The following is a 53,693-nucleotide window of genomic DNA, read 5'->3' as shown; positions in this document are numbered from 1 at the left end:
CCGACCGCAGGCGGGATTGACGGTCTCACGGGCCGGATGCATCCCCAGCTTGGTCATGATCCGTTCTGAGGCGTCGTTGCCCACTTGAGCGATGCTGACGATCCGCTCCAGCCCTCGCTCTTCGAAGCCGAAGCGCACAGCGGCCGTAGCGGCCTCGGTGGCCAGGCCCCGACCCCAGTGGGAACGCCCCAGCCGCCAGCCGACCTCGACCGCCGGCAGTACCTCCGGCAGGAAGTCGGGCACCGAAAGGCCGGTGAACCCGGCCAGCTCGCCAGTGGACCGGATCTCCACGGCGAACAGGCCGAAGCCCTTCGACTCCCACTCGCTCTCCCACGCCCGGACCCCGTCACGAGTATGCCGTTCGTCACGGACGCTGCCGTCCCGGATCCACCGCATGACCTCGGGATCGGCATGGATGGCGGCCATGGGCGCAACGTCGTCCTCGCGCCAGCGACGCAGGATCAAACGGGGAGTCTCGAGCGTGACCATCCAGTCATTCTGGATCACCGATGGACTCTCCACCATCCTCACCAGGCACTTTCGACATGACGCCCCGGAAGTCGACTTCCGTCGCGGCGGCCGGCCGAAGGTCGCCCAAGGCGCAGCCGTGGACCTGGCGGGCCGTCCGATCACCGCGCAGCGACCGGTGGCGGACGGAGCTGCTCACCCTGCCAGCAAGGCCATCACTCCGATTGACCTTCGATTGGAAGGCATGGGAAAGCTGTTGCCAACTAAATGGCGACCATCATGCTCGTATGGGTGTAGAATCTGAGATGCGAGGGCGGCCTCACAGGACCGGCGTCACGGTGATGCCCACAGCCGCCCACCAAGGGGGAGACCACCATGGGCTACCAGCTCGATGCGGCACGCGCGACGATGAACGAGCGGCTTCGCCAGGCCGAGCAGCACCGGCTCGCCCGCGCGGCCCAGCGCAAGAACCGCACCGCCACCCCGGCCGAGGCCCGCAAGGCCTGACCACCCCGACACCCCGTCCCCCGACGGCAGGTGTTCCCGAGTCGGCTCGGGAGTGAATGACGAGGTCCCGCCCGGTCCAGACGGCCGGACGGGGCCTCTGTGTTCTCACCTCGTCCCTCACCCGCGCGGACGACCACCTCGGCCGGTGCCACAGTTGACGGTGGCCCCCTTCCGACCAGGCGTCAGGTACGCCCCACGGCACCCGCCTGCGCCGCGCGCCCGTGGTACTCGGCCGCGTCGGCGGTGAATCCGTCCTGTTCGGCGAGCAGGGCCGCACGGGTGAAGTGCTCGACGGCCTCGCCGTGCCGGTTCAGTGTCAGCAGGGCCTGTCCGCAGAGGTCGGTGAGCATGGCACGGCGGGCGGACACCTGGCCCGCGGGGGCGAGTCCCAGGCCGTCCCGGGCGAGTGCGAGTGCCCGGGCGGGGCGGCCGCTGTCCAGGTGGTGGCGGGCCAGGTGGTAGGTGGTGAGCATCTGTGTCTGCGGGCTGCCGGCGTCGCGTGCGAGCAGGTGCGCCCGCTCGTAGCCGTGGCCGGCGCTCGCGGGGCGGCCGAGCCGGTCGTGGAGCTGGGCCAGGTTGGCGGTGGCGATGGCCTCGCCCTCGATGTCGCCGGCCCGCCGGGCGAGGTCGGGCGCGGACTCGAGGTGGCGGGCCGCCTCCTCGTGCCGGCCCTGCTGCGTCAGGACCCAGCCGAGGAGCGTCCGCACCCGTGACTCCGCGTCGGCGTCCGCGAGTTCGGCCGCGGAGGCGAGCGCGCGCCCCAGCGGACCGTCCCACTGCGCCTCCGGCTGCTGCACCACCAGCGGCCACAGCAGTGCGGCAAGGCGCCAGGCCCGGTCGTGGTGGCCCGCGTCGGCCGCCGCGGCCACGGCGGCGACCAGCGTGCCCCGCTCCCCCGCGTACCAGGCCATCGCCCCGGCGCGGTCCGTGAACTCCGCCGCCACCGCCGGCGGTCGGACGTCCGCGGGGAGCGCGCAGCAGGGCTGGCTGCCCGGGACGGCCGCCGCGGTGGCGGCCAGGGCGGCGCACAGGTAGTGGTCCAGCAGCGGCAGGATCCGCTCGGGGCCCGGCGCCGGGCGCAGTGTGCGGGCGTACAGCCGGACCAGGTCGTGCAGGGCGTACCGGCCGTGCGCCCGTTCCTCGATCAGGTTGGCGGTGACCAGCCGCTCCAGCACCGCCCGTGTTTCCGTCGGCGGGGCAGCCGCCAGTGCCGCCGCCGCGCCGACGTCGATGTCGGGGCCGATGTGGTGCGCCAGCAGTCCGAGGACTTCGGCCGCGGCGGGCGGCAGGTGCGCGACGCTCGACCGCAGGACCGAGGCGAGGTCGATGTCGCCGGCGGTGAGGAGGGCGAGCCGCTGCTGCTCGTCGTGGAGTTCGTCGGCCGCCTCGCGCAGCGGGCGCTGCGGCCGCACGGCGAGCCTGGCTCCGGTCAGTCGCAGTGCGAGCGGCAGGCCGTCGCAGAGCCGGACGAGGTGTGCCACGGCCTCCCGCTCGGCCGCCACCCGGTCCGCGCCGAGCACGCCGGCGAGCAGTTCGGCGCCCTCCCGTGGCCCCAGACGGTCGATCAGCAGCGGTCGGGCGCAGTCGCCGGCGACCAGGCTCTCCAGCCGGTTGCGGCTGGTGACCACGGTGGCGCAGCCGGCGGCGTCCGGCAGCAGCGGGCGTACCTGGTCGTAGCTCAGGGCGTCGTCGAGGATGACCAGCGTGCGGCGGTGGCGGAGCAGCGTGCGGTAGAGGCTCTCCGCGGCGACGGCGTTCTGCGGGAGGTCGTCGGGCCGGGCGCCGAGGGCGACGAGGAAGTCCCGGAGGACGAAGGCGGGGTCGGCGGCGGGCACGGTGCCGGCGAAGCCGTCGAGCCGGGCGTAGAGGACGCCGTCGGGGAAGGCCGGGGCGGCGCGCTGCGCCCAGTGGGCGACGAGGGCGCTCTTGCCGACGCCGGCCGGCCCGGTGACCAGGCAGACCGGGGCGTCGCTGCCCGCCGCCAAGGCCTCGTCCAGGGCGGCGAGTTCGCGTTCCCGGCCGGTGAACCCGGCCGGCCCGCGGGGCAGCAGGAGTGGCGGCGCAGCCTCGGCGTCGGCGCCTGCGTCGACGGATGGGGTTGCGGATGCGGGGGGCGCTGCGGGGCCGGAGCGGGCCGCGGAGTCGGGTGCGGCGAGGATGCGGGCGTAGGCGCGGGTCATCGCGGGGCCGGGATCGACGCCCAGCTCCTCGGCCAGCAGCCGGGCCGTTCCGTGGTAGAGCTCGATGGCGGCGGCCTGGCGGTCGGTGGCGAGCAGGGCGTCGAGCAGGGGTGCGACCAGTGACTCACGCAGCGGGTGCCGACGCGCGGGGCCGCGCAGCAGTCCGACAGCCTCCTCGGCGCGGTGCGCGGCGGTCAGGGCCTGGCCGAGTTCCTCTACGGCGGCCAGCCGGGCGTCCTCCAGTTCGGCGGCCAGTGAGGCGATCAGCGGGGTGGGGCCGAGGCCGGCGAGGGCGGGGCCGCGCCAGAGCCGTAGCGCGCTGCGCAGCGCGGGTACGGCTGAGGCGGGTGCACTCCGGTGGCCGCGCCTGGCCTCCAGGACGCCGGCGTGGAACCGGCGGACGTCGACCCGGTCGGCGGGGGTGCGGAGCAGGTAGCCGTCGCCGGCCGTCACGATCGTCGCGCGGCCGGTCGGGTGGAGCAGGCGGCGCAGCTGCGAGATGTGTCCCTGGACGGCGGTCCTGGCATGGGTGGGCGGCCGCTCGTGCCAGAGCGCTTCGCCCAGCCGGTCGGTGGTGACCAGGGCGCCGTCGGCGAGCAGCAGCACGGCCAGGACGGTCCGGCGTTTCGGCGGCCCGAGGTCGACGCCCGTCCCGTCGCAGTGCGCCTCCACCGGGCCGAGCAGGCAGAAGTCGAGCAACACGGTCTCCCCACGGTTCGTCCGCTGAACAGTGGGGAGCTACCCTGGCTTGACCGTGTCCATTCACGTGCCCCCGGTCACACGGAGCGATCGGGGGCACGTGAGCGGCGGCGTTGCTACATGTGGGCGTTGACGACGTACCAGAAGTAGGCCGTCGTCGCCATGACGGCGACGTTCGCCGCGTTCAGCGCGAGGTAGCGGCCGGTGACCTGGTTCCGCAGCGCAACGGTGCCACCCGGGCCCGCGACCGCGGTCCAGTCCCAGGTGCCGCCCTGCCCCCAGTTCGCCTCGACGGCCCCGTTGTCGTCCTGGAGGCTGCCGCCGAAGTCGACGTTCTGGAGCTCGACCGCACCGGCGCCGTTGACCCGGGCGGTCCACAGCGCGTGGTGGTACTGGTTGCCGTACCAGAGCCTGCTGGCCCTGGCGACGATGTTGTTCCAGCCCACCTCGCCCAGCCACTGGTCGGGCGCGTGCTGCGGCGCGAGGACGTAGTGCTGGCCGTCGTTGATCACCGAAACGGCGGCCACGGACGGAGCAGGGGCGGGTGCGGCGGCCGCCTCGGCGGTGCCCGCCGGGAGGAGCGTCACGGCGGCGAGCGCGGCCGCGGCCAGGGCCCGGGCACCGGGGAGGGTTCGCAGGAGGCGCGTCATCGGATCAGCCCTTCCGCACGGTGAAGGCGACGTACGCGTTGTCCCCGCCACCGCCGTCACGGCTGCAGGTGTAGCCCTGGGGCGCGTCGCAGCCGTACTTGTTGCTGCCGGAGTACGGGTTGTCCCACCAGATCGAGACGTTCCCGACGCCGTACATGTTGTAGACGGCCCGCCCCTCCGTCCCGGTCATGAAGCCGTTCGACTCCGACTGCCAGGCACCGTTGGACATCGGGTACACCGCGTCCGGCGGCAGCATGTTCTCGGTCCAGGTGCCGTGCTGCAGGGAGGAGGACGTGCGCTCCAGCACGGACGTCGTGCGGTTCTGCAGAGCCACGTGGGTACTCCTCGCCGCTGCCTGCACGGCCGGGGCCTGCGGCTCGACGGCACCCGCGGTGAGGGCCGGACTGCCGCCGAGGGTGAACGCCACCGAGGCGTTGTTGCCGCCGCCACCGCTCCAGGAGCAGGTGTAGCCGCGTGGGACGGAGCAGCTGTACGAGTTGCCGCCGGCGTACGGGTTGTTCCAGTGGATCACCACCTCGCCCTTCGCGAGCTGGTAGCGCGCCTCGCCCTCGGTGCCCGTCATGAAGCCGGAGGAGTGCGAGCCCCAGTACGCCGTCGCCGCGTTCCCGATCGACTCCGGCGGGGTGGAGTCGTCCCAGACGCCGTGCGACAGCCCGCTGTAGTTCCGGTAGATCACGTCCGCGGTGCCGTTGTACAGCGACACGCTCGTGCTGCGCGCCGACCGCACCGCGGCCGGCCCCTCGGCCGTGCCCCGGCCGCCCGCGGCGACCGCCGCCGGCGCCGCCGCCAGCACGACCGCACTCATCGCCGCCACGGCGGCTGCTCCCCCGACCCCACGCATCGCCCCTGCACCGAACCTGCCGGCACCCCTCGTGCGGAACATCACGCCTCCTTGTCGCCCGCCGCTCCGTACGGCGTGCTCCCAAGGTCGGCGGCAGCACTAACGCTTCACTACCGGACGGCTGTCGAACCGCAGCCCGGACTCCGCGCCGAAGCGCCGCAGCGCAGTCGCGGCCGTACGTCGAGCGTCTGCCGGGGCGACGTGCGCGGCGGCGTACGCAGTCCGGGTTGCGGCCGCCACCGCATCGCGTCACCGCGCGGCCCGAGCACGCTCGCCCTCCCACCGGGCGCTGCGTTCGTCCTCGGCACGGTCGACGGCGGCCGAAGACACCGGCATCACCTGACAATTCATCAGCCCGGTCGACGCCGTTCCCGCCGATCCACCGACCGCGGGAACGGGCGGCCGGAACAGGAGGCGGGGCCGGTGCGCGCCCGGCCCCGCGTCACAACAGGAACAATTTGCTGAAGGGTGCGGAGGTCCGTACCCGACGCTCGCCGAAGTCGACGACCACGGCGTCCCCGTCGTTCTCGACCTCGATGACTCTGCCGAGGCCGTACTGGTCGTGCGAGACGCGGTCCCCGACGGTGAACCGTTTCGCCGGCGGCGGCTCCTCGGAGCGGAAGGGGCTGGTGGGCAGATGGCGCCGTGGCGCGGGTGTCTTGGGCATCACTGCCAGTATGCGCCCAATCCGATGCGGCACGGCAGTGCCCGGCGCGAAAAAGTCCGAGGGGCTGGACGTCCCCGTTCCGGCCCGCACCCTGCTACAGTCGAATCAGTTGCAGTTGTGGTTCTCATGTACTTTGTGTGCGCCTGCTGGTTGTGACCGCAGGCGCATTTCTGTTTCCCGGGAACATTTCCGGGCGGGTCATGGTTGCGGCCACGCCGAGCTCGCGAGGTGCGGGCTTCGGACTGCCCATTGAAGGAGATTTTTTCATGGCTCATGGCACTGTGAAGTGGTTCAACGCGGAAAAGGGCTTCGGCTTCATCGAGCAGGAGGGTGGCGGGCCGGACGTGTTCGCCCACTACTCGAACATCAACGCCCAGGGCTTCCGCGAGCTGCTCGAGGGCCAGAAGGTCGAGTTCGACGTCACGCAGGGCCAGAAGGGCCCGCAGGCGGAGAACATTCGCCCGCTCTGACGATCTCGGCCACCCGCCGCTGTCGAGCAGAAGGCCTGTACCGTGCGCGTGCACGGTACAGGCCTTCTGCGTTCCCCCGGCGTGCCGGGCACAGTCGGTCTTTTCAAGGAATCCCGGGACCACGTACTCGGCCTCCGGCTCAGCGGACGACGCACTGAAAGCCGAGGTGGCAGGCGGCGGTGTCCTCGCTCCGGCCCTGGCGGGCCGCCGGCCGGTGGCGGAGGCGGTCCCGGCCCGCTCCTGCGGGGTACCTGGCGTCCGCCGGCCGGCCCCGCGGTGGCCGAACAACCCACAGTACGGCGTCGGGCGGCCCGGTGGTGGCGAGTGTTGACAACTTCCTCGATCTCAACTCCCGGCCGGTAGGTTCGCGTTGGGGGCGGGTACTCATCCCGCGGGAGTGCCGGTCCAGGAGTGCTCGTCCGAGGGGCGGGCGCGGTGGCGCGGCAGAGAGTGGGGGCGGTGCACGCAGGAGCCGAGCCGGACGGGCAGGAGCTGCTTGACCAGCGGCGTTACCCGGAGTTGGAGAGCTGGGCAGCCCGTCGATGCCCTCCCGGCCCCGGGGAGCCGGTCGGGCCGGCGGGCGCCGCGGACGAATCGACCGCCGTCCTGCTGGTGCGCGGCCGGATCGAGCGCGGTGACTTCCGGGCCGCTGCCGAGGCGGCGCGGGCCTGTGCAGCGTCATTCGCCGAGGACGGCCCGGCCGGACTGTGGTGCCGCCTCGCCGTCGTCCTCGACGCCTCCGCCGCGGACCGTCCTGCCGCCCTCGCCGACCTGCGCCACCACTGCCGGCACGTGGCCGCGACCACGGCGCGGCCGGACGTGGTCGGGCTGGCGCAGGACCTCGGCGCGCAGGCCGGGGCCCTGGAGTTCCAGCTCGACGGCGGCCCGCTCGACACCCGGGGCTCGACGGCCGAACTGTGGCAGCAGGCCGCGGCCGCGTACCGGGCCGCGGGACTGGGCCGGGAGGCCGGGCGGGCGGTGCGCCGGGCCGCACGCTTCCTGTCCGAGGGGCCCGCGCCCGAGCATGCCGCGGCCCTGGACATGCTGCGGGCCGAACAGTCGGAGGCCCTCGCGCAGGGCGACGCCCTGCGCGCCGCCGAGGCACGTCTGGCGCTGGCGGAGACGGCGCTGCGGGTCTGGTTCGCCGGCACCGAGGCGGACCGGGCCCGGCAGGCATCGGACGACGACACCTTCGGCGGCCTGGTGCGGGAACTCGACCTGGTCGCTGCCGACCTGGCCGGGGCGGGAGTCGTCGCCGCCTCGGGCCGGGCAGCCGCGGGACTCGCACGCCAACTGCTCGCCCACGGGGCGGCGGAGGGCGTGGAGCTGGCAGAACTCGCGGCCGAGGAGTTCCGCGAGCACGGCGCCGACGGCGAGGAGCTGTCGCTCTGGCAGAGCCTGGCGCTCCACCACGTGCACCGCGGTGATGCGGCCGGCCGCAGCCGGGCGCACGCGCAGGCCGAGGCGGTCTCCGCCCGTCTGGGGAACGGCTTCGCCGAGGACGGGCTGGCGTTGGGAACGGCCGACGCCGCCATGCGCGACGGACTGCTCGGCGAGGCCGAGCAGTTGACGGCTGCCCGGGCAGCGGACAGCCGGTCCGACCCGGTCGGTCTGCGGGTGACCCGCAGCTCGGTGCTGGCCGTCATGGGACTCACCGACGAGGCGATCGCCGTCCTGCGGTCCTGTGCCGAGGAGCTGGAGACCCGGCCGGGGGTCTCCGCGCTCCTGCCGCAGGTCCACCTGTCGCTGGCCAACCTGCTGGCCTCCGACGATCCGGAGGCGGCCGAGCTGAGCCTGCGCCGGGGCGCGGCGGCCGCCGAACGCACGGGCGACCGCCTGGAGCGGGCCCGCTGCCTCGGCCAGCTCGCCTGGACGATCGCCCGCGGTGCCCAGGCAGCGGGCGGACCGGCCCCCACCGACCGCATCGACGAGTCGGAGCGGCTCTTCGACGACGCGATCGCGCTGTTGGAACCCCTCTGGACCATGGAAGCCTCGGGCGTCCTCGCCACCGTCGTCCAGCAACGAGGCCAGTCGGCCCTGTTCCGCGGGGACGTCGGAGCCGCCGGGCACTGGTTCACCGAGGCGGAACGCCTGTGCCGGCGGGCCGGCCTGGGGCTCCACCTCGCCTACACCCTCGGCTACCGGGGCCTGTACCTCATCGGCAGGGCGCGGAGCGAACCGGACCGCTACGCCGCGGCGGAGGCGTGCTTCACCGAGGCCGCGGAGCTGTTCGCGAACGCGGGCATGACGGGTGACCAGTGGCGCTCCCACTTCCACCTGGCCACCTGCGCCCTGGAGGCCGGCGACCGCATCGAGGCCGAGCGGGCGGAGCACTGGGCCCGCGCCGACCTCCTGCTGACCCGGGCCGCCGACGAAGCCGACCGGCTGCGCAGTGCCACCGCGACCACGCAGACGCCACCCCTCCGGGCCCAGGAGGCCGGCATCGCCGCCGCCCACGACAAGGGCGAGGTCTACCGGCTCGCCTTCGAGCTCCACTGGCACCGGCGCCAGGACGCCGCCACGGCCCTGTACTGGCTGGAGCGGGCCAAGAGCCGGGCCCTGCTGGACGGCCTGACGGCACTCGGAGTCGGAGGGTCCGCGGCCGGGCACCTGCCGAGCGACACCGGTCCCAGGTCGGCGTCGGCGTCCGCGTCGGAGCCGGGTTCGCCCTCGGATTCGGGGGCGGGTTCGGATTCGGGGGCGGGTTCGGCGGGTTCGGCTCCGGCGGGCATCCCGTCGGCAGCCCGGCCGGTGACCTGGCCGGCCATGAAGGCCGCACTCACCGCCGAACACGAGCGCACCGGTCGGCGGCTCGTCGTCGCCGAGTTCCGCACCGCCCCCGACGGCATCCTGGTGCTGGGGCTCCGGCACGACTGGGACGCGCCGCGGGTGCACGAGGTCGGCGTCGACCCGGCCAGGCTGCTCCGCTTCGTCGGATCGACCTTCCGACGCTCGGGCGAGGTGCGGACGATGAGCGAGGGGGCGCTGCGCACCTGGAACGGATTCGCGGACCTCGTGCGCCCGCTGTCCTCCTGGGCGGAACCCGACGACGTGGTGGTGCTCGTTCCGCACGGGCTGCTGCACGACCTCCCCCTGCACACCCTGCCCGTCGACGGTGTGCCGCTGCTGCTGCGCAATCCGGTGGTGCAGGTGCCCAGCGCCTCCGTCCTCGCCGAACTCCTGCGCCGGGAGGGGCGCGGACCGGCGGCCCGGGACGGCGGCGCCGCGGTGCTCGCCGATCCTCAGGACAATCTGCCCCATGCGGCCGCGGAGGGTTCAGCCGTGGCCGAGCTGCTCGGTGTGCCGGCCACGGCCGGTGCGAAGGCCACCCGGGAGGTCCTGTTCGACGCCCTGGAGACGGACGGTCTGGTGCACGTCGCGGGCCACGGCCTGACCACCACCGGCAGCGGTTTCGACCGGGGCGTCCATCTCTCCGACGGGCCCGTGCGCGCCGCCGACCTGGTCGGCCGCCGTATCCGGGCGGGCACCGTGGTCCTCAGCGGCTGCGAGACCGGTGTCAACGAGCAGCGGACGGGAGACGAGCCGGTCGGGCTGCCGAGGGCGCTTCTGCTCGCCGGTGCCCGGTCCGTGCTGGTCAGTCAGTGGCGGGTGGCCGACGCCTCCGCGCGGGAGCTGCTCATCGCCTTCCACCGGGCGCTGTCGGCCGGCCGGGCGCCGGCGGAGGCTCTGCGCCAGGCGGCCTCGGAGACGTCCGGCTCCGCCGAGGGGCGTCTGCGCCACCTCTACCACTGGGGCGCGTTCGTCCTGGTGGGCGACTGGCTCTGAGCGGCCCCGACCCACGACCGAGGAACGTCAGGCCGTCCCGCAACCGCCGGTACCGCCCACCACCGGCCGGTACCCCGACCACCACCGCAAGGAGAGCAACCGTGACCGACAACCCCGTGGAGTCCTGGCAGGAGGACATCCCGCTGGAGATCGACACCGAAGCCGTCGAGGAGCGGGCCGAGGCGCTCGGGCTGGAGGACGAGGCCGTGCTCCTCGCCCGTGGCAGCCGGTTGGCGTTCCGGGCCGACCCCGGCGCCTGGGTCCAGTACGACCCTCCGCCGCAGGTCCTGGTCGACCTGGCGCTGCGCTGCGCCGTCCACCGGCACCCGGACGTGGAGCTGAGCTGGGTGCGGCTCACCGTGGACCTGCCGGACGACGGGTTCGTCCTCGACCTCAGCCCGGACGGTGAGATCGCCGACCGCCCGGTGCGGGTCGTCACCCGGTACGGCGGCGGACTCTCCCTGCAGTCGGAGCTGGTGCCGGTCGGTCCCGAGCTGACCGCCGAGCGGGTGCGCGAGGAGGACGTGTTCCTGCCCGGGCTGACGGTGTCCGGCCGTGACTTCTCCTACGCCCAGTGGGACTTCCTGCAGCAGGGCGGGACCCCGCTCCATGTGGACCGGGTCCTGCGCGCCCTGGTCGCGCTGCCGCCCGCAACGGTGGAACTGCCGCTGACGGTGACGCTGCGGGCCCGGGTCAAGGTGAAGGGCCTCATGGGTACCGTCCCGCTGCTCGGCAGCCGCCGGATCACGCGCAAGGCGACCGGTGTCGTCGCCCGTTGACCTCTGAACGGACCGAGGAAGGCAGTCAGGTGGCCCCGCACCCGCACCACCCTCCGTCGAAACGCGGCGGAGCAACACGCCGGCGGGCCCCGGCCGGCAGGAAGAAGCAAGGCGCCAAGGGTGCCGTGAGCGGGCCGACGCAGCGGCGTTCGGCGTACAGCTCGCGGCAGGAGGAGGAGACGGAGTTCCTGGGCGCGCTCATCCGGGCGAGCGCCTGGCCGGAGAAGCAGTACGTGCGGCTGTTCAAGAGGCTGCCGATGCCCGGACGGGTCGTCATGCTCCTCGCGACGGCGGCCGCTCTGTACTGGCTGGTCGAGTCGGGCGCTTGGATCCCGCTGCTCGTCCTGGGCGTCGCCGCTTTCGTCGTGACGGTCATCGTCCACGAGACCGTGATGGAGCGTAAGTACCCGACTCCGCGCAGTCTCCGCACGCGCGGCGACGACCACGGGAAGCCGCGGCGCAAGCCGGAGAAGGACGAATGGTGGGACGAGATGATGGCCCAGCGCCAGCGCGAGGAGGAGCCGAGGGTGTTCTGAACAGCCGACGGAGTGCGGGCGGTCCGCAGACCGGACTGCGGCGGCGGCTCCCCTCCCGCGCGCCGGATCGGGCACCGGTCGGCCTCCAATTCGCATGCCGGCCCGGCAAGTCCGCTGGTAGCGTCCCCGCCATGTCGACTTCGCACACTCCGCTCTACGTGGCGGCCGACGTCCACGGCCATCGCTCCGAGTTCCAAGAGGTGCTCCGCGACGCGGGACTCGTCGACGGCAGGGGGCGGTGGTCCGGTGGCAGTGCCCGACTGTGGCTGCTCGGTGACTACGTCGACCGGGGTCCGGACGGCATCGGCGTCATCGAGGACGTCCGGCGGCTGGCGGCCGAAGCCGCAGTCGTCGGCGGCGAAGTGGCAGCCCTGCTGGGCAACCACGAGGTCCAGTTGCTCGCGGCTCACCGCTTCGGGAACGCATCCGTCCCGGGGTGGGACGAACCCGGCGGTTTCCGGGGCGGCTGGGCCCGCTTCGGCGGCCGCGAGGAGGATCTCCGCCGGCTCGCGCCGGAGCACATCGCCTGGATCACCGGGTTGCCGGCGATCGCGTTGGTCGACGACCACCTGCTCGTCCACTCCGACACTGTTCGGTACCTGGAGTTCGGAGCGACCGTCGCAGACGTCAACGCCGCCGTGTCGGCCACCCTGAACAGCACGGACACCGACGTGTGGCTCGAGTTCTGCGAAAGGATGAGCGATCGGGGGGCGTTCCGCGGCACCGGGTCCGCACGGGCCGACGATCCGGTCTCCGTCATGCTGGGCACGCTCGGTGGCGAGGTACTCGTCCACGGGCACAGCACGCTGACGAAGTACTTCGGCGTGGCACCCGAGGACGTCCGGGACGTCCTGAGGTACGCCGACGACCGGGTCATGGCCATCGACGGCGGCGTGTACGAGGGCGGCCGCATCCTGCTGACCCGCCTCGTCTGAAGCCCCGAACCGCACCGGCGGGCCGCGGCCCACGGTGGCGGCTCCTCGCAACGCGGCCGGTGCGAGGAGCCCGCACTGGCCTTCGCCGGTCCACTGCCACGGCCGGCAGGGCAAAACGACTCCGCACACGGGGCCGACGTCTACTTCAGCCAGCTGTACATCCGCCGCGGCCGGCTCCTGGTCTTCGTCAACTTGACCCGGCCCTAAAGGACCGGGCTTGGAGGTAGCGTCCAACTGGCTGCTGGGTGGGCTCCTCCGTCCAGACACCCCTATGAGGTGGCTGGGACGCGTGACTCACGCCCCGCTGTCTACGCGCTCTCGCCCTTGCGGGCGATGTTGTGGGACGCGTTGTCCTCCGCGTGCATCATGACGCCGCAGGCGCGGCACGCGAACGTGGCTTGTGACCGGCGGTTGCGCCGGTCGATGTGGTGGCACTGGGAGCATTCCCGGCTGGTGTACGCCGGATCGACGGACACCAGCGGCACCCCGGCCCGCTTCGCCTTGTACTCCACGAAACCGGCGAGCTGGCGGAAGCTCCACGAGTGCAGGGGGGGTCCGCTGGTCCTTGCGGAGCCGTACCCGGCTGCGGATGCCCGCGAGGTCTTCCAGGGCGATTCCGGAGCCGGTGCGTTCAGCGGTGGTGACGATGGTCTTGAAGACGATGCGGTTGACGTTGGCGGTGTGCCGGGCTTCCTTGCGTGAGCGCTTCTTCAGGAGGCGTTTCGCGGCCTTGGTGCCCTTGGCCTGGAGCTTCTTGCGGAGGTCGAGCTGCCGCTTGCGGTGCCGGTTCAGGCCGCGCCCGGCGGCCCGGTACCCGGTCGAGGTGGTGGCGATGTTGGCGACACCGAGGTCCACACCGACGAAGCCCGTCGGGGTCTCGTTCAGTGGATTCTCCGGAACGTCGCAGGTGGCGATCAGGTAGAACACACCCTCACGTTCGATCAGCTCGGACTCACCCCTGCCGGTGCTCGCGGAGCATCCGTCTCCGGGGACCGCCGCCTGGTGTATCCGGGTCCGACCACGCGATCATCCGCGAGGACGAACGGCTGCACGCCGCGCTGGCGTCCGTCCTCGACCGGGTCGGCTGAGTCCCGGGTCCTCCGACAGCCGGGGACTGGGCTTGCTCCCGGTCGACAGCGTGCCGCACCGCGCCATACTGATCGGCCGTCACCCCGGCCCGGAGCATCGACATCACCGCAGCCGTGTTCGTCCCTTGTTCCGACGGTGGCGTGCCGGCCGCACCGTGGAAGGGGCCGGCTGGATCCCCCGCCGTGGCTCGGGGGACGGTCAGCGCCAGCGGTACGTCGTGTCCGTCATCGGCGGCAGCAGCACCGGACGCGTCCGCGCGGCCGCGCCGGGGGCCAGGACGCTGCCGACGGCCGGGTAGAGGTGCAGTCCGGCCGCCCGGAGCGGATCGCACCACACCACGGCCGCCCGGTCCGTCGCGTCCAGTTCCACGGTCGCCAGACCCTCCCGCGCGGAGGGCGGCAGGTGGAGCAGGAAGACGAGGTGCCGGCGCCGGAAGACTCCGTCGCGGCCGGGGCGGGTGGTGGCCTGGTCCTGCACCCACCGCAGCGCCGGAGCCTCGGGGGCGGTCGCGGCGTTCAGTCCGAGTTCCTCGCGCAGCTCCCGGTGGAGCGCCGTGAACGCGTCCTCGCCCGCCTCGACCAGGCCGCCGGGCAGCGAGTACTGCACGCCGTCCGGCCGCTCCCGACGGATCAGACACACTCCGCCGTCGGCGGCGAGCAACGCACCCACCCGGACCCGCACCATGGCCTCTGCCCCTCCCCGGTGCATCATCGCCCGTCAGGAGTCCTCGGCGCCGGCGATCGGCGCCACGGGGCGCAGCGGGTGCCGCACCCAGACGTTGGGTTCGACGTAGACCGCCCGGTCCTGGGCGAGGTCGGTGTGCACGGGTACGAGGGCGCCGGGCACCTCGGTGCCGCCGTCGCGGTCGAAGGGCAGGCCGGTCCACTGCCGCCACTGTTCGAGCGAGCCGCTGACGGTCATGGAGGCGGGTGCGACCTTGACGATGCTGCCGCCGGCCTTCACGTGGACGCGCAGCCACGGGTCCTCGGGCAGTCCGTCCGTGCGGGTTCGCGTGAGGTACTCGGCCATGGGCAGCCGGGGCAGGAGGTGCTTGGCCGTCGGGCGGACGGGGGCGAGCAGCGCGGTGTGGCCCTGACGCTCCGCGGCGCTGCGGAGGGCGTTCAGCATGCGGTAGGACAGGCCGCGGCCGAGGTGCCGGGTGTCCACCGTGATCTCCAGGGCGCTGGCCGCGGTCGGTGCGGCGGAGCGGCGCAGGTCGTGGAAGGCCCAGGAGAGCACCTGGTCCCACCCCTGGTCGGGTGTCTCCTCGCGGCCGTCCGCGTGCGCGTCGAAGGGGACGGCCAGGGCCCGGGCGACCACCCGGTCGCCGTCGGTGGCCACGGCGCAGTACTGCGGGAACTCGGCGACGACCCGGTCCAGCAGGGTGCCGGCGACCAGGTCGTGCGGGATGAACGCGGGCCAGGTCTCGTCGATCTCGTAGACCCGCGGGATCAGCTCGGGGCGCTCCGCCGCCGTGGTGATCGTCAGTGTGTCGGTGCCTGCCACAGCCCGACACCCTGTCATGGCCGCACCCATCGCTGCCACTTGTTTCCGCAGGCCGGAGCCGGGGGGTCTGGGTCACCGCTCGCCGGGCGGAGGCTCGCCCGGCGGCGGACGGCCGGTTTCGGGTGCCGTCCCGGCGCGTCTGCTGTGGCGCCGTGATGACTCAGGTGATCGTTCTCAACGGTGGTTCCAGCTCGGGGAAGTCGGGGATCGTGCGGTGCCTGCAGGCCGTCCTGCCGGACCCGTGGCTGGCGTTCGGGACGGACACGCTGGTCGAGGCGATGCCGGCGTCGATGCGGGCGTCGGACGGCGGGATCGAGTTCGCCCCGGACGGAGCGGTCGTCGTCGGCCCGGAGTTCCGCACGCTGGAGGCGGCCTGGATCGCGGGGGTCGCCGTGATGGCCCGCGCGGGTGCCCGGGTCGTCGTCGGCGAGGTGTTCCTCGGCGGGGCGGACTCCCAGCGGCGGTGGCGGTACGCCCTGGACGGCCTGCGGGTGCTGGGGGTCGGCGTCAGGTGCGACGGCGCGGTGGCCGCCGGTCGCGAGGTGGCCCGGGGCGACCGGGTCGTCGGCATGGCCGCGTCCCAGGCGGATGCGGTGCACCGGGGTGTGGTCTACGACCTGGAGGTGGACACCACGCACAGCGAGTCGACGGCGTGCGCACGGGCCATCGCCGCACACATCGGCTGACCGGCGGCCGGGCGCCGGCAGCGAGGCGGCCTCCGTCGCCGGTCGTCGGTCGCCAGGCGCCCGCCGCCACCGCTCGCCGCTCGCCGCCCACCGCTCGCCGCAACAGGTGCGCACCTGCGCAACCGTGGCTGCATCTACGATGTCCGCATGGACACGCGCCCGCCGCTCGCAGATGCACACTACTCGCAGCAGCGCTCCGCCGGCGAGCGCCTCGACGTCGCGGCCTCCGTCCTGGCCCTGCTGGCCGACCGCACCCGGCTCGCGCTGATGGAGCGGCTCGGCCGCGGCGAGGCGGACGTCACCACGCTCGTCGAGGCGACCGGGGCCGCCCGGCCTTCGGTCAGCCAGCACTTGGCGAAGCTCCGCCTCGCAGGGCTGGTCGCGACCCGCAAGGACGGGCGCCGCGTCGTGTACTCGCTGCGCCACGGCCATCTGCGCCGACTGGTCGACGAGGCGCTGAACGTCGCCGACCACCAGATCGGCTCGCTGGCGCCGCACGACTGACCCTGACACGACCCGCCCCACGCCCCACGGCGTCTCGCCCCACGGCAAACATGTGCGCGAGTACGCACATATTGCCTATGATGGCCGGATAGCACCCTGCCGAGCGAGGGACCTGGGCCGATGCTGTCCGTTCTGCGCAACCGCACCTACCGACACCTCTTCACCGCCCAGGTCGTCGCCCTGGTCGGCACGGGGCTGGCGACCGTGGCGCTCGCCCTGCTGGCCTACGACCTCGCCGGGGCCGATGCGGGAGCGGTGCTGGGCACCGCTCTGGCGATCAAGATGGTCGCGTACGTGGCGATCGCACCGCTCGCGGGTGCGCTTGCCGGGCGGGTGCCGCGGCGGGCCCTGATGGTCGCGGCGGACCTGATCCGGGCCGGAACGGCCCTGGCGCTGCCGTTCGTGGACCAGGTGTGGCAGATCTACCTGACGGTGTTCCTGCTGCAGGCGGCCTCGGCGGCGTTCACCCCGACCTTCCAGGCGACGATCCCGCAGGTGCTGCCCGCGGAGCGCGACTACACCAGTGCCCTGTCCATGTCGCGGCTCGCCTACGACCTGGAGTCGCTGTTCAGCCCGGCGCTGGCCGCCCTGCTGCTGACCGCGGTGAGCTACGACTGGCTGTTCGCCGGGACGACCCTCGGCTTCCTCGCCTCCGCCGCCCTGGTCGTCTCCGCCGTCCTGCCGAAGGCTCCCCCGGTCGAACGTGCCGCGGGCGTCCACTCCGCGGGCGTCCGCGCTCCGGTCGAACGAGCCGCCGGCGTCCGCGCGCGGATGGTGTTCGGCTCCCGGCTGTTCCTGGCCACACCCAGGCTCCGCGCCCTGCTCGCCCTCGACCTCGCGGTCGCCGCCGCCGGGGCGATCGTCTTCGTCGACACCGTCGTGGTGGTGCGCGAGCACTTCCACCGCCCCGCCGGGGACGTCTCGCTCGCCCTCGGCGCCTACGGCGCCGGATCGATGGCCGCCGCCCTGCTGCTGCCCCGCGTGCTGGCCCGAGTGGGCGACCGGGCGGTGATGCTGCCGGCCGCCCTCGCCCTGCCCGCCGTCCTCGCCGCGGTCGCCGCGGTCACCGCCGCGCCGCCGAGCGGATGGACGTGGTCCGCGCTGCTGGCGGCGTGGGCACTGGTCGGCGCGGCCGGCGCGGCGGTCCTCACCCCCGGTGGTCGGGTGATCCGCCGTTCGGCGGCCGGGGCCGACCTGCCGGCGGCCTTCGCCGCGCAGTTCTCGCTCTCGCACTCCTGCTGGCTGCTGACCTACCCGCTCGCCGGCTGGCTCGCCGCCGCGGCCGGGCTGCCCGTCACCGCGCTCACCCTCGGGGTCCTCGCCCTCGCCGCGGCCGTGGGCGCCATCGCCCTGTGGCCGCGCCGCGACCCGGACGCGCTCCGGCACGAGCACACCGACCTGCCGCCCGGGCACCCCCACCTCACCGGCGCCCACCCGTCCCGGGCCGGCGCCTGGAGCCACGGCCACCACTACGTCATCGACGAACACCACCACGCCTGGCCCCGGGCCGGACGCACCGGGGCCGCCGCGCGGTGACGCCCGGCGCTCGACGCACTGTGACGCCCGGCCTCGACGCGCAACGGGCGGCAGGACTTGAGTCTCCCCCTACCGCAGACGCCACGATGGGGGCCGTGAACGGCGACACGCTCCACTCCATCGGCGAACTGGCCCGGCGGACCGGCCTCACGGTCAAGACCGTCCGGTTTTGCTCCGACAGCGGGATCGTGACGCCGACGGACCGCACCCCGGCCGGCCACCGCCGCTACACCGTCGACGCCGTCGCCCGCCTCGACCTCGTACGGACCCTGCGGGAGCTGGGGCTCGACCTGCCCACGATCCGCAGGGTCGTGGACCGGGAGCTCTCGCTCCCCGAGGTCGCCGCTGCCCATGCCGAGGCGGTGGCGGCGCAGATGCGCGTCCTGCGTCTGCGGCACGCGGTGCTGACGGCGGCGGCCGAGCGCGGGCTCACCCCGGAGGAGACCGATCTCATGCACCAGCTCGCCCGGCTGTCCGAGGACAAACGCCGATGCCTCGTCGGCGAGTTCCTCGATGCCGTCTTCGGCGGACTCGGCACCGACCCCGCGTTCGCCGGGGTCATGCGCTCGATGACCCCCGAACTGCCCGACGAGCCCGCGGCCGAGCAGACCCGGGCCTGGGTGGAGTGGGCCGAACTGTCCCTGGGCCCGGACTTCCGCGCCGGCGTGCGGCGCGCGGCCGAGGATCTGGCGGCCGAACGCGTTCGGGCCGCCGTCGCGGGCCCGCGCCGCGACCTCGTGGCGGCCGTCCGCGACCGGGTCGCCCCTGCCCTGGCGGCGGGCGTCGACCCCACCGAATCCGCGGCCGATCCGGTGGTCGAGGCGCTCACGGCCGACTACGCCCGCACGTGCGACCGGCCCGACGACGCCGAGCTCCGCCGCCGGCTGCTGTCCGGCCGGAGCGCGTGAACGACCCGCACCGGGACCGGTACCTCCGGCTGCTCGCGGTGATCAACGGCTGGCCCGTGCAGGAGGGCCTGTCACCCGTGCTCACACGGGCGGCCGCGGCTGTGCGCACCCGCGTGCAGCCGTAGCCGCCGGCCGGGCCGGTCGTCGGGACTCGTCCCCGGCGACCGCCGGCCGGCAGCCGACGGGCCGACCGCCCGTCCGGACCGCCGCTCAGGCGTGGGTGTTCACGGCCGGTCGACCCGGAAGTGGTAGCAGCCGTACTCGACGGCCCGCACGTGCACCTGGGCGGTCTCCGGGTCGGCGAAGGCCTCGGCGAGGGCACGGTCGAAGCAGGCGTCGGCGTCCTCGGACAGCTCCACCATGCGGCCGCCCGCGATGTGCCCGCGGTGGTCGTAGCGGCGGAAGGCCCGCAGTGCGCCGGGGCGGGCCCACGGGTAGCCGGCGGCGTCCCCGTCCGGGCCGCCGCAGTCCTCGGCGTGGATGAAGACCGGGCCCTGCTCGTCGTACGCCCCCGGTTCGGCGCCGGTCTCGGCGGCCCAGCGGCGCAGCGGGGCGTAGCAGACCAGGGCGATCCGGTCGCCGACGGGGCTCGGTCGCAGGCAGCAGCGGAGCGGGGCACCGCCCTCCCCGTCCGGGTACGGGTTCATCGGTCGGCCCGCGTCGTCGCGGACGCGGAGCTGCTGCAGGGCGGCGGGGGTGATGGGCTGCGGTCGGTAGGTGCTGGTCATGTCCGTCAGCATCGCGTTCCGGGCCGGCCGGTGCTGGCGGGATTCCGACGGCGGGTTCGGGTCCGGGGCTGGTTCGGGCCCGGGTCGCGATCGGGGCCTGGGTTCGGGTCCGGCAGTGCGTGAGCGCGGGAGCGGCTCGGGACGGGGTGCGGAGACCGGAAATCGGCCTCCGGTGGCGGCGTCGGCGAGGCAGACTGGCAGCAGGTACTGCACCGCTTGCCGCGCACTGCCGCCGATCCGCCGGACGTTGGGCCACCGATGGACACCACACCGCAGGACTTGCTGATCGTCGCCCTGGGGGCGAGCGCCGGGCGCCGTCCCGAGCAGGGCGAGCTGTCGCTGGCGCTCGCCGGGGCCGAGCTGATCGACCTGCTCGACGTCCGGGCTGCCCTGCTGGACGACACCCGGATCGTGCCGCTCGGACCGCCGGCCGTCGCGGACCGGCTGCTGGCCGAGGCCGCGGCGGCGGTCGTCCGCGAGCCGCCGTTCGAATCGGTCGAGGACTGGCTCTGGCGTCGGGGCCGCGGTCTCGCGGCTGCCTACGCGGCCGTGTTCGGGGCCGAGGGCCGGGTCCGCCGCCCTCGGTTCCACCGGACGCACGGGCCGGAGATCGGCGGGCAGGCACCGGCCGAATCCGCCGGACGCCGGGCGGCGCTGGACCGATGGGAGTCGCGGGAGCCCGTGCTCACGGCGCTCACGGTGGCCGTCGGGATCGACGGACCGCCGGCGGACAAGCAGCCGGACATCGTCGACGACGCGGTGGCGGCGGTGCTCGCCGCGGTCAACGACGCGGTGCGGGAGCTGGACGCCGTGCGGCAGCGCCGCGCCGTCGAGGACGCGGCGTTCAACAACATCTGGCGCGGCGCGGTCGGCTGACGGGTGATCGGTGCGGCGGCGCGCCGAACGACGGTGGTCGGGTAGCCGCGGCGGGCGGTCGGCCGGATCAGGGTCTCCGGCGGCAGGACGCCGTCGAGTACTTCCGGCACGTCGGCGGCCGGGTGGCCGAACAGGTCGATGCCGGCGAAGCCCACCGGTGTGGCGCCCGGCCCGCACATGGCCGACGGGCTGCGGCCGAGCGCGACCGACTGCAGCGACAGGTCCTGGGACTTCGGGCGCGCACCAGTCCAACTCGTCCGCGCCGGCGGTCGGTTCGAGATCGCCGCGGCGCACCGTGCGGCACCAGGTCGGTCCAGCAGGGGTACCCGTCGGACATCGCCGATCCCGGCCGGGGCCTCGTCCGCCGCCGCTCGTCCGGGCCGAACGCGAGGGTGCCGGCCTCCTGGGGCAGCACGACCCCGACTCCCGGGAGCCGTTCGAAACATCCGGCGGTCCTCCCCCGCGGTGCGGGCGGGTGCAAACACGGGTACCGGGTACGAGCGGACGGTACGTCAGCGCGGTTGGGCGCGGCGGCGCGCCTGCTGCAGCACGGCGGCGATCGCGCCGAGGCCGACCGGTTGATCTCAACCTCCGCGCCCGGGCGGATCGCCCTGCAGACTGGGGGACATGACCCTCACTCCGCCGGGCGCAGCCCCGGTGCCCGCGACCTGCCCGGAGCCGGCCCGGGCCGATGCCATCCTGGCCCGGCTGCGCCGTGCCGTCGCCGGGTCGGGGATCGACCTGCCGGCGCGCGATCCGGAGCAGTGGGGCCATGCCGCGTTCACTGATGCCGACGGACGCCGGGTGGCCGTGCACCAGCACCGGGACGGGGACTTCCTGGTCCGCTGCCGGAAGCAGGGCGCCTGGCTGGCCGGCGGCAGGACGGCCGACCCGGCGGCAGCGGCGGGGGCCGTGGCAGCCTGGATGGGCGGTGCCGATCTGGCGGAGGCCGGGGCCGCCGCACCGTTCCTCCGCTACGGCGACTGGGCGCTCGCCCATGAACGGGAGCCGCTCGACCCCGTCGAGTTGGCGTGGTGGCACCGGCTCGACAGATACCTGCTCATGCCGCCGGACCACCCCTGCGAGTCGGGCACCCGCGCGCTGCTGGAGGCCGCCCACGCACAACCGCGCCTGCGCCGTCTGACGCCGGTGACCAGCCACTTCATGCTCTGGTTCTCGAGCTGCCACGCGTACCCGTACGAGCGGACGGGGCATGCCGTCGACCCGCAGCGCGACGGGTCCTTCCTGGTCCGTGCCAGGGGCGCCGGGGTGGTCGCGAGCGCGGCAACCGCGGAGGAGGCCGTCGCCCTGGTCGTCGCCGCACTTGCCGAGGGCTGACGGCGGGGGCCGCCCGACGGCGTGCCCGGCTCTCCGTGTGCGGGCGGGAGAACGGGGCAGCCGCCCGGTACCCCTGCTCGTACCAGGAGAGGACGAGGCCATGAGCACACCCGACGACGACCGGGCGCATCCCGACGAGGAGACGCGGGAGCGTTCCGCGGAGGAGCGCAGCATCACGTCCCCCACCCCGGCGGATGTCCGGGCCAAGGCGGAGGACGGCGACGGGGAGGAGCCCGAGCCCCCGGCCGCGGACGCCGTGGCGCCGTGACACCGTGACACCGTGGCGCCGTAGCGCCGTAGCGCCGTAGCGCCGTGACACCGTGGCGCCGTCGCGCCGTAGCGCCCAGGCGGCGGCGCGATCCGCCGGGGGACGGTTGACAGGTCCTGCGGCGGAAACGGTAAGTTCCTTTTCGAAACTCGCCAAGTGCCGAAAGGGAACCTCCGCGTGCCGCAGCCGACCTGGACAGCCGTCGACGACTACTTCAACCACCTGCTCGTCGAGGAGGACGCCGCCCTGCTCGCGGCCGCCGCCACGAGCGAGGCGGCCGGCCTGCCGCCGCACCAGGTCGCGCCGAACCAGGGCAAGCTGCTGCACCTGCTCGCCCTGATGCAGGGCGCCCGCACGATCCTCGAGATCGGCACCCTCGGCGGCTACAGCACCATCTGGCTGGCCCGGGCCCTGCCGGACGGCGGGCGCCTGGTCACGCTGGAGGCCGACCCCCGGTACGCGGCGGTCGCCGCCGGCAACCTCGCGCGCGCCGGTCTGGACGGCCCCGTCGACCTGCGCCTCGGCCGGGCGCTGGACACCCTGCCCCGACTGGCGGAGGAGGGTGCGGGCCCGTTCGACCTGGTCTTCATCGACGCCGACAAGCCCTCCAACCCCGACTATCTGGAGTGGGCACTGCGGCTCACCCGGCCCGGCAGCGTCATCGTCGGCGACAACGTGGTGCGCGACGGCGCGGTCACCGACGCGGCCAGCACCGACCCGCGGGTCCAGGGGGTGCGCCGGTTCACCGAGCTGATCGCCGCCCATCCCCGCCTCACGGCCACCACCCTGCAGACCGTCGGCGCCAAGGGCTACGACGGCTTCACCCTGGCCCTGGTCACCGGGTAGCGGCACCACCGGCGGACACCCCGCAACTGCTGCCGACATCCGGCGCCGCCCCGCCCCCGCCCGCATCACGCCGCGCGTCGGGACCGGGTCCGTCCTCCGCACCGTCGAAGCCAGCGGGCCGTCGGCGGCCCCGGCCCGAGGCTCTGGCATCCGGGGCGGTGTGTCCCACCGCCCAGCCCCCGGCGGCGCGCTTGACTGGACAGGTCCGTCCCACCGACCCGGAGGCTCAGTATGGATGGCCGACAGGGGCCGTACGCGGCGACAGAGCCGGGCAGGACGGCGGTCGTCGGCGCCGACGGCCCGCTCGACATCCTGCAGGCGCGGCAGCTCGGCGCCGCTGCCCGGGATCTCGCGGCCGGCGGCGCCGGGGCACTCGTCCTCGACCTGACCCGCACCCCGTCCGCGGATCCGCTCGGCGTGCTGACACTGGCCGACGAGGTCGCCGCGCTGGCCCGTTCGGGCCTGGCGGTGGCGCTGTGCGGGATGCGGCCCGACCTCGAGCAGCAACTGCACCGCGCGGGCGTCAGCCGGAAGGCCGCCGTGTGCGACACCGTCACCGACGCCTGCCGACTCCTGGCCGTGCCCGCGCCCGCTTCCCCCTCCCCCGGCGCCCCGCCCTCCCGGCCGTGAGCACCCCGTCGACGGCGGGCACGCCGTGCCACCGCCCCCCGCTCGCCCCTGCGGACCCGGGCAGCATGGCGTGTCTCCCCGCCCGCGTGCCGGCCCGGCATCGGTCGACGGCTGTTCCGGGGGTCAGCCGCGCAGGGCGGAGGCGATGACGCCGGAGAGCTTCGCCAGGCCGGGCGCCGCGGTGAAGCGGGTGACACGCTCCACGGTGGTGGCGCGCGGTGCGGTTGGCGACGAAGAACGGAGGGCGGGGCGACGGGGACGGGGAGTCGGGGAACAGGCCGCGCGAGGCGGGGGCGAAGGGCGCGCGCAGGACGGTCTTCTCGGCGTCCTCGAGCATGAAGGCGTTGTGGACGAGCCCCGGGGCGCTCAAGCCCTGCCGGGCCCACCCTCGAAGCCCGCCCGTACCGGCAGGGAGGCGAAGTCCTCGCGGTGCAGGGCGTGGACGGTGCAGGGCCGGCCGAGCACCACGTCCTCGCGCAGCGGTGCGAACCCCAGGCGGGCGGCCACGGCGGTGGAGGCGGCGTTGCCGTGGTGGATCATCGCAGTGATCCGCGTGAGGCCGAGCGCACCGAAGCCCCAGGCCAGGACGGACTGCGCGGCCTCGGTGGCGTAGCCGTTGCCCCAGTGGCTGCGGGCGAAGGTCCAGCCGATCTCGGTCTCGCCGAACCGTTCCCACCAGTTGAGGCCGCAGCGGCCGATGGGCTCGCCGCTCTCCGCGAGTTCGACGGCGCACAGGCCGTGGCCGCGCTCGGCCCACTGCCGCTGGATGTCGTGCAGGCGGGCCGCGGCCTGCGCGTGGGAGTAGGCGCCGACGAACCGGTTCACCTCGTCGTCGGCGTGCAGGCGGACCCACCAGTCGGTGTCGGCCTCGGTGAGGGGGCGCAGGCGCAGGCGTGGCGTGATGAGCACTGTCGTTCAGTCCTTGCTGTGCGTGGTCGAGGGTTCGTCGCCGACGGCCTGCGCGGGCCGGGCGGTGAGGGTCTCGCGCAGCACGTCCGCGACGGTCGTCCGGGCCAGTGCGGAGCGCGCCGCCGTCTCTGCCTCCTCGTAAGCCTGCTGGAGTGCGGGCCGGATGCCCGCGCCGATCGGGCAGGCGGGGTTGGGGGCGGCCCGGTGCAGGCCGAACAGCGGTTCGCCGTCGACCGCCCGGTGGATGTCCAGGAGCGTGATCGTGTCCGGATTGCGGGCCAGCCGCCACCCGGCCCCCGCCCCGTGCCGCACCTCGACCAGTCCGGCCCTGCGCAACCCGCCCAGGCAGCGCCGCAGGACGACCGGGTTGGTGTTGACGCTCTCCGCGGCCTGCTCCGACGTCACCAGGTCCCGGCCGAGCCGACGGACCAGCGCCATCCAGACCAGCACGTGCACGGCGACGGTGAGTCTGCTGTTCGCGGCCATGATCCCTCCCCCTGATGTAACAGTTCCAGTTACATCAAGTGCCTGTCAAGGCCAACAGGCTCCCCGGGCCGCGGTCCTGGCAGGGCATCAGGTACGGGCAACCCACGCCCCGGGCGGGCGACCCCAATCGGCCCGTACGGCGACCGACCTGCCGCCTCCCCGCGGATCGCGCCGGCGGGCCCCCGCCCGGCACCGCTGAACGCGCCCGGGGCGGGCCGCCACCCGGGCGCGGGGCGCGGCACCCCGGCAGGTCCTGCGCCGGGGCGCGCGCCGGGGCCGGGAGCCCGCGTGTTTCGCTCCCGGGGCGACGGACGTACCGTCGAGGGGCGGGACCGATCGCGGGCCGGCCCACTGCACCCGTCGGCCCGGACCGGTCCGGTGCACGGCGGCGGGCCCCGGGGCCGGGCCGCCGGCGCGGATGACCGCCGGCCGAGCGGGTACACGGGACGCCGGAGGGAGAGGGCAGCCGAGACGACCGGGAGGCCGTGATGAGCGACAGCGGCAGGGCGGACGAGGTCTACCAGCCTGCGGACACCGCCGACGAACAGGCCGACGCCTCCGCGCTGGACCTGCAGAACGCCCTCGACGAGCGGACCTACGACGACCTCCTCGACGAGGGGTGGTCACCGCCCGAGCGGCCGCTCGCCGTCCGGCAGCCCGGGACCACGGCCGGTGAGCAGCGCGAGGGCGAGTCGCTCGACCAGCGGCTGGCCCGTGAACTGCCCGATCAGGAAGCCGACCGGGGCGACCTCATCGGCGACCTGCCCGGCGGCGACGGGGAGCCCGTCGACCCCGAGGCGGGGGCCGAGCGGGCCGGCCGCCTGGTCGCGCCCGACGAGGGCGCCCACGCGAGGACCACCGAGCTCTTCGCCGAGGACGTCGGCATCGACGCCGGCGCGGCCTGTGCCGAGGAGGCGGCGGTGCACATCGTCTCCGACAGTGCCCTCGACGGACAGGGCGACCTGGACGAGGACGCGGCCTGGCCGTGACGCTCCGCGTCCGCCCGACCCGGTCCCGTCGCCCGGCCCTGACGACCCGGCCGCCGCGAACGAGGCGCCCCGCCCGGGGCTCCGGAGCGGGCGGGGCGCCGGCTGCAAGGGCTCCGGCGGCGGCCGGGGTACCGGCTGCGGGAGCCGATCACAGGGGGGAGCCGGACGAACACCGGCGTCCCGGCGTCCTCCGCGAGGCAGGCCGCCGCGGTGGGCAGGACGGGGCCGGCTACCCGGGAGCGGGCGGCCCCCGCGATGCCCAGTAAAGGCGGATCTCGTCGAGCCGGTCGAGGAGTTCCTCCTCGCGTTCTTCGAAGGTCGCCTCGTCGATGCGCCCGGAGAGCAGGTCCTGTTCGAGCGCCTTGAGTGCCTCCTCGATCGGGGCGGGGTCGTAGAACTTCTGCTCGGCGGCCTCGGCGACGCGTTCGGCGACCCACACCACGCCGCGGACGGGGGCGAGCGGGAGGGTGAGCAGACCGGTCAGCAGGCCCATGGCGCACCCCTACTGGACGAAGCTGTAGGGCGGGAGCGGCCCGTGCACCCGCAGGGCACGGTCCTCGCCCCAGCGTTCGGCCAACTCCGCGGCCGCCGCCCGGAAGTCGTCCTGCCGGTCCTCCTCGACCAGGAAGGAACCGCTGACGAAGTCGTTCCCGTTGGGCGGATTCTCCCGCACCTCCCGTGCCAACGGGCTGAGCTCGTCGATGAGTTCGGCGGCGGCGGACCGGTTGCGCCGCTGGATCTCACCGGCCACCAGTTCGCCCAGTCTGATCTTCGGCTCGGGGTCGGGGCTCTGCTTCGTCCGTTCGTTGAGGCGCCGGGCCTCGGCGGAGTCCCGGAGGATCTGCCGGAGCAGCGCGTCCTCCTCGGCGGAGGCCTTGACGAGGTGTTCGGCGCATCCGTCGAGGGCGGCCAGCCGTTCCCGGTAGGCGTCGACCTGCTCCCGGAGGACGCCGAGGACCTCCTGGTCGTCCTCGGCGACGGCACCGAAGCGCAGCGGCAGGACGGGGCCTTCGGACATCAGGCTCTCGACCACCTCCTGGTGCGCCACGAGGTCGCGCCGGCGTGCCCGGAGTCCTTCGGGTGCGCGGCTGACCACGGCCCTCAGCCCGGAGCCGGCGAGGGCCCGCAAGGCCTCGGGCGGGGAGCCGACTCCGGTCAGCCGCCCGAGCCCGCCGGGGTGGGTGTCGGCCGTGATCGCGTAGACGTACACGGACATGGCTCACTCCTCCCGTGCCCGCGTGGCCCGCCGGGCGGGGCGTGTCCGCCTCTCCCGCCGTTCGGGTTCGGGCTCCCGGTCCTCGAGCTTCTCGCGGATGCTGTCGGTCACGGCCTCGACCGCGCCGGTGATCGCTCCCTTGCTCTTGCCGCGGGCACCTCCCTCGGTCATCTCGCCGACCAGCTCCGGCAGCTTGGTGGGGGCCTTGCGGCCCGACTCCAGGTCGAGCCGGTTGCAGGCCTCGGCGAAGCGCAGGTAGGTGTCCACACTGGCCACCACCACTCGGGCGTCGATCTTCAGGATCTCGATCCCGACCAGGGAGACCCGGACGAACACGTCGATGACCAGTCCCCGGTCCAGGATCAGTTCGACGACGTCGTACAGCGTGCCGGTGCTTGCGCCCCCGACTGCCACGTTGCCTCCGCCGCTCTGCGGCACCACGGTCACGATGACTCCTCTCATCGGCCGCGTGCCCCACCGCGGCTCCTGCACGGTCCGTCTTCCGTTTGCGGTACTAGCTCGGACGGCGATCGACCTCGGCGCGCGTGTAGCGACGCGTCCGCTCGTAGCCGATGAGCTCTCCGTCGGTGTCCAGCAGCACCCGGTAACTCGCCATCACGCTGCTCGTCTCCGGGATCCGCTCGACCTCCACGACCTCCACCTCGGCCTCCCAGCCCTCCTCGGTGCGCCGGATTCCGGAGACGGACTCCGGCGCCCTCCCCAGGAGCTCGGCCAGCTGCGACGCCGCGGTGCGCATCGCACGGGCCACGGACACCGTGTGACCGCCCGTGCGGGTGGCCCGGACTTCGCCGTCCTCGGCGCCTCGTGCTGAGCGGGCGCTGCGGCCGGTTCGCCGTGGCGCGGGCTCGGCGTCACGGGCTTCGCGGGGCATGATCGCATCCCTCCGTCGGCGTGGGTCAACCCGCGCTTACCCATCTCGACCACTTCAAACGGAACCTCACGTTCCGGTGAGCGTGCCGTCACGGAGCCGGCTCCCGAGCGGGCGACACGGACGATGGCCAGCCGACGTCGATGTCGGGGCTGCGGAGGGCGGCGCAAGGCTGCGAACAGGCGGTCGCAGGTGTGGTTCGCAGGTGTGGTCGAACAGGCGGCCGGAGCCTCCGGGCGGGTCGGCGCGTCCCTCTCCGGCACCGGCCGGATGCCGTAAGTTTGGCCAATGGCAAAGTACTTCGACGTGCACCCGCAGACCCCTCAGGCGCGCACCATCGGCACCGTGGCCGACAGTCTCCGCTCCGGGGCGCTCATCGCCTACCCCACCGACTCCTGTTTCGCGCTCGGCTGCCGGTTGGACAACCACGACGCCCTGGAGCGGATCCGGTCGATCCGGCGGCTGGACGACCGCCACCACTTCACCCTGGTGTGCGAGAACTTCGCGCAGCTGGGCCAGTTCGTCCACATCGACAACGACGTGTTCCGCGCGGTCAAGGCGGCGACGCCGGGCAGCTACACCTTCATCCTGCCCGCCACCAAGGAGGTGCCGCGCCGGCTGCAGCACCCGAAGAAGAAGACGGTGGGCGTCCGGATCCCCGACCACGCCGTGGCCCGGGCCCTGCTCGCCGAGCTCGGCGAGCCGCTGGTCTCCAGCACCCTGCTGCTTCCCGGCGAGGAGGAGCCGATGACGCAGGGCTGGGAGATCAAGGAGCGGCTCGACCACGTGCTGGACGCGGTCGTGGACTCGGGCGACTGCGGCACCGAACCGACCACGGTGGTGGACTTCTCGAGCGGCGAGGCGGAGATCGTCCGCCGCGGCGCCGGCGACCCCTCGCGCTTCGAATGAGCGCTCGGCGGTGGCACGTCCGGCCGGCCGCATCCGCTGCGTCCGGCCACGGCGTCGGACCTCAGCGGTCGGCCACAGGCGCGGCGAGGACCTGCGGCAGCCGGGCCGCGACGCCGTCCGCCAGGTCCTCGAACGCGCCCTTGAGGAACGGCGCGGCGAGCCTCGCCATGCCCTTGAAGCGCAGCTGCGCCCGGTAGTCGACGACCGCGCCGCCCCCGGCGGCGGGCCGGACGGTGATGTCGTCGATGGCGGTGACCGTCCGGTTCTCCCCCACGAACAGCAGGCGCTCCGCGTCCCGGCGGACGAGCCGGTACTCCAGCTGTGTGGTGCGTCCGCGGAAGCGAGAGGTGTTGGTCCAGCGCGACCCCTCCGTCACCGGGCCCGTGCCGGTGCGGACGCACCTGACCGTGCCCGGGTCCCACTCGGCCGTGTGGGCGAAGTCCGCGAGGTAGCGCAGCACCTCCTCGGCGGGCCGTCCGACCGGGATCCGACGTTCGACGGTGACCATGGCGGCTCCTCCCTGGGGCAGCGGGCCGCCCGGTGTGCGTCCCGCTCCTGCCGTTCGGAGCCGCCGGCCGGTCGGATCGGTCCGTTCCGGCCGGTCCGTTCCCTCGGTCCGTTCAGCTCGATCAGCTCCCTCGGTCCGTTCTGCCCGATCGGCACCGCCGCCGGCCCGGCGTCCGGATCCGCCGCCTCACCACCGACGCCCGCCTCGAACCGCTCACCACCGCTGAGACCCGCGCCGCGTGCCTCGCCGCGCCGGCCTCAGTCGGCGCCGGGGGACGGTGGCAGCAGCAGCTCGGCAGTCGCGGTGACGTCGAGCAGGCGCGCCACCTGCGGCGAGGGCCTCGCCACGTGCACGGCCACGCTCCGGCGGGTGGCCCGGGCACGGGCCTGCAGCAGGGCGTTGAGGCCGGAGGAGTCGCAGAACTCCACCTGCGCCATGTCCACCGTGACCGGCGCACCGGGCGGACACAGGTCCACCACGTCCTCGAGCGCGTCGGCCAGCGCGGGGACGCTGTACAGGTCCACCTCGCCGTCCAGGAAGAGCACGGGGCCCTGCGGCATCGAGCCCCTGGTCACCGTGAGTCCGGCCATGGCCGACCACTCCCCTTTCCGTCCAGGCGGCTCACACGTCTACCCCGCACCGACGGCCACCACACCCTCTGAGGGGCGATGAGGGGCGATCCGCCCACCCCCTCCCTGCGGGCCGACCGCCGATTTCCGCCGCCGACACCGAGCCGCATAGGGTCCGTGCACGGCGAGGGGGGACGGAGTGGGGCAGATGCGGATCCTGTTGTTGGACGCGGCTCCCGGGGTGCTGCTGGACCGCGAGGTGGAGCGCATGATCGGCCATGGCCTGGCCGTCACGCTGAACCTTCGGCGGGTGGGCGACCGGGCGGGTGCGGTGGCCGCGTGGGCGGACCGGGTGGACTTCACCGACGTCGACCTGTTCGACGAGTCGGCGCTGATCGACGAAGTGGTCCGCGACGGTCTCGGTTACCACGCGCTCAAGTCCCGCGCGGGCGCTCCGCTGCGCGCCGGTCTGATCGCGGCGGCGACCGACGGCGCGCTCGCCCGTCCGCTCCGCGTGATCGGCCGGGCGGGCGCGGGCACGGACCACGTCGACCTGGCTGCCGCCGCGCGTCACGGCGTCGCCGTCACCCACACGCCGGGCTCCAACGCGAACGCCGTCGCCGAGTTCGCCCTGGCCCAGCTGCTCTGCCTGACGAGGGGGCTGACGGCACACAACGACGCCGCGCACCAAGGTCGTTGGAGCACACCGACCGCTGCCGCGGCCGAACTGTCCGAGCTGACCCTGGGCATCGCCGGACTGGGCCGGACCGGCTCTGCGCTGGCGGAGCGGGCACGCCTGCTGGGCATGACCGTCCAGGGCTGGTCGCGGACGCCCGACCGCCGCACCCCGCCCGCCGCACCGCTGCACCGGACCGACTCCCTCGCTGCGCTGCTCGCCACCAGCGACGTGGTGTCGCTGCACCTGCCGCTCACCCGGCTGACGGCGGGGCTGATGGGCCCGGCGGAACTGGCGCTGATGCGACCCGGGTCGATCCTGCTGAACACCTCCCGCGGCGGCATCGTCGACGAACAGGCGCTCGCGGACGCCCTGCGCGACCCGGCCCACCCGCTGGCGGCGGCCGCCGTCGACACCTTCGCCCACGAGCACGCCGCCTTCGCCTCACCGCTCTTCGGCCTCCCGAACGCCCTGCTGACCCCGCACACCGCCGGAATGACCGGACGCGCCATGGCCGACGCGGCGCTGGGCTGCGCGGACCACATCGCGGCCCTGCTCGCCGGACGGCCCGAGGGCATCCCCGTGGCGACGGCACCCCCGGGAGAGACGAGGAGCGCGCCGTGAGGCTCGTGCCGGACGACGATCCGCTGGACGGCCTGCGGCGGCCCCTGGAGGAGGACCTCCTGGGCCACGAGCCCCGGAAGGGGGCAGCCGACCGCTGCCGGGTGCTCCACACCGCCTACCGGGTTGGCCGGCCTGTTCGGTGAGGTGGCCGGTGTGGACCCGGACGGCGGCATGCTCGGCGAGGCCCGGCGCGGTTCGCGGAGTTCGACGCGGACCTGCGCCGGCTGCCGCCGTCGGTGTCGCCGTCCGGACTGTTCTCCGAACGTCTGCCGAGCACCGAGCCCGTCTTCCGGCGGAAGGGCCCGCAGCGCAGGCGCCGGGCGTGACCCGGCCGGCCCTCGGGTGGGGCCGGCCGGTGGACACCGCAGGGCCGTTCAGCCGGACACGGCCGCCCGCGGCCGCGCATACCGGGCCCAGTCCACGATCGGCATCGCCGCACCCGCGTCCTCCTCGCCCCGGCAGCGGGCCCGGTGACGGCGGTCGATGCCCGCCAGGTCGAGGTGGCGGCCGAAGGCGGGGTGCCGGGCGAGCCGGCGGGCGTAGTCCCACACCCGGGGGTGGTCGGCGACCCGGTCGACGGCGGCGGCGTTCAGGTGCCAGCGGTGGACGGTGTCCAGTTCGACGAGGCTCGCCCAGACCTGGACGTCCGCCAGGGTCGGGCCCTCGTCCAGCAGGTGGTCGCGGTCGGCCAGGCGCTGCTCGATGACGCCGAGGCCGTCCAGCAGGCTCCGCAGTGCGGTCTCGCGCTCGGTGGGGGCGATGCCGGCCAGGCCGGCGCGCTGGGCGGGTGCGTCGAGGCCGCGTTCGCAGAGCAGGGCCACCGCCTCGACGGCGGCGCCGGACCCGGTCGGCCGGAGGTTCGCTCCGTCCCGGTCGAACCGGTGGGCCAGATCGGTGAGGATCTCGCCGCTGTCGGTGCTGACGATCCGTCCGCTCCACTCGTCGCTGAGCACGGGCGCCGCGGCCGGTCCGCGGTGCCGGTGCGAGCTGGCCTCGTAGAGCGGCCGCAGCGCCAGGTACCCGCCGTCGCCGTCGTCGGGCAGCGCCGGCAGCCAGCCGATCGGCAGGGTGTCGTCGAGGCCGAGCAGGCTGTGAGTGACGGCGATCCGGAGACAGTCCGGACAGGACCGTGCGAGGTGGAGCCGGTAGCGGTGCGGCACGGCGCTGTAGCCGCTGCGGGCGTCGTGCCCGATCCTCCCGCGGAAGGAGGGCGCGACGGACGGGAACGATGATGCGGGCATGAGGGTCTCCCAGATCGTGCGGGCATGCGAGCATGCACGCCGGGTGTCCGGCGGGGACGAGGAGGACGGCCGGGGGCCGGGAAGAGGAGCGGACGGACTGAGGCGGCGTCAGACGGCGGCGGGCACCGGGCCGCGGCCGCCGCGGATGCGGGGTCTGCCTGCCAGGCTGCTGCACACCCGCAGCAGGTCGATGTGGCGACGGGACGTCAGGACGGGCAGCGGTGGGACGGCGTGCGACACGCCCCCGGCGACCGGCTCCGTCCGCCCCACGACCCCTCCGTCCGCATCCGAGGACTCCCCTGCCGGAGTGTCGACCCGCGGGCGGAGCCCGTCAAGGGCGCCCGGCGGAGGAGGGCGATTCGTCTCACGCCTCGGACGGAACCGGCCCGCGATTCGGGAGCCGCGTCTCCGGCCGGGGATCACGCACCCGGCGCCCGGGACGAGGGTGTGGCGGGTGACGGCGGGCGTTCGAAGAAGGTCTCCAGGGAGACCGTCGCCTGGGTGCCGCAGACGCCGTCGATGGCGTAGAGGCGGCGCAGCACGTCCTGGAGCTGTTCGGTGGTGGCGGTGCGGACCTTGACCAGGACGGAGGCGCTGCCGGCGATGATGTGGGCCTCCTCGATCTCCGGGATCGCGGCGAAGGCCGCGGCGGAGTCGCCCATCCAGGCCGAGGAGTCGACCATCACGAAGGCGAGGACGCCGAGTCCGAGCGCCTTGGGGTCGACCTCGACGGTGGTGCGTCGGACGATGCCGCGCTCGCGGAGTTTGCGGACCCGCTCGTGGGTGGCGCCGGCGGACAGCCCGACCGCCCTGCCCAGGGACGCGTACGCCTGCCCGGCGTCCTGCTGCAGCAGTGCGATCAGCGCGCGGTCGGTCTCGTCGAGGTTCTCCGATGCCATGGTGGAACCATATCGGCTTCTGCCATACTCCGTCATGGCCGAACACCATTCGGCCATAGGCGATTGGGGGATGACAGTGTCCGACGAGATGAACCACGGCCTGTACGAGATTCTGGACGAGCGCTTCCGAACCGGGCGGTGCGCCAACGGCGACGTCCGCCTGGAGAGGCTGTACGGGGACTGCCGCTGGGCGGAGGGTCCCGTCTACCTGCCGGCCTGGCGCCAGCTGATCTGGAGCGACATCCCGAACGACCGGATGCTGCGCTGGGACGAGGCGACCGGCACGGTGGGCGTCTTCCGCTCCCCCGCCGGCCACAGCAACGGCAACACCCTGGACGGCCTGGGCCGGCTCGTTAGCTGCGAGCAGGGCAACCGCCGGGTGACCCGCACCGAGCACGACGGGTCGGTCACCGTGCTCGCCGACCGCTACCGGGGCAGGCGCCTCAACTCGCCCAACGACGCCGTGGTCCACTCCGACGGCTCGGTCTGGTTCTCCGACCCGGACTTCGGCATCACCAGCGACTACGAGGGCCACCGGGCCGAGGGCGAGATCGGCGCCTGCAACGTCTACCGGATCGACCCGCACAGCGGCGAGGTGCGGCTGGTCGCCGACGGCTTCGAGGGCCCCAACGGCCTGGTCTTCTCCCCCGACGAGCGGCGGCTCTACGTGGCGGACAGCCGGCTGCGGCAGATCCGCGTCTTCGCCGTCCGCGAGGACGGCACCCTCTCGGACGGCGAGGTCTTCGCGAAGGCCCCGGAGAGCGGCTTCGACAACATCCGCTTCGACGACGGAGGCCGGCTGTGGGCAGCGGCCCTGGACGACGGGGTGCACTGCTACGACCCGGACGGCACGCTCATCGGCCGCCTGCGCGTCCCCGAGCCCGTCTCCAACCTCGCCTTCGGCGGGCCGAAGAACAACCGCCTCTTCATCACGGCGACGACCTCGCTCTACTCGGTCCTCATGGCGGTCACCGGAACCACCCGGGTCGCCCGGGCCCGGTCGTACGGCGTGTCTTCACAGGCGATGGTGCAGCCGTAGCTTCCCGGCCGAAGGCTGGGGCGGGTGACGGAAGAGGACGCGCTCGACACATGGCAGGCGGCGCTCGCATCGGGCGTGGACCTCGTCGACACCTCCGACGAGTACGGGGACGGGCGCAGCGAGCGGGTTGATCGGCGAACTGCTGCGCCGCCGCGATGCCGAGGGTGTGCGGCGGCCGACCGTGGCGACCACGACAGCGCCAGCCCGTCCGCCGGGTGACAGCGGAAGCATCCTGACACCTGGTCATCGGCGGAGTCTGATGAGGACGGCGGCGAGGTGGCGTACGGCCCGGTGACCGCGCTCGTCCTCGCCACGGGCCGCCGATCAGTCCCGGCGGTGTGGCCCCGTGGAGCCCGCCGGTGACCGCACCGGCGGGCCCGGGGTTCACGCCAGTTCGCGCAGCCGGCGGACCGGGCTCGCCAGGAGGATCGCGGGGCTCGCCACGCTGCACACCGCGATCAGCAGCAGGGCCGTGCGCGTCCCCCAGGCCTCGGCGGCGGCCCCGGCGGCGAGCGCACCGACCGGGATCGCGCCCCAGGACACGAAGCGGACGGTGGCCATCACCCGCGGCAGCAGCTCCGGCGGGGTCTGCGTCTGGCGGTGCGTACGGGTGACGATGCTCGTCACCACCACGCCCGCGGAGAAGCCGGCGTTGCCGACGGCGAAGACGAGCGCCGCCCAGCCGGAGCCGGCCAGCGGCAGCAGGAAGGCGAAGCCGGCGGCGATCGCGGCGGCCCGGCACAGGGCGCGGCCACTGCCGAGCCGGGCGACCAGCCGGGGCGTGGCGGCGGCACCGAGCAGGCTGCCGAGGCCGGCGGTGGCCATCAGGGCGCCGACCACGGCGGCCGGGGCACCCAGGGTGCGGACCAGGAACACCGGGGTGAGCGTCATCAGCCCGCCGCAGACGAAGTTCACCGCGGTGGCGTCGGCGGCGCACGGCCCGATCACCGGGTGGCGGGTGACGTACCGCCAGCCCTCGCGGATCTGTTCCCGCATGCCGGCGCCGCGCGCCCGTTCACCGGCCGGCTGCCCGGCGTACGGCAGGCTGCGCAGCAGTGCCGCCGAGGCGAGGTAGCTGACCGCGTCCAGGAGCATCGAAGCGGCTCCGCCGAGGAGCTGCACCAGCACGCCGCCGAGCGACGGCCCGGCGAGTTCGGTCGCGGCGGAGCTGCCGGAGACCAGGCTGTTGCGGGCGGTCAGCTGCTCCTTGGCGACGATCGAGGGCAGGAACGTGGCGTTTCCCACGTCGAAGACGACGCTCGCCAGGCCGACCACCAGCGCCACCGCCACGAGCTGCGGCAGGCCCAGCACCCCGAGGACGGCCGTGAGCGGCACCGAGGTGACGGCGGCGGCCCGGACGAGGTCCATCGCGATCTGCGTGCCGCGCAGCGGCAGGCGCTGGACCAGGACGCCGGCGGGCAGCCCGATCAGCAGCCAGGCGACGTAGGCGGCTCCGGTGATCAGACCGACCTGGAGGGCCGTGGCGTGCAGGGTGACGACAGCGACCAGCGGCAGCGCGACCGCCGTCACCTGGTCCCCGAGCCGGCTGACCGTCGAGGCCGTCCAGTAGCGCCAGAACGCCCCCGCGCCGCGACCGTGCCCGCTCCCGTCGCCGTGCCCGCCGTTCTCGCCCACGTCGGTGTCCTTGGTGCCACGAGCTGCGCCGCTGTGCGGCGAGTCCACCGTCTCCGTCGTCACGTCCACCCCTTCGTTGCGACCGATCCACCCGCGCGCCGGAGGGGCCCGTGCAGGCCCGACCCGGCCGGAGTGAGTCTCTTTAGGGAACTCACTATAATCGGTGGTCATGCGGCACACCGAAGCGGCTGACCCCGACTGCGCGATCTCCCAGGCCCTGACGGTCGTCGGGGACACCTGGACCCTGCTCCTGATCAGGGACGTCGCCGGCGGCACGCACCAGTTCGACGCACTGCAGGGCGCACTGGGCATCAGCCGGAAGGTACTCACCGAACGCCTCAAGGCCCTGGTCGCCGACGGCGTACTCGAGAAGCGGCTCTACCACCCGCACCCGCCGCGCTACGAGTACCACCTGACGGAGACCGGACGCGGCCTGCTGCCCGTCCTGGTCGCCCTTCAGGACTGGGGCGGGCGGTACGTCATGGGCGACGGCACGCTCTCCGGCACCAGCACCGCCGACTCCGCCGAGACCCGCCGGGTCATGGCGCTGACCGGCCGCCGCCTGCCCGGGTTCGACCTCGCCGCGGCCGACGGAGGCCGGATCGACCCCGTCGCCGCGGACCGCACCTGGACGGTGCTGTACTGCTACCCGGGCGCCTACGCTCCCGGCGGCCTCGACTACCCGCCCGGCTGGAGCGCGGTCCCGGGCGCCCCCGGCTGCACCCTGGAGTCCTGCACCTACCGCGACCGCATGGACGAGTTCGCCGCCCGGGACGCCGCCGTGTACGGCGTCAGCACCCAACGCCCGGACCAGCTCGCCGCGTTCGCCGAACACGCGCGGATCCCGTTCCCGCTGCTGTCCGACGCCGAACTGCAGCTGGCCGCCTCGCTGCGCCTGCCCACCTTCCGCGCCGCCGGCGTGGACCGGCTCAAGCGGCTCACCCTCGTCCTCGACGCCGCCCGCACCGTGCGGGGCGTGCTCTACCCCGTCACCGACCCGGCGGGCTCGGTCGAGGACGCCCTCGCCCTGCTCGACTCCCTGGCGGCCGACTGATCACCGCCGCCCGGCGCCGCGGCCCGTGCCCGCCGCCGGGTACGCCCGGCGGCGCGCCGGCCCCATGACGGCCCTGCGCTCGTCCTCGCCCATGCCGCCCCACACCCCGTAGGGCTCACGGACGCTCAGGGCGTGGGCGAGGCACTCCGCACGCACGGGGCAGTCCCCGCAGATCCGCTTGGCGGCCTCCTCCCGCTCGTCGTGGGCCCGGCCGCGTTCTCCCGACGGATGGAAGAACAGCCGCGCGTCGGACCGGCGGCAGGCGCCCTGCAACTGCCAGTCCCAACGCTGGTGGAGCGGACCGGGCAGTCGGGAGATCACGGCCACGACATCGTTCCTCTCGTCCGGGCCGGCGACGAGTCCCCCACCGGCACCCCTGGTGAGGGGCGCCTTGCCGGAAATCCCCGCCCCACACGTGCGAATGCACGCGAGGGCCCGGAGCGCGACGGCAGGGTTGCTGCGGACGACCGGACCGGGGAGGGCCACCGGCCGGGGCTCGGGGACACGGACAGACACCGCCGCTCGTGCCGGCGGACGGCTCGCCCGTCGGGTGCGGGGCCGTCGGCGGTGCGGGCCGGGCTGCCGGTGCTGCCCGGCCGACTGATCGCCCGTCCGCAGTTCCGTCCGTGCGACGTGGGGCACGGTCCCGGCACTCCGTGCTCGTCGGTCGTCGCGGTCGGCTCCCGGTCAAGGCCGGCAGCTGCGCCGGTGCACCAGCGCGACCGGTGCCCCCGGTGTCCGGTGCCTTCGTTCTACGGCCTCCGCCCGCGCCAAGGGTTCGCTGCACGGGCTGCGGACGGCACCCGGGGACGGCGAGAGTCGGGGGCGACACATGACGGCGCGCCCACGACCAGGGGGAGAGAGCGACGTGCACCCGCAGACCGCCTTCGACATCGGGACGGCCCCCGGCGGGCGGCCGCCGTTCTCGGGGTCCGACGGCTGCGACATCTCCGCGCAGGTGGAGGCCCTGGTCGCGGAAGCCGAGCGGCAGCTCCGCGACGGGCTGTGGGAGTTGGCGCCGGGCGACACGGCACTGGCCCTCAAGACCGCGTCGGGACTGGCGGACGCGGTGGGCACCGGTTGTGACGGGCCGTCGCCGGGCATCGAGCGCCTGGAACGCCTGCGCGAGGCACTGGCCGTCCTGGCGATCGGCATCGCCCGGACCCACGGCCGGCTGGCCTGGTTCCTCGCCCGGGCCAGCACCGCGCTCGCACCCGTCCTCCACTGGCGGATCCTGCCGGCCGCGCAGGGCCAGTCCTTCGGCACCGTCGTCCCCACGCCGGAGGAACTCGCCGACGCCGAGAACGCGACACGCCGCCTGCACACGGTGCTCGCCGGGATCTCCGCAGCCGCCGCGGAGTCGCCGTCCGAGGACGGCGAGCCGAGCCCCCTCGGGTGACGTGCCCCCTCGGAGTCGGTCCGTGGGCAGGGGCCCGTGGGGGGTCCCTGCCCACCGACCGGCCCCGAGGGCCAGCGGTCCTTGAACGCTTCGCCGGCCGTCCGGACGGCCTGCCGCACCGCCTCGCTCGACGAGCACCGCCGGGACGCCACCCGGTCGGTGGGTGCTGCGGAGGAGTCGGTCCTCCTCCAGCCAGGCACCGTTGCCGACGTAGTGGGCGCAGATCCGCACGAAGGCGACCTGCGCGGCCACCTCGCGATCGCTGTACATGCCGGAGCGTGATCCCCGCGGCGTACGCCGCGGGCGTGCAGCGGCGGCTCTTCCTGGGGTCGTCCTGCATCCCCCCCCCCCCCCCGCCCGGCACCGCAGCCAATCCGCGAATCCGCCCCGCTCACCGGGCCGCTGGAGGCCACCAACCAGGCCTACGCCCTCGCCGAGATCACCGGGCTCGTACAGGTCCAGTCCTGCCGGCGCCAGTACGGGGCGTCCCACATCTGCGCAATGCCGACCAACCTCTACGGTCCCGAGGGCAACTTCGACCCGCAGTCCTCCCACGTGATGCCCGCCCTCGTCCGCCGTTTTCACGAGGCGAAGCGCGACGGACTCGACGAGGTCGTGCTCCGGGGCGGCGGCACGCCCCGCCGCGAGTTCCTGCACGTGGACGACCTCGGCGAGGCCTGCACCACGCTGCTGCGCCACCACGGCGGCAGCGCGCCGGTCAACGTCGGATGCGGACAGGACCTGACGGTCCGTGAACTCGCCTACCTGGTCGCGGAGGTCGTGGGCTTCGAGGGCAGGATCGGTTTCGGCCCGTCCAAGCCCGACGGCACGCCGCGCAAGGTGCTCGACGTCTCCCGCACCACCGCCCTCGACTGGCGGCCGAGAACGCCGCTGCGCGACGGCATCGCCGCCACCTACGCCGCCCGGTCGGCCGCAGCCGGGGCCACGGCCGGGGCGGTGGGGCGCGCAGACGTGCGGGCGGCCACCGTCTCCCCCTGACGGTCAGGGTCACGGGCACGGGCGGGACGTGGCGGATCCCTCGACGGCGTCACCGCTAGGCTGCCGAACGCAGGCTCCCCGTCAGGAACGGACCCACGCCATGGACCTCGTCTTCGCCGGCCACGTCATCGAGTGGCGCGGGCCTTCGCCGTTCTACTTCGTCCCCGTGCCGGCGGAGCAGGCCGCCGACATCCGCGAAGTCGCCGCTCAGGCCAGCTACGGCTGGGGTGTCGTCCCCGTCGAGGCCCGCATCGGGAACGTCGCCTTCGCCACCTCGCTCTTCCCGAAGGACGGCGGCTACCTGCTGCCGCTCAAGAGCTCCGTGCGCAAGCCGCAGGACCTCGCGGCGGGGGACGAGGTGAGCGTCGAGATGACCGTCCGCCTCGACCGCCGCACAGCGCGGGCATAGGCCGTCCGCAGGTCTTCCGCGGGCGGCGACGCCGACCGGGGACTGCTTCGTCGCCCGGCCCGCGGACCGGGATCAGCCGGTGAAGGGGAAGCTCGGCAGGCGCCAGCACGCGACTTCCGGCGGCACCCCCGGCGGCAAGGGCGCAGGTGCGCCCATCCCGGTCACGTAGAGCCAGGTCAGTGCCGCAGCGGTGACGACCATGACCGGCAGCAGGTACCGCCGGCTGCGCGGCAGCGGGGAGAGCACGGCGCCGGGCAGCAGCAGCGTGACGAACCCGACCGCCCACGCCGAGCGGGTGGCCGCGGCCAGCCGGGGGTCGGGCTCGTGGTCCTGGGTCAGGCACCAGTGCCAGGCGTCCATCACCCGGGCGTTGCCGTAGAGGATGCCGGAGGTGGCGAGGACGAAGGCCGCGAAGACCCACAGCGCCACCCATGCGCAGCCTCCGGCTCTGCGGCGTTCCTTCGTCGGTTCCATGCCAACCCCCGTGATCGTCCCCCGTGATCGTCCCGTGCTTCCGGACGCGTCCTCACGGTTCCCGGTTCCGTGCCGCCCCCGCGTCGGCGCTCTGCCGGCGCGGGGGCGTGGATCCGTCCGGCCGATCAGCCCGTGGTGCCCCAGGTGTGCGCCACGTCGATCACCAGGCGGTTGTCGAGCTGGAGGACGCGGTACGGCAGCCGGGCCCGGACTCCGAGCCCGATCCGCGTCTCGCCCGCGTGCGAGCCGGCACCCCGGGCCTCCACGAACGTGGGGTAGCCCGTGAAGTCGAGCCCGGGCAGCCTCTCCCCCGTGCGCATCGGGTAGGTCGGATTCCAGTCGGCGTCGGTGGTGTGCGCGCCGATGACGACGGTCAGGACCTTGCCGCCGGCAACGGGGATCTGCCGGTCGTCCGTGGTGGTGCCGATCGGCGAGTCCGTGTAGCCGATCCGGTACGCGACCGGAGCGGCGGGCGACGAACCGGGCACGTCCACGACCATGCGGTCGAAGCAGGGGTGCGTCCCCGTCCTGATGCCGGTCATGGAGCGGTAGTCGTCCGTCCTGGCCGCGCCCGCCTTGTCGAGGCTGCCCCAGCCCGACTCGCACTGCACGGTCGCCGTCCCCGTCGCGGCGGCGGCCGGTGTCACCGCCGATCCGAGCCCCACGAGCACGAGTGCCACCGGCAGTGCCGTCCAACGTCGCATGGTCCATTCCCCGTTCGGTGTGTCGATCGTGTACCTGTGAACACGCCTCAACCCCGCCCCGGGTATCACTGCGGGGGCGAATTTCCTCTGCACTCCCCTGCCGTCGCTCCCCCCGCCCGATCGGGCGGCCCCGCTCGGGCGGCCCGGGAACGGGCTCGGAAGCCGGTCGGCGCCCTCGCTGCCGATCCTGCACGCGCTCGCCGACGCGCTCGCCCTCGACGCCCCGGAGCGCAATCACCTGCGGTACCTCGCGAAGACCACGGGCGGCGAGTGCGCCGGCCGGACCAGGCCCGCACCGCCGTGCCGGGAGGTCCGACCGGCCGTGCCGGAGGTGCTCCGCCCCGTCGAACCCGGAATCGCCGCGGTGACCGACCGGCCGGGCGACCTCCTCGCGCACACCGACGGCTGCCCTCGGCGATGGGCGCGGGCGGACTGCTCGGCGGTGACGCCCCCACCTCACCCGCCACGTGTTCACCGGCCCCCGGGCCAGGGCGTTCTTCGCCGGCTGGGACGCCGTCTCGGACGAGCGGGCCTTCGACATCCGGCTCGCACCGTCCGTCGAGAACTCCGCGTGGCTCACCGCCGGCCTCGCGCCCGTCGCCGGCCCCGACTTCACCGAGCGCCTGAACCGGCAACACCGTCCCCCAGCGCGACGTCCTCCGGATCGACCTCCCGGGCGGACACCGGCTCCGACTGCGGCGCGAGACGCTCGAACTGACCTCGGACGCCCAGCAGCTGACCGTCCTCCTGCCCGCCGGTAAGGAGACGACCCGCGCCCTCGGTCTGCTCCGCCACCCCGGGCCCGGCCCTGCTGCGCGCCATCTCGCGCCGCCACCGACCCCGGCCCCCTCGCCGGTACCGACCCGCTCTGCCGGGCCGGCGCATCCCGGACGGCGGCGGATCAGCGGCACGGCGGTCGGCGCCCGACGGTCAGTCATGGTCGGCGGCGAAGGGCCCCTGGTCGACGAAGCGGCGCAGCAGGCGGGCGAAGTCCTGGGCGTCGTCCCGGGGCCAGCCGGCGAGTGAGTCCTCGATGCCGGCGGCCAGTCGCTGCCGGGTGGCGGAGATGACGGTGCGGCCGTCGTCGGTGAGGGCGAGCAGGGTGGCGCGGCCGTCGGCCGGGTCCGGCTGGCGCTGGATGAGGCCTGCGTGTTCCAGACGGTCGGCGCGCCGGGTCACGGTGGTGCGGTCGAGGCCGATCTCACGGCCGAGGTCGGCGGCGCTGCGGGGGCCGGTGCGGGCCAGGCCGCTGAGAACGGGGTAGGTGAGGTCGTCGACCGCCTCCCCCAGGCCGTCCGTGAGCCGGGTGTAGAGGCGGGCGCGGGTGCTGCGCCGCAGGAGCAGGGCGAGGGCGTCGGCGATGTCGTGTCCGGTCGAGTTGTTCACCCCTCCAGATTAGCGTGCGCGGCGCACGCTTTTCCTGCTACAGTTATAAGCGTGCTCAAGGCACGCATCTCCGCTCGATCCACGGCGGGCACCCCCGCACGCACCCGAAGGACTCCCCATGACCCGCACCGACGTCCGCGCCGCCCTCACCGACCTGCTCCTCACCCCGGGCCTCGGCCTGGACGAGGCCGCCGACCGGCACTTCGCCCCCGACTACCGCCAGCGCACCGACGGCGACTGGGCGGACCGCACCGAGTTCCTCGCCCACATCGCCCACCTGCGCACGGTCGTCGCCGGCGGCTCGGTCGAGGTCCACGACGAACTCGCGTCCGGCGACCGCTACGCCGACCGCCACACGATGGAGGTCGTCAAGACCGACGGGTCCACCGTCCGCATGGAGGTCTACCTCTTCGCCGAGTTCGCGCCCGACGGCCGCTTCCGCCGGATCGAGGAGACCACCCTCATGCTCGAGGGCGCCGAGCACGACCGGAACCTCGGCAGCGCCCGCTGACACCGGGCGGAGAGCAACCCTCGCACCGCGAGTCGGGGCCCTCCGCCCGCTGGAGCGCGGGGCTCAGGTGGTGGAGTAGCCGAGGTCGCCGATCGTCCAGCTGCTGATGTCCTCGATGGCGATGCGGTACATGCCGCCGGTGTGGGGCAGCGCGAAGTCGCCCTGAAGGATCTTCGCCCGGTGGAGATGGAGGTGGGTCGGGCGGGCGGGCAGCCCGTCGGCGGGTGGCGCGAAGAGGGCCGCGAACGGCTTCAGGTGGTCCGAGGCCTGGAGGACCTCCGCCACGCGCTCCTGCCACAGCGCCATCGGCGCCAGCCTCCCGGTGATCACCGCTCCGGGGACCACCACAGTCAGGGACATCTGGTTGCTGTGCTCGGACTCGACCATCGCTGCGATGTCGACGAGCAGCCCGTCAGGGTTCGGCATGGATCCCAGCCTAGCCCTCCGGCCGAAAGCCGCGATCATCGATGGGGAAAGTCGCTCGCCCCGGCCTCCGCCTGCGGCCGGGGCCCGGGACGAGGTGCAGCTGATCGCGGACGGCTTCGCACGCGCGTACGTCGCGAGACAGGTGCCAGTGCGTACGTCCCCACCGTGGAGCCGACCGGCCCCGAGGTGGGCTCTGGCCGCGCCTGCCGCCCGCCCGGTTCGTCCGGCGGTGCGCGCCCGAGCCCCCGGAAGCGGAGCACGACGAGCACGTCGACGTCGAGGAGTGGCGGCTTCGGTGGCGGGCGATGACGCCGGAGCAGAGGGCGGCTGTCGATCGGGAGCCGTGGACGCTCCCGGACCGGCTGCGCCGCTTCGACCCGACCGAGGAGGCGGCGGGAGACGATCGCAGCCTGGTGGTGGGACGCGGGAGCCGATGAACCGGGCCACGGACGGGTGCAGGTGGCCACCACCGGCCGGCCGTTCGGCAGCGGTTCGCTGTCCTGGCCGATCGAGGCCGGCGGGGGTACCGGCCTCACCTACGGGCCGTGAACAGCGACTCGCCGGAGACACGACTGCTGCACATTCCATTTCTCCCGGAATTCACCCACGCGAAAGGCGCACACGGCCACGCCAACCACCTTGACCCCCAAGCACGTTGACGGCCGGCCGGCCCGGAGCGACGGGCCGGACGGGAGGACTCCGGGAAACCCGGAGCGAAATATCCGCCCGCAGCGGGCTTCGGCCTGCTACAGTGGTTTTTGTTGCAGTAGTGGTTCCCATGAACTTTGTGTGCGCCTGCTGATGTATTTCGCAGGCGCATTTTTGTTTCCCGGCTCTTCCCCGGGCGGGTGCTCATCACGGCGACGCGGAGCTTGCACTGTGCGGGCTTCGGACAGCCCCTCGAAGGAGATATTAATGGCTAATGGCACTGTGAAGTGGTTCAACTCGGAAAAGGGCTTCGGCTTCATCGAGCAGGAGGGTGGCGGCCCGGACGTGTTCGCCCACTACTCGAACATCAACGCCAACGGCTTCCGTGAGCTGCTCGAGGGCCAGAAGGTCGAGTTCGACGTCACGCAGGGTCAGAAGGGCCCGCAGGCCGAGAACATCCGCCCGCTGTAGTACTGCACGGCACCCGCCTGGCAGCGAGGGGCCCGCACCGCGTACATGCCCGGTGCGGGCCTTTCGGCTTTGCGGTCGCACACCCGGCCACTCCGGCCCCCGGTTCCGTGACCGATGCCTCCGGTTCGAGACTCGCCGCTCCCGCCTTCTGCGGTGAGCACCGCCCCGGGGCGGTGGGCCGCGCGGCGCCACGAATCTCGCCCCGCCCGCCACACTTCCGGCCCGTTCCCTTGCGGTCTTCGCCTGCGCGTCCTGCGCCGCGGAGCCTTCCTCGTGACGTGCCGCCCTGAGGAAGGCTTCCCGCATGAACCGCTCCAGTCGCCCCTCGCACCGGAACGCCGGCTCCCGCTCCGGCACGGGCTCCCGCTCCGAAGGCAGCCCCTCCGGCGGCTCGCGCCCGGCCGGCAGCCGGCCGTCCTCCGCCCGCCGCCATCAGGACCCGTCCCCGCAGGGCGAGTTCGCGGTGCCGGCGACCACCACCCCGGCCCTGCCGGCCGTCGAGTCCTTCGAGGAGCTCGACATGCCGACGGCGCTGCTGTCGGTGCTGACCCGTCGCGGCGTCACCTCGCCGTTCCCGATCCAGGCCGCGACGCTGCCGAACTCGCTGGCGGGCCGGGACGTGCTGGGACGGGGCCGTACGGGCTCCGGCAAGACCATCGCGTTCGGCCTCGCACTGCTGTCCCGCCTCGCCGGGCAGCGTGCCGAACCCCGCAGCCCACTCGCACTGGTGCTCGTCCCCACACGCGAACTCGCGCAACAGGTCGCCGAGTCGCTCACCCCTTACGCCCACGCGGTGCGCCTGCGGACGGCGACCGTGGTGGGCGGGGTCCCGATCGGCCGCCAGGCCCACCAGCTCCGCCGGGGGGCCGACGTCGTCGTGGCCACCCCCGGCCGGCTCGCGGACCTCGTCCAGCGCGGCGACTGCCGACTCGACGAGGTCACCGTCACGGTGCTGGACGAGGCCGACCAGATGGCCGACATGGGTTTTCTGCCCCAGGTCACCGAGCTGCTGGAGCAGGTCGCCCCGGGTGGCCAGACGATGCTCTTCTCCGCCACCCTGGACCGCAACGTCGACCGCCTGGTGCAACGCTTCCTCACGGACCCGGTCACGCATTCGGTGGACCCGTCCGCGGCGGCGGTCAGCACGATGGAGCACCACGTGCTGCACGTACAGAACTCCGACAAGCACGCCACGATCGCCCACATCGCTTCCCGCGACGGCAGGGTGATCATGTTCACCGAGACCAAGACCGTCGCGGACCGGCTGGTCGACGACCTGCTCGAGAACGGGGTGAGGGCCGCAGCCCTGCACGGCGACAAGTCCCAGCCCCAGCGCACCCGCACCTTGGAGCAGTTCCGCACGGGCGAGGTGACCGCACTGATCGCGACCAACGTCGCCGCTCGCGGTATCCACGTCCACGGCCTCGATCTGGTCGTGAACCTGGAGCCGCCGGCCGACCACAAGGACTACCTCCACCGGGGCGGCCGGACGGCCCGGGCCGGCGAGTCCGGCACCGTCGTCACGCTCGTCCTGCCCAACCAGCGCCGCCGGATGGCCCGCACCATGACCACGGCCGGCATCGTCCCCATCACCACCCGGGTCCTCGCCGGTGACGAAGATCTGGCCCGGATCACCGGCGCCCGCGTCCCCACCGGCGTGCCCGTCACGATCGCCGACCCCGTCGTCGAGCGGCCGCGTCGAAGCGCCTCCGCCGGGAACCGCGGCCGACGTCCCGCCCACGGCGCCCGCACCCCGCGGACCACCAACGGCCCGCGCAGCGCCTCGCCCGGGCGCGTCACCGTCTCCGAATAGGACACCACGTGGGCCGGACGGAGCCGCAGTCCGGCCACCACGCCGCCCACCGGTGCCGGGCCGCAGCCGCGGCCCGCTCCGACGGGCACCGCAGGCCGCCCCACCGCGCCGGCACCGGATCACCGCCGGCCCCGACGAAGGACACACGAAGGAGTCCGGCCATCTCGACCACACGCGAACACCCCGGGACCGCCGCCACGGTCGGCGACGTCATGAAACGCCCGGAGCTGCAGATCAGCGACGACCTCATGGTCGACTCGGCCATGGACATCCTGCACACCTCCGGCGCGGACCACGTCCTGGTCCGCGCCGAGGACGGCCGCTGCGCCGGGCTGCTGACCCGCCTGCACCTCGCTCCCTTCCAGGCCCGTTCCTGGTACACCGAGCGAACCCGGGTGCGCGACATCGTCCTCGACCGTGCCCCGTTCGCCACCGCCGACATGCCCGCCACCGCGGCGACCGCCGCCATGCGCTCCCGCGGTCTGGACGCGTGGCCGGTGGTGGACCACGAGGGTTATGCCGTCGGGGTGCTCACTCTGCGGGAGCAGCCACGGAGCCCATGCGTTTCAGCAGCCGGGTGATAGCGACGTTCCGGTGAAGGGGCAGCGGCCTCGGGGAGGCGCCTGCGGCATGGAGGGCGGGGACGGCGGCACGGCGTGCGTATGCGCCGTGCCACGCGTCGTTCCTGCCGGAGCTCCCCGGTCGGCGCCGGATCGGCATCAGTTCGCCGACTGATCGGGTCGCGTCAGGTTGGTGCCGCTCGCGGGGTCGAAGACGTGAAGGCGGGTGGTGTCGATCCACAAGTCCACCGGGCTGCCCTCGGCGGCGCTGGTGGCGGTGTTCAATCTGGCAACCACCCGGTGTTCCTGCATACCGGTGTCCGCCCGTCCCGAGTCGGCGGCGAGTTCGGCGAGCTCTTCGGTACGGGCCGGCCCGCCCTCCTCGGCGAAGTGCACGTACACGTCGGAGCCCACGGACTCCCGGACCTCCACGGTGACGGTGCAGGTGATGCCGCCCGCGTGCTCGTCGATCAGCGAGGCGTCCTCGAACGCCTCGGGCCGGATGCCCACGATGAGGTCGCGCGGCGCGTCCGCCCGCTCCAGGGCGCGTCGCATCCGGTCGTCCAGCGGAACGTCGCCCAGCGAGGTGCGCAGCGTGTTCTGTTCGAGCGTTGCGCCGAGGAAGTTCATGCCGGGCGAGCCGATGAATCCCGCCACGAACAGGTTCACCGGGGCGTCGTACAGGTGCTGGGGCGAGCCGACCTGCTGGACGACGCCGGCGCGCATGACGACCACCCGGTCCCCGAGGGTCATGGCCTCGACCTGGTCGTGCGTGACGTAGACGGTGGTGGTGCCCAGGCGCCTTTGCAGGGCGGCGATCTGAGTGCGCATCTGGACCCGGAGCTTCGCGTCGAGGTTCGACAGCGGCTCGTCCATCAGGAAGGCCTTCGGGTCCCGGACGATGGCGCGGCCCATCGCGACGCGCTGGCGCTGTCCGCCGGAGAGGTTGGCGGGTCTGCGGTCGAGGTGCTGGGTCAGGTCGAGGATGCGGGCGGCCTCCTCGACCTTGGCGGCGATGGCGGCCTTGTCGACCTTGGCCAGGCGCAGGGCGAAGCCCATGTTGTCGCGGACGGTCATGTGCGGGTAGAGGGCGTAGCTCTGGAAGACCATGGCGATGTCGCGGTCCTTGGGGGCGCGGTCGTTGACGATCTGCCCGCCGATGCTCAGGGTGCCCTCGGTGATGTCCTCCAGCCCGGCGATCATGTTCAGGGTGGTGGACTTGCCGCAGCCCGACGGGCCGACGAGGATCACGAACTCACCGTCGCCGATGGTGAGGTTGAAGTCGCGGACGGCGAGTGCGCCGTCGGGGTAGCGCTTGGTGATGCCGTCGAGGACGATCTCGGCCACGGTTCGCCTTCCTGGTCCGCCCGGTGGGGCGGTCTCATCCCTTGACTGCGCCGGCGGTCAGGCCGGCGACGATGCGGCGCTGGAACAGCAGAACGAAGATCACGATCGGAATGGTGATGACCACCGCGGCGGCCGCGATGGACCCGGTCGGCTGCTGGAACTGGGAGCTGCCGGTGAAGAAGGCGATCGCGGCCGGCACGGTCCGGGCCGCGGTGGTCGAGGTGAGCGAGATGGCAAACAGGAAGTCGTTCCAGCAGAAGATGAAGACGAGGATGCCGGTGGTGAACACCCCTGGCGCGGCCAGCGGGGCGATGACCAGGCGGAAGGCCTGCCACGGTGTGGCGCCGTCCACCTTGGCCGCCTTCTCCAGGTCCCAGGGGATCTCGCGGAAGAACGCCGACAGGGTGTAGATCGCCAGCGGCAGCGAGAAGGTCATGTACGGGATGATCAGCCCCAGCCAGGTGTCGAAGATCCCGAGCGCGCGCTCGATGTTGAACAGCGGTGACACCAGCGAGATCGGCGGGAACATCGCGATCAGCAGGGAGACCCCGATCAGCAGCCGTTTGCCGGGAAAGCGCAGCCTGGCCACCGCGTACGCGGCCATGGTGCCGAGCACCACCGCGACGGTGGTGGCGATCACGGAGATGCCGATCGAGTTGACGAGGGCGCGGGTGAACTCGGAGGTCTGGAAGATCCCGCGGTAGTTCTCCCAGGTCCACTCGCGGGGGATGAAGTCGCCGTCGGTGAGGGTGCTCGGCTCCTTGAAGGACAGCGCGACGATCCACCAGACCGGGAAGAGCGCGTAGAGGACGACGATCAGGTTGGCGACGCCCCAACCGGTCAGGGTGCGGGTGCGGTTGTTCATCGGCGCTCCGGTTCGCCACCCGGCGCCGCGGCGCCGAAGACCTTGATGAAGACGAAGGCGATGATCGCCACGCAGAGGAAGATCAGCACCGAGATCGCCGACCCGATGCCGAGGTTGAGGGCGGTGAAGAGGTTGTCGTAGCCGAGGATCGAGACGGAGCCGGTGTCGTTGGAGCCGCCGGTCAGGACGTAGATGTTGTCGAAGATGCGGAAGGCGTCCAGGGTGCGGAAGAGCAGGGCGACCAGGATCGCCGGCTTCATCAGCGGGATGATGACCAGTCGCAGGCGCTGTCCGAAGGTCGCGCCGTCCACCATCGCCGCCCGGACGGTCTCGTCGGGGACGAGGGCCAGGCCGGCCAGCAGCAGCAGCGCCATGAACGGCGTGGTCTTCCACACCTCGGCGAGGATGATCAGACCGATCGCCTGCCAGTGGTCGGTGAGCGGGGCGCTGCCCTCCGGCAGCAGCGCCGCGAGGTAGCCGATGCCGGGCGTCCAGGCGTACTGCCACGAGTACGCGGCCACGACCGTCACGATGCCGTAGGGGACGAGCACCGCGGTGCGGACGGTACCGCGGCCGAACACCGCCCGGTGCATGACGAGCGCGAGCACCATGCCGAGCACCAGCTCGATCGCCACCGATACCACGGTGATCAGGACGGTGACCCACAGCGCCTGCCACCAGAACGGGGAGCTCAGCACCGCGCCGTAGTTGGCCAGGCCCACCCAGTGGGCCTGGCTCGGGAAGCGGAGGTCGTAGCGCTGCAGGGACAGGTAGACCGCGTACACGATGGGGTAGGCGGTGACGGCCAGCATCACGATCGCGGCGGGCGCGCACAGCAGCAGGCCCAGCCGGCGCTCCTGACGGGCGCCCTCCGACTCCGCGGTGCTCTTCTCGGCCCGGGGGCCGGGTGCGGTGGCAGGTGTCACGGGATCAACCCCTTGGAGCCGAGGGCATCCTCGATCTGCCCGCGGAGGTCGGCGACGGTGCTCTCCGGATGGATGTCGGCGGGCGGCGACAGGGTGTGCGAGATGGCGATCGACACGTTCTGGTAGGCCGGCGTCTGCGGCCGCACGCTGGCGGTCTCCAGGGCTGCCAGCACGTCCGCCGCGAACGGGTAGCTCCGGGTGAGTTCGGCGGCCTGGTACAGGCTGCGCAGCGACGGCGGCAGGCCGCCCTCCAGCGCGTTGGTGAGCTGGTTCTCGCGGTCCCGCAGGCACAGGGTGGCCTCGTACGCCAGGTCCGGGTGCTTGCCGTACGCGCCGACGGCCAGGTCGATCCCGCCGATCGTCACGCTGGCCGGCCGGCCGGGCAGCACCGACGGGTACGGTGCCCAGCGGAAGTGCTTGAACAGCTCGGGCTGATTGGCCTTCATCGACGGGTAGACGAAGGGGTAGTTGAGCTCGAAGGCTGCGGTACCGGACTCCATCGCCAGCCGGTTCTGGTCCTCCATCTGGTTGGGCAGCGAGGGGTCGGCGGCCGACGAGGTGGCGGTGTCGTGCATCACGCCGGCGGCGACGACCGCGGGCGGACCGAGCGAGGGTGCCTGCGCGTCCGGGGTGAGGATCGAGCCGCCGGCGCTGGTGACCAGGGTGTTGAACCACACCGTCAGGCCCTCGTACTGCGCGCCCTGGATCTCCACGTAGTGCGGCTTGCCCTGCTCGGCCAGAGCGTTCGCCTGGGCGAGCATCTCCGCCCAGGTCTTCGGCGGGTTCGGCACCAGGTCGTCCCGGTACCACAGCAGCTGCGTGTTGGAGTTGTACGGCACCGCGAACAGTCGGCCCTGCCAGGTCGCGGTCCGCACGGCCGCGTCGAGGGTGTCGGCGGTGGCCTGCTCCTTCATCGCGCCGGTCCACTCCCGGATCCACCCCGCCTCGGCGAACTCGGCGGGCCAGGTGACGTCCAGACCGAGGATGTCCACGCCCGTGTCGTGCGCGGCCATCCGGCGCACCAGTTGCTGGCGCTGGCCGTCCGCGCCGCGCGGCAGCTTGTTGTACTTGACGGTGTAGCGGCCGCCCGACTGCTGACCGCACCGGTCGGCCGCCTGCTGGAGGGCGCCCGAGTCGTCGGGGAAGTTGTACCAGTTCAAGGTCACCGGGCCGCCCTGGCCGCTGCTCCCGCAGCCGGCCAGGACCGACGCGCAGACGCAGAGACCTGCGGCCGCGTTCAGCCACCGCGAGCGGAGGGTGCGCACTCCTGGCCTCTCTCCCGATCCGGAACCTGATGGGTCATCAGACACTAGCGCCGGGCGGCGCCGCCCTCGGGCCGCGCCGCGCCGACGGACACCCGGACGGACCATCAGGACACCGCTCGGACCGGCCGTGACACGGATCCGGAGGCCGGCTGCCCCGTCGCCGGCCCCCCGCTCCACTTGTTCTTGAATGACCACTCATATATGTTGTCCGCATGCCACGACCACGGGAGTTCGAGCCGGAGCAGGTCCTGGACGCGGCCATGCGGCGCTTCTGGGAGCGCGGCTACCGGGCCACGTCCATCGAGGACCTGGTGAAGGCGACCGGCGTCAAGCCGGGGAGCATCTACAGCGCCTTCCCCGGCGGCAAGCGGGCCCTGTTCCTCAAGTCGCTCGAGCGCTACTCCAAGCTCGTCGTGCCGCAGAAGCTCGGCGAGCTGGACGGCCCCGGCGCTTCGGTGGCGGAGGTCCGCGGCTACTTCGACGGACTCGTCCGCGATCTGCTGAGCCCCGAGGGCCGCCAGGGCTGCCTGCTCGTCAACACGGCGATCGAGGACGCCGCCGAGGACGACGAGGCCGCCGCGGTGGTGCGCGGCCACCTGGCCCGACTGGAGAACTGCATGACCCGCGCACTGGCGACCGCGGTGCGACGCGGCGAGGTACGGCCGGGGCTGGACGCGGCCGGCACCGCCCGGCTGATGGTCGCCACCGCCCAGGGGTTGATGGTCGTGGGGAAGGCCAACCCGGACGAGGCGGTGCTGAGGGCGATCGTCGACAACGCCTTCGCCGGCCTGGGCTGAGCCCGGCACCACCCGCGCCACCGCCTGCCGACCGCCCGACCGCCCGACCCGCCCGACCGACCGGCCCTCGAGGCCGCCGCACCCCGCGGCGGCCGTTTTTCGGCCCTCATAGTTGAACGAACACTCAAGAATGGAGACGCACCATGCGAGCCATCGTCATCTCGACCTACGGCGGCCCCGAGGTCCTCAGGCACACCGAGCTCCCCGACCCGCGGCCCACCGACGGCGAGGTGCTGGTCCGGGTACGGGCCTTCGGCCTCAACCACGCCGAGACGTACATGCGCAGCGGCGCCTGGGGCGAGGTCGCCCCGGTCACCGGGATCGAGTGCGCAGGCACCGTCGAGCACGACCCCAGCGGTCGACTCGCCGGGGGGACGACCGTCGTCGCCCTCCTCGGCGGCATGGGCCGCACCCGGAACGGCAGCTACGCCGAGCTGGTCACCGTTCCGGCCGGCAACGTGGTGCCGGTCCGCACCACCCTGTCCTGGGCGGACCTGGCCGCCGTCCCCGAGGTGTACGCCACCGCGTGGAGCGCCCTCCACGGCAACCTCGCCCTGCGGCCCGGCGAGACGGTGCTCGTCCGCGGGGCGACCTCCTCGCTCGGCCAGGCCGCCGTCAACCTCGCGAACGACCACGGCGCCACGGTGGTCGCCACCACCCGCGACGCGGACCGGGCCGGACTGCTGCGCGGGATCGGCGCCTCGCACGTCCTGGTCGACGACGGACGGCTGGCGCCGCAGGTCCGCGCCCGCGGCATCGCGGTGGACGCCGTCCTGGACGTCGTGGGCAACAGCGTGCTGCGGGACTCGCTGGCCACGGTCCGTACCCGCGGGCGGGTGTGCCAGCTCGGCTTCCTCGGCGGACTCTCCCCCGTCCAGGACTTCGCCCCGCTCACCGACATGCCGTCGGGCGTCCGACTGAGCTTCTTCGGCAGCGCGTTCGTCCTGGGAACGGAGGACTTCCCGCTGTCCGCGGTGCCGTTCGACGCCATCCTCGCGAAGGTCGCCGACGGGACCCACAAGGCACGCCCGGTGCGGGTGTTCGGCTTCGACGACATCGTCGAGGCGCACCGGCTCATGGCCGCCGGCACGGCGCTCGGCAAGCTGGTCGTCACCGTCGACTGACCGACCCACCCAGGAGTGCCCGGGCCGCGTCCCGCACCGCGCAGCGGTCCGCGGTCGACGGCGCGGTGGCGTCGCCCGGCACGGCTCCGGGGCGGGGAATGGAGTTCGGGCACGCAGGCGGTGGCCCGTCGACACTCCGGATCACGGTGGCACCAGCCGATCGGAGGAGACGGGGCGCATGAGTCGGATGTGGGGGGAGCCCTGGATGCCGCCGCAGCCGAAGGGCGGCGCCGGGAGCGGGCGGCCGAAGAGGTCGGTCCGGGAGCAGGCCCGCTTCTCCGCACTGGTCGTGGTCGGGGCCGCGCCGACGATCATCGCTCTGGGGGCAGGTGTCCTCGCCCACGGGATGTCGCACACGGCGGACGCCCCGGGACGAGGTCCGGGAGTTGACGCCCCGACCCCGGCGAACCCGCTGCCGGCCGTTACGGCGCGGAGCCCGGCCGGTCGGCGGGCGGGGCGGGCGGAACGGGGG

General features: G+C 73.8%; 58 protein-coding genes and 2 pseudogenes (1 of these 60 only partly in view). 30 read left to right on the top strand and 30 right to left on the bottom strand.

Features of this window, described 5'->3' with window-relative positions; all coding sequences use genetic code 11:
- On the bottom strand, positions 1–489 hold the 5' portion of the coding sequence (locus KSNIM_RS36445; protein ID WP_263108243.1) for a GNAT family N-acetyltransferase. 54 nt of this gene lie to the left of the window's left edge; 489 of the gene's 543 nt are visible here — the first part of the coding sequence; it begins with the start codon at positions 487–489; its stop codon lies off the left edge, out of view.
- A 354-nt stretch (positions 490–843) separates the two neighbouring features.
- Between KSNIM_RS36445 and KSNIM_RS36440 the strand changes: the two genes are divergently transcribed.
- Entirely contained in the window at positions 844–975 is a 132-nt protein-coding gene (locus KSNIM_RS36440; RefSeq protein ID WP_263107466.1) for a hypothetical protein, read from the top strand.
- A gap of 182 nt (positions 976–1,157) precedes the next feature.
- On the opposite strand, the gene KSNIM_RS36435 is transcribed toward KSNIM_RS36440, so the two are convergent.
- The 4 genes from KSNIM_RS36435 to KSNIM_RS36420 all read right to left on the bottom strand — a co-directional run bounded on the left by KSNIM_RS36435 (position 1,158) and on the right by KSNIM_RS36420 (position 6,033).
- Positions 1,158–3,857: an AfsR/SARP family transcriptional regulator gene (locus tag KSNIM_RS36435; RefSeq protein WP_263107465.1), complete on the bottom strand. Its 2,700-nt coding sequence runs from the start codon at positions 3,855–3,857 to the stop codon at positions 1,158–1,160.
- Positions 3,858–3,970: 113 nt separating this feature from the next.
- Positions 3,971–4,504: a hypothetical protein gene (locus KSNIM_RS36430; RefSeq protein WP_263107464.1), complete on the bottom strand. Its 534-nt coding sequence runs from the start codon at positions 4,502–4,504 to the stop codon at positions 3,971–3,973.
- Positions 4,505–4,508: 4 nt separating this feature from the next.
- Positions 4,509–5,339, bottom strand: a complete 831-nt coding sequence (locus KSNIM_RS36425) for a Crystal protein ET79 (RefSeq protein WP_263107463.1) — start codon at positions 5,337–5,339, stop codon at positions 4,509–4,511.
- A 469-nt stretch (positions 5,340–5,808) separates the two neighbouring features.
- Positions 5,809–6,033, bottom strand: coding sequence for a hypothetical protein (locus tag KSNIM_RS36420; RefSeq protein ID WP_263107462.1), 225 nt, complete (start codon positions 6,031–6,033; stop codon positions 5,809–5,811).
- A 266-nt stretch (positions 6,034–6,299) separates the two neighbouring features.
- Between KSNIM_RS36420 and KSNIM_RS36415 the strand changes: the two genes are divergently transcribed.
- The 5 genes from KSNIM_RS36415 (at position 6,300) to KSNIM_RS36395 (ending at position 12,539) form a co-directional block, all read left to right on the top strand.
- A complete protein-coding gene (locus tag KSNIM_RS36415; RefSeq protein WP_111500751.1) occupies positions 6,300–6,503 on the top strand; it encodes a cold-shock protein in 204 nt (67 codons plus the stop codon).
- Positions 6,504–6,962: 459 nt separating this feature from the next.
- Positions 6,963–10,289: a CHAT domain-containing protein gene (locus KSNIM_RS36410; protein ID WP_263107461.1), complete on the top strand. Its 3,327-nt coding sequence runs from the start codon at positions 6,963–6,965 to the stop codon at positions 10,287–10,289.
- Positions 10,290–10,390: 101 nt separating this feature from the next.
- On the top strand, positions 10,391–11,068 hold the full coding sequence (locus KSNIM_RS36405) for a hypothetical protein (RefSeq protein ID WP_263107460.1): 678 nt from the start codon (positions 10,391–10,393) through the stop codon (positions 11,066–11,068).
- Positions 11,069–11,193: 125 nt separating this feature from the next.
- Complete coding sequence (locus tag KSNIM_RS36400; RefSeq protein ID WP_263107459.1) at positions 11,194–11,604, top strand: hypothetical protein; 411 nt, start codon at positions 11,194–11,196, stop codon at positions 11,602–11,604.
- A 131-nt stretch (positions 11,605–11,735) separates the two neighbouring features.
- Positions 11,736–12,539, top strand: a complete 804-nt coding sequence (locus KSNIM_RS36395; protein WP_263107458.1) for a metallophosphoesterase — start codon at positions 11,736–11,738, stop codon at positions 12,537–12,539.
- Between the two features lie 308 nt (positions 12,540–12,847).
- Here KSNIM_RS36395 and KSNIM_RS36390 read toward each other — a convergent pair whose 3' ends face one another.
- The 3 genes from KSNIM_RS36390 to KSNIM_RS36380 form a co-directional block, all read right to left on the bottom strand.
- The gene (locus KSNIM_RS36390; RefSeq protein ID WP_263108242.1) at positions 12,848–13,015 is read right to left on the bottom strand and encodes a transposase; all 168 of its coding nucleotides are present in this window, start codon (positions 13,013–13,015) and stop codon (positions 12,848–12,850) included.
- An 811-nt stretch (positions 13,016–13,826) separates the two neighbouring features.
- Positions 13,827–14,312: an NUDIX hydrolase gene (locus KSNIM_RS36385; RefSeq protein WP_263107457.1), complete on the bottom strand. Its 486-nt coding sequence runs from the start codon at positions 14,310–14,312 to the stop codon at positions 13,827–13,829.
- Positions 14,313–14,345: 33 nt separating this feature from the next.
- A complete protein-coding gene (locus tag KSNIM_RS36380; protein WP_263107456.1) occupies positions 14,346–15,152 on the bottom strand; it encodes an N-acetyltransferase in 807 nt (268 codons plus the stop codon).
- 137 nt (positions 15,153–15,289) lie between these two features.
- Here KSNIM_RS36380 and cpt point away from each other — a divergent pair, with 137 nt between their 5' ends.
- The 4 genes and pseudogenes from cpt (at position 15,290) to KSNIM_RS36360 (ending at position 18,893) form a co-directional block, all read left to right on the top strand.
- Entirely contained in the window at positions 15,290–15,820 is a 531-nt protein-coding gene (cpt, locus tag KSNIM_RS36375) for a chloramphenicol phosphotransferase CPT (protein WP_263107455.1), read from the top strand.
- Positions 15,821–15,967: 147 nt separating this feature from the next.
- Positions 15,968–16,324 (top strand): ArsR/SmtB family transcription factor, encoded by a 357-nt coding sequence (locus tag KSNIM_RS36370; protein WP_263107454.1) that lies wholly within the window; start codon positions 15,968–15,970, stop codon positions 16,322–16,324.
- A gap of 120 nt (positions 16,325–16,444) precedes the next feature.
- Positions 16,445–17,860 carry an MFS transporter gene (locus KSNIM_RS36365; protein ID WP_263107453.1) on the top strand — a complete coding sequence of 472 codons (1,416 nt, stop codon included), beginning with the start codon at positions 16,445–16,447 and terminating at the stop codon, positions 17,858–17,860.
- Positions 17,861–17,955: 95 nt separating this feature from the next.
- Positions 17,956–18,893: pseudogene (locus tag KSNIM_RS36360) on the top strand (MerR family transcriptional regulator).
- Positions 18,894–18,992: 99 nt separating this feature from the next.
- On the opposite strand, the gene KSNIM_RS36355 reads toward KSNIM_RS36360, so the two are convergent.
- Positions 18,993–19,496: a DUF1203 domain-containing protein gene (locus KSNIM_RS36355; protein WP_263107452.1), complete on the bottom strand. Its 504-nt coding sequence runs from the start codon at positions 19,494–19,496 to the stop codon at positions 18,993–18,995.
- Positions 19,497–19,754: 258 nt separating this feature from the next.
- Here KSNIM_RS36355 and KSNIM_RS36350 point away from each other — a divergent pair, with 258 nt between their 5' ends.
- The 5 genes from KSNIM_RS36350 to KSNIM_RS36330 all read left to right on the top strand — a co-directional run bounded on the left by KSNIM_RS36350 (position 19,755) and on the right by KSNIM_RS36330 (position 23,454).
- Positions 19,755–20,372 carry a GPP34 family phosphoprotein gene (locus tag KSNIM_RS36350; protein ID WP_263107451.1) on the top strand — a complete coding sequence of 206 codons (618 nt, stop codon included), beginning with the start codon at positions 19,755–19,757 and terminating at the stop codon, positions 20,370–20,372.
- Between the two features lie 627 nt (positions 20,373–20,999).
- On the top strand, positions 21,000–21,710 hold the full coding sequence (locus tag KSNIM_RS36345; protein WP_263107450.1) for a DUF6193 family natural product biosynthesis protein: 711 nt from the start codon (positions 21,000–21,002) through the stop codon (positions 21,708–21,710).
- A gap of 100 nt (positions 21,711–21,810) precedes the next feature.
- Positions 21,811–21,978, top strand: a complete 168-nt coding sequence (locus tag KSNIM_RS36340; RefSeq protein ID WP_263107449.1) for a hypothetical protein — start codon at positions 21,811–21,813, stop codon at positions 21,976–21,978.
- Positions 21,979–22,155: 177 nt separating this feature from the next.
- Positions 22,156–22,824 carry an O-methyltransferase gene (locus tag KSNIM_RS36335; RefSeq protein WP_263107448.1) on the top strand — a complete coding sequence of 223 codons (669 nt, stop codon included), beginning with the start codon at positions 22,156–22,158 and terminating at the stop codon, positions 22,822–22,824.
- Positions 22,825–23,055: 231 nt separating this feature from the next.
- The gene (locus KSNIM_RS36330) at positions 23,056–23,454 is read left to right on the top strand and encodes an STAS domain-containing protein (RefSeq protein ID WP_263107447.1); all 399 of its coding nucleotides are present in this window, start codon (positions 23,056–23,058) and stop codon (positions 23,452–23,454) included.
- Positions 23,455–23,820: 366 nt separating this feature from the next.
- On the opposite strand, the gene KSNIM_RS36325 is transcribed toward KSNIM_RS36330, so the two are convergent.
- Together KSNIM_RS36325 and KSNIM_RS36320 are read right to left on the bottom strand one after the other, a co-directional pair.
- Positions 23,821–24,363 (bottom strand): GNAT family N-acetyltransferase, encoded by a 543-nt coding sequence (locus tag KSNIM_RS36325; protein WP_263107446.1) that lies wholly within the window; start codon positions 24,361–24,363, stop codon positions 23,821–23,823.
- Positions 24,364–24,369: 6 nt separating this feature from the next.
- The gene (locus KSNIM_RS36320; RefSeq protein ID WP_263107445.1) at positions 24,370–24,849 is read right to left on the bottom strand and encodes an Rrf2 family transcriptional regulator; all 480 of its coding nucleotides are present in this window, start codon (positions 24,847–24,849) and stop codon (positions 24,370–24,372) included.
- A 488-nt stretch (positions 24,850–25,337) separates the two neighbouring features.
- Between KSNIM_RS36320 and KSNIM_RS36315 the strand changes: the two genes are divergently transcribed.
- Positions 25,338–25,838 carry a DUF5709 domain-containing protein gene (locus tag KSNIM_RS36315; RefSeq protein WP_263107444.1) on the top strand — a complete coding sequence of 167 codons (501 nt, stop codon included), beginning with the start codon at positions 25,338–25,340 and terminating at the stop codon, positions 25,836–25,838.
- A 229-nt stretch (positions 25,839–26,067) separates the two neighbouring features.
- Here KSNIM_RS36315 and KSNIM_RS36310 read toward each other — a convergent pair whose 3' ends face one another.
- The 4 genes from KSNIM_RS36310 to gvpO form a co-directional block, all read right to left on the bottom strand.
- Positions 26,068–26,331 carry a gas vesicle protein GvpG gene (locus KSNIM_RS36310; protein ID WP_263107443.1) on the bottom strand — a complete coding sequence of 88 codons (264 nt, stop codon included), beginning with the start codon at positions 26,329–26,331 and terminating at the stop codon, positions 26,068–26,070.
- Positions 26,332–26,340: 9 nt separating this feature from the next.
- Positions 26,341–27,054, bottom strand: a complete 714-nt coding sequence (locus KSNIM_RS36305) for a GvpL/GvpF family gas vesicle protein (RefSeq protein WP_263107442.1) — start codon at positions 27,052–27,054, stop codon at positions 26,341–26,343.
- Positions 27,055–27,057: 3 nt separating this feature from the next.
- A complete protein-coding gene (locus tag KSNIM_RS36300; RefSeq protein ID WP_263107441.1) occupies positions 27,058–27,501 on the bottom strand; it encodes a gas vesicle structural protein GvpA in 444 nt (147 codons plus the stop codon).
- Positions 27,502–27,568: 67 nt separating this feature from the next.
- Complete coding sequence (gene gvpO / locus KSNIM_RS36295; protein WP_263107440.1) at positions 27,569–27,946, bottom strand: gas vesicle protein; 378 nt, start codon at positions 27,944–27,946, stop codon at positions 27,569–27,571.
- 285 nt (positions 27,947–28,231) lie between these two features.
- Here gvpO and KSNIM_RS36290 point away from each other — a divergent pair, with 285 nt between their 5' ends.
- Entirely contained in the window at positions 28,232–28,852 is a 621-nt protein-coding gene (locus tag KSNIM_RS36290; RefSeq protein WP_263107439.1) for an L-threonylcarbamoyladenylate synthase, read from the top strand.
- 61 nt (positions 28,853–28,913) lie between these two features.
- Here KSNIM_RS36290 and KSNIM_RS36285 read toward each other — a convergent pair whose 3' ends face one another.
- Positions 28,914–29,360 (bottom strand): SRPBCC family protein, encoded by a 447-nt coding sequence (locus KSNIM_RS36285; RefSeq protein WP_263107438.1) that lies wholly within the window; start codon positions 29,358–29,360, stop codon positions 28,914–28,916.
- A 257-nt stretch (positions 29,361–29,617) separates the two neighbouring features.
- On the bottom strand, positions 29,618–29,950 hold the full coding sequence (locus tag KSNIM_RS36280) for an STAS domain-containing protein (RefSeq protein WP_263107437.1): 333 nt from the start codon (positions 29,948–29,950) through the stop codon (positions 29,618–29,620).
- Positions 29,951–30,137: 187 nt separating this feature from the next.
- Here KSNIM_RS36280 and KSNIM_RS36275 point away from each other — a divergent pair, with 187 nt between their 5' ends.
- Both KSNIM_RS36275 and KSNIM_RS36270 read left to right on the top strand, forming a co-directional pair.
- Positions 30,138–31,229 carry an NAD(P)-dependent oxidoreductase gene (locus KSNIM_RS36275; protein ID WP_263107436.1) on the top strand — a complete coding sequence of 364 codons (1,092 nt, stop codon included), beginning with the start codon at positions 30,138–30,140 and terminating at the stop codon, positions 31,227–31,229.
- Positions 31,226–31,372, top strand: a complete 147-nt coding sequence (locus KSNIM_RS36270) for a hypothetical protein (protein WP_263107435.1) — start codon at positions 31,226–31,228, stop codon at positions 31,370–31,372. The genes KSNIM_RS36275 and KSNIM_RS36270 overlap by 4 nt, the downstream gene beginning before the upstream one ends.
- Before the next feature lie 231 nt (positions 31,373–31,603).
- Here the strand turns inward: KSNIM_RS36270 and KSNIM_RS36265 are convergent, their stop codons facing one another.
- From KSNIM_RS36265 to KSNIM_RS36255, 3 genes are all read right to left on the bottom strand, one after another.
- A complete protein-coding gene (locus tag KSNIM_RS36265; RefSeq protein WP_263107434.1) occupies positions 31,604–32,470 on the bottom strand; it encodes a glutathione S-transferase C-terminal domain-containing protein in 867 nt (288 codons plus the stop codon).
- Between the two features lie 108 nt (positions 32,471–32,578).
- Complete coding sequence (locus KSNIM_RS36260) at positions 32,579–32,740, bottom strand: hypothetical protein (RefSeq protein ID WP_263107433.1); 162 nt, start codon at positions 32,738–32,740, stop codon at positions 32,579–32,581.
- A 149-nt stretch (positions 32,741–32,889) separates the two neighbouring features.
- Positions 32,890–33,369: an Lrp/AsnC family transcriptional regulator gene (locus KSNIM_RS36255; protein ID WP_263107432.1), complete on the bottom strand. Its 480-nt coding sequence runs from the start codon at positions 33,367–33,369 to the stop codon at positions 32,890–32,892.
- Positions 33,370–33,439: 70 nt separating this feature from the next.
- On the opposite strand from KSNIM_RS36255, the gene KSNIM_RS36250 reads away from it, so the two are divergent.
- Positions 33,440–34,408, top strand: coding sequence for an SMP-30/gluconolactonase/LRE family protein (locus tag KSNIM_RS36250; protein ID WP_263107431.1), 969 nt, complete (start codon positions 33,440–33,442; stop codon positions 34,406–34,408).
- A gap of 384 nt (positions 34,409–34,792) precedes the next feature.
- On the opposite strand, the gene KSNIM_RS36245 is transcribed toward KSNIM_RS36250, so the two are convergent.
- The gene (locus KSNIM_RS36245; RefSeq protein ID WP_263107430.1) at positions 34,793–36,106 is read right to left on the bottom strand and encodes an MFS transporter; all 1,314 of its coding nucleotides are present in this window, start codon (positions 36,104–36,106) and stop codon (positions 34,793–34,795) included.
- A 106-nt stretch (positions 36,107–36,212) separates the two neighbouring features.
- Between KSNIM_RS36245 and KSNIM_RS36240 the strand changes: the two genes are divergently transcribed.
- Complete coding sequence (locus KSNIM_RS36240; RefSeq protein ID WP_263107429.1) at positions 36,213–37,097, top strand: winged helix-turn-helix transcriptional regulator; 885 nt, start codon at positions 36,213–36,215, stop codon at positions 37,095–37,097.
- On the opposite strand, the gene KSNIM_RS36235 is transcribed toward KSNIM_RS36240, so the two are convergent.
- The gene (locus tag KSNIM_RS36235; RefSeq protein ID WP_263107428.1) at positions 37,098–37,424 is read right to left on the bottom strand and encodes a WhiB family transcriptional regulator; all 327 of its coding nucleotides are present in this window, start codon (positions 37,422–37,424) and stop codon (positions 37,098–37,100) included. It abuts the gene before it with no gap.
- A gap of 541 nt (positions 37,425–37,965) precedes the next feature.
- On the opposite strand from KSNIM_RS36235, the gene KSNIM_RS36230 reads away from it, so the two are divergent.
- The 3 genes and pseudogenes from KSNIM_RS36230 to KSNIM_RS36215 all read left to right on the top strand — a co-directional run bounded on the left by KSNIM_RS36230 (position 37,966) and on the right by KSNIM_RS36215 (position 39,904).
- Complete coding sequence (locus KSNIM_RS36230; RefSeq protein WP_263107427.1) at positions 37,966–38,496, top strand: hypothetical protein; 531 nt, start codon at positions 37,966–37,968, stop codon at positions 38,494–38,496.
- A 275-nt stretch (positions 38,497–38,771) separates the two neighbouring features.
- Positions 38,772–39,495, top strand: a pseudogene (locus KSNIM_RS36220) (NAD-dependent epimerase/dehydratase family protein); the annotation flags it as partial.
- A 100-nt stretch (positions 39,496–39,595) separates the two neighbouring features.
- Entirely contained in the window at positions 39,596–39,904 is a 309-nt protein-coding gene (locus tag KSNIM_RS36215; protein ID WP_263107426.1) for a DUF1905 domain-containing protein, read from the top strand.
- A 72-nt stretch (positions 39,905–39,976) separates the two neighbouring features.
- Here the strand turns inward: KSNIM_RS36215 and KSNIM_RS36210 are convergent, their stop codons facing one another.
- From KSNIM_RS36210 to KSNIM_RS36200, 3 genes are all read right to left on the bottom strand, one after another.
- Positions 39,977–40,378 (bottom strand): hypothetical protein, encoded by a 402-nt coding sequence (locus KSNIM_RS36210; protein ID WP_263107425.1) that lies wholly within the window; start codon positions 40,376–40,378, stop codon positions 39,977–39,979.
- A 125-nt stretch (positions 40,379–40,503) separates the two neighbouring features.
- Positions 40,504–41,082, bottom strand: coding sequence for a hypothetical protein (locus KSNIM_RS36205; protein WP_263107424.1), 579 nt, complete (start codon positions 41,080–41,082; stop codon positions 40,504–40,506).
- Positions 41,083–42,012: 930 nt separating this feature from the next.
- Positions 42,013–42,468: a MarR family winged helix-turn-helix transcriptional regulator gene (locus KSNIM_RS36200; RefSeq protein WP_263107423.1), complete on the bottom strand. Its 456-nt coding sequence runs from the start codon at positions 42,466–42,468 to the stop codon at positions 42,013–42,015.
- 118 nt (positions 42,469–42,586) lie between these two features.
- On the opposite strand from KSNIM_RS36200, the gene KSNIM_RS36195 reads away from it, so the two are divergent.
- Positions 42,587–42,979: a nuclear transport factor 2 family protein gene (locus KSNIM_RS36195; RefSeq protein ID WP_263107422.1), complete on the top strand. Its 393-nt coding sequence runs from the start codon at positions 42,587–42,589 to the stop codon at positions 42,977–42,979.
- Between the two features lie 63 nt (positions 42,980–43,042).
- On the opposite strand, the gene KSNIM_RS36190 is transcribed toward KSNIM_RS36195, so the two are convergent.
- Entirely contained in the window at positions 43,043–43,405 is a 363-nt protein-coding gene (locus tag KSNIM_RS36190; protein ID WP_263107421.1) for a hypothetical protein, read from the bottom strand.
- 915 nt (positions 43,406–44,320) lie between these two features.
- Between KSNIM_RS36190 and KSNIM_RS36185 the strand changes: the two genes are divergently transcribed.
- The 3 genes from KSNIM_RS36185 to KSNIM_RS36175 all read left to right on the top strand — a co-directional run bounded on the left by KSNIM_RS36185 (position 44,321) and on the right by KSNIM_RS36175 (position 46,918).
- Positions 44,321–44,524, top strand: a complete 204-nt coding sequence (locus KSNIM_RS36185; RefSeq protein ID WP_045694210.1) for a cold-shock protein — start codon at positions 44,321–44,323, stop codon at positions 44,522–44,524.
- A 304-nt stretch (positions 44,525–44,828) separates the two neighbouring features.
- Positions 44,829–46,337 (top strand): DEAD/DEAH box helicase, encoded by a 1,509-nt coding sequence (locus KSNIM_RS36180; protein WP_263107420.1) that lies wholly within the window; start codon positions 44,829–44,831, stop codon positions 46,335–46,337.
- Positions 46,338–46,549: 212 nt separating this feature from the next.
- Positions 46,550–46,918, top strand: a complete 369-nt coding sequence (locus KSNIM_RS36175; RefSeq protein WP_263107419.1) for a CBS domain-containing protein — start codon at positions 46,550–46,552, stop codon at positions 46,916–46,918.
- A gap of 138 nt (positions 46,919–47,056) precedes the next feature.
- Here the strand turns inward: KSNIM_RS36175 and KSNIM_RS36170 are convergent, their stop codons facing one another.
- The 4 genes from KSNIM_RS36170 to KSNIM_RS36155 are packed head-to-tail and all read right to left on the bottom strand — an operon-like array spanning position 47,057 to position 51,201.
- The gene (locus tag KSNIM_RS36170; protein ID WP_263107418.1) at positions 47,057–48,244 is read right to left on the bottom strand and encodes an ABC transporter ATP-binding protein; all 1,188 of its coding nucleotides are present in this window, start codon (positions 48,242–48,244) and stop codon (positions 47,057–47,059) included.
- 34 nt (positions 48,245–48,278) lie between these two features.
- On the bottom strand, positions 48,279–49,109 hold the full coding sequence (locus KSNIM_RS36165) for a carbohydrate ABC transporter permease (RefSeq protein WP_263107417.1): 831 nt from the start codon (positions 49,107–49,109) through the stop codon (positions 48,279–48,281).
- Positions 49,106–50,035: a carbohydrate ABC transporter permease gene (locus tag KSNIM_RS36160; protein WP_263107416.1), complete on the bottom strand. Its 930-nt coding sequence runs from the start codon at positions 50,033–50,035 to the stop codon at positions 49,106–49,108. Before KSNIM_RS36160 ends, KSNIM_RS36165 begins: the two co-directional genes overlap by 4 nt.
- Positions 50,032–51,201, bottom strand: coding sequence for an ABC transporter substrate-binding protein (locus KSNIM_RS36155; protein ID WP_263107415.1), 1,170 nt, complete (start codon positions 51,199–51,201; stop codon positions 50,032–50,034). The genes KSNIM_RS36160 and KSNIM_RS36155 overlap by 4 nt, the downstream gene beginning before the upstream one ends.
- A 311-nt stretch (positions 51,202–51,512) precedes the next feature.
- Between KSNIM_RS36155 and KSNIM_RS36150 the strand changes: the two genes are divergently transcribed.
- Positions 51,513–52,097 carry a TetR/AcrR family transcriptional regulator gene (locus KSNIM_RS36150; protein WP_263107414.1) on the top strand — a complete coding sequence of 195 codons (585 nt, stop codon included), beginning with the start codon at positions 51,513–51,515 and terminating at the stop codon, positions 52,095–52,097.
- A 143-nt stretch (positions 52,098–52,240) separates the two neighbouring features.
- The gene (locus tag KSNIM_RS36145) at positions 52,241–53,221 is read left to right on the top strand and encodes a zinc-binding dehydrogenase (protein ID WP_263107413.1); all 981 of its coding nucleotides are present in this window, start codon (positions 52,241–52,243) and stop codon (positions 53,219–53,221) included.
- The last annotated feature ends 472 nt before the right edge of the window (positions 53,222–53,693 follow it).

This window comes from Kitasatospora sp. DSM 101779 (assembly GCF_025655475.1).
Taxonomy (GTDB): Bacteria; Actinomycetota; Actinomycetes; order Streptomycetales; family Streptomycetaceae; genus Kitasatospora.
The sequence above is the reverse complement of the archived record's forward strand: the minus strand, read 5'-3'. Positions and strand labels throughout refer to the sequence as shown.

Excerpts from the sequence above, each read along its gene's own strand:
- KSNIM_RS36440 (WP_263107466.1), top strand. The coding sequence starts at position 844 with ATGGGCTACCAGCTCGATGCGGCACGCGCGACGATGAACGAGCGGCTT.
- KSNIM_RS36430 (WP_263107464.1), bottom strand. The coding sequence starts at position 4,504 with ATGACGCGCCTCCTGCGAACCCTCCCCGGTGCCCGGGCCCTGGCCGCG.
- KSNIM_RS36420 (WP_263107462.1), bottom strand. The coding sequence starts at position 6,033 with ATGCCCAAGACACCCGCGCCACGGCGCCATCTGCCCACCAGCCCCTTC.
- KSNIM_RS36415 (WP_111500751.1), top strand. The coding sequence starts at position 6,300 with ATGGCTCATGGCACTGTGAAGTGGTTCAACGCGGAAAAGGGCTTCGGC.
- KSNIM_RS36395 (WP_263107458.1), top strand. The coding sequence starts at position 11,736 with ATGTCGACTTCGCACACTCCGCTCTACGTGGCGGCCGACGTCCACGGC.
- KSNIM_RS36385 (WP_263107457.1), bottom strand. The coding sequence starts at position 14,312 with ATGGTGCGGGTCCGGGTGGGTGCGTTGCTCGCCGCCGACGGCGGAGTG.
- KSNIM_RS36380 (WP_263107456.1), bottom strand. The coding sequence starts at position 15,152 with ATGACAGGGTGTCGGGCTGTGGCAGGCACCGACACACTGACGATCACC.
- cpt (WP_263107455.1), top strand. The coding sequence starts at position 15,290 with ATGACTCAGGTGATCGTTCTCAACGGTGGTTCCAGCTCGGGGAAGTCG.
- KSNIM_RS36370 (WP_263107454.1), top strand. The coding sequence starts at position 15,968 with ATGGACACGCGCCCGCCGCTCGCAGATGCACACTACTCGCAGCAGCGC.
- KSNIM_RS36365 (WP_263107453.1), top strand. The coding sequence starts at position 16,445 with ATGCTGTCCGTTCTGCGCAACCGCACCTACCGACACCTCTTCACCGCC.
- KSNIM_RS36355 (WP_263107452.1), bottom strand. The coding sequence starts at position 19,496 with ATGACCAGCACCTACCGACCGCAGCCCATCACCCCCGCCGCCCTGCAG.
- KSNIM_RS36350 (WP_263107451.1), top strand. The coding sequence starts at position 19,755 with ATGGACACCACACCGCAGGACTTGCTGATCGTCGCCCTGGGGGCGAGC.
- KSNIM_RS36345 (WP_263107450.1), top strand. The coding sequence starts at position 21,000 with ATGACCCTCACTCCGCCGGGCGCAGCCCCGGTGCCCGCGACCTGCCCG.
- KSNIM_RS36340 (WP_263107449.1), top strand. The coding sequence starts at position 21,811 with ATGAGCACACCCGACGACGACCGGGCGCATCCCGACGAGGAGACGCGG.
- KSNIM_RS36330 (WP_263107447.1), top strand. The coding sequence starts at position 23,056 with ATGGATGGCCGACAGGGGCCGTACGCGGCGACAGAGCCGGGCAGGACG.
- KSNIM_RS36320 (WP_263107445.1), bottom strand. The coding sequence starts at position 24,849 with ATGGCCGCGAACAGCAGACTCACCGTCGCCGTGCACGTGCTGGTCTGG.
- KSNIM_RS36315 (WP_263107444.1), top strand. The coding sequence starts at position 25,338 with ATGAGCGACAGCGGCAGGGCGGACGAGGTCTACCAGCCTGCGGACACC.
- KSNIM_RS36310 (WP_263107443.1), bottom strand. The coding sequence starts at position 26,331 with ATGGGCCTGCTGACCGGTCTGCTCACCCTCCCGCTCGCCCCCGTCCGC.
- KSNIM_RS36305 (WP_263107442.1), bottom strand. The coding sequence starts at position 27,054 with ATGTCCGTGTACGTCTACGCGATCACGGCCGACACCCACCCCGGCGGG.
- gvpO (WP_263107440.1), bottom strand. The coding sequence starts at position 27,946 with ATGCCCCGCGAAGCCCGTGACGCCGAGCCCGCGCCACGGCGAACCGGC.
- KSNIM_RS36290 (WP_263107439.1), top strand. The coding sequence starts at position 28,232 with ATGGCAAAGTACTTCGACGTGCACCCGCAGACCCCTCAGGCGCGCACC.
- KSNIM_RS36285 (WP_263107438.1), bottom strand. The coding sequence starts at position 29,360 with ATGGTCACCGTCGAACGTCGGATCCCGGTCGGACGGCCCGCCGAGGAG.
- KSNIM_RS36280 (WP_263107437.1), bottom strand. The coding sequence starts at position 29,950 with ATGGCCGGACTCACGGTGACCAGGGGCTCGATGCCGCAGGGCCCCGTG.
- KSNIM_RS36275 (WP_263107436.1), top strand. The coding sequence starts at position 30,138 with ATGCGGATCCTGTTGTTGGACGCGGCTCCCGGGGTGCTGCTGGACCGC.
- KSNIM_RS36265 (WP_263107434.1), bottom strand. The coding sequence starts at position 32,470 with ATGCCCGCATCATCGTTCCCGTCCGTCGCGCCCTCCTTCCGCGGGAGG.
- KSNIM_RS36255 (WP_263107432.1), bottom strand. The coding sequence starts at position 33,369 with ATGGCATCGGAGAACCTCGACGAGACCGACCGCGCGCTGATCGCACTG.
- KSNIM_RS36250 (WP_263107431.1), top strand. The coding sequence starts at position 33,440 with ATGACAGTGTCCGACGAGATGAACCACGGCCTGTACGAGATTCTGGAC.
- KSNIM_RS36240 (WP_263107429.1), top strand. The coding sequence starts at position 36,213 with ATGCGGCACACCGAAGCGGCTGACCCCGACTGCGCGATCTCCCAGGCC.
- KSNIM_RS36215 (WP_263107426.1), top strand. The coding sequence starts at position 39,596 with ATGGACCTCGTCTTCGCCGGCCACGTCATCGAGTGGCGCGGGCCTTCG.
- KSNIM_RS36210 (WP_263107425.1), bottom strand. The coding sequence starts at position 40,378 with ATGGAACCGACGAAGGAACGCCGCAGAGCCGGAGGCTGCGCATGGGTG.
- KSNIM_RS36205 (WP_263107424.1), bottom strand. The coding sequence starts at position 41,082 with ATGCGACGTTGGACGGCACTGCCGGTGGCACTCGTGCTCGTGGGGCTC.
- KSNIM_RS36195 (WP_263107422.1), top strand. The coding sequence starts at position 42,587 with ATGACCCGCACCGACGTCCGCGCCGCCCTCACCGACCTGCTCCTCACC.
- KSNIM_RS36190 (WP_263107421.1), bottom strand. The coding sequence starts at position 43,405 with ATGCCGAACCCTGACGGGCTGCTCGTCGACATCGCAGCGATGGTCGAG.
- KSNIM_RS36185 (WP_045694210.1), top strand. The coding sequence starts at position 44,321 with ATGGCTAATGGCACTGTGAAGTGGTTCAACTCGGAAAAGGGCTTCGGC.
- KSNIM_RS36180 (WP_263107420.1), top strand. The coding sequence starts at position 44,829 with ATGAACCGCTCCAGTCGCCCCTCGCACCGGAACGCCGGCTCCCGCTCC.
- KSNIM_RS36175 (WP_263107419.1), top strand. The coding sequence starts at position 46,550 with ATGAAACGCCCGGAGCTGCAGATCAGCGACGACCTCATGGTCGACTCG.
- KSNIM_RS36165 (WP_263107417.1), bottom strand. The coding sequence starts at position 49,109 with ATGAACAACCGCACCCGCACCCTGACCGGTTGGGGCGTCGCCAACCTG.
- KSNIM_RS36150 (WP_263107414.1), top strand. The coding sequence starts at position 51,513 with ATGCCACGACCACGGGAGTTCGAGCCGGAGCAGGTCCTGGACGCGGCC.
- KSNIM_RS36145 (WP_263107413.1), top strand. The coding sequence starts at position 52,241 with ATGCGAGCCATCGTCATCTCGACCTACGGCGGCCCCGAGGTCCTCAGG.